Source organism: Sinobaca sp. H24 (genome assembly GCF_023845525.1).
This window is the reverse complement of the sequence record NZ_JALBWT010000027.1, coordinates 1-56,862: the sequence shown is the minus strand read 5'-3', so window position 1 is coordinate 56,862 and position 56,862 is coordinate 1. Positions and strand designations below refer to the sequence as shown.

The 56,862-nt window shown below is 43.1% G+C and carries 53 protein-coding genes, 4 tRNA genes, 20 pseudogenes and 1 riboswitch (1 of these 78 only partly in view); of the genes and pseudogenes, 16 read left to right on the top strand and 61 right to left on the bottom strand.

Annotated features, from left to right (window positions below; translation table 11 throughout):
- From panF to MMY81_RS24395, 4 genes are all read right to left on the bottom strand, one after another.
- A protein-coding gene (panF, locus tag MMY81_RS24410; RefSeq protein ID WP_252314864.1) for a sodium/pantothenate symporter crosses the window boundary here: on the bottom strand, positions 1 to 903 show its 5' portion. 534 nt of this gene lie to the left of the window's left edge; only the first 903 of its 1,437 coding nucleotides appear in the window; its start codon is at positions 901 to 903; the stop codon falls past the left edge of the window.
- Positions 900 to 1,178: a YhdT family protein gene (locus tag MMY81_RS24405; protein ID WP_252314863.1), complete on the bottom strand. Its 279-nt coding sequence runs from the start codon at positions 1,176 to 1,178 to the stop codon at positions 900 to 902. The genes panF and MMY81_RS24405 overlap by 4 nt, the downstream gene beginning before the upstream one ends.
- Before the next feature lie 103 nt (positions 1,179 to 1,281).
- Positions 1,282 to 1,839 (bottom strand): elongation factor P, encoded by a 558-nt coding sequence (gene efp, locus MMY81_RS24400; protein WP_252314862.1) that lies wholly within the window; start codon positions 1,837 to 1,839, stop codon positions 1,282 to 1,284.
- 49 nt (positions 1,840 to 1,888) lie between these two features.
- The gene (locus tag MMY81_RS24395) at positions 1,889 to 2,959 is read right to left on the bottom strand and encodes a M24 family metallopeptidase (protein ID WP_252314861.1); all 1,071 of its coding nucleotides are present in this window, start codon (positions 2,957 to 2,959) and stop codon (positions 1,889 to 1,891) included.
- 247 nt (positions 2,960 to 3,206) lie between these two features.
- Between MMY81_RS24395 and MMY81_RS24390 the strand changes: the two genes are divergently transcribed.
- From MMY81_RS24390 to MMY81_RS24380, 3 genes are all read left to right on the top strand, one after another.
- Positions 3,207 to 4,151, top strand: a complete 945-nt coding sequence (locus MMY81_RS24390; protein WP_252314860.1) for a DUF1385 domain-containing protein — start codon at positions 3,207 to 3,209, stop codon at positions 4,149 to 4,151.
- A gap of 67 nt (positions 4,152 to 4,218) precedes the next feature.
- Complete coding sequence (locus MMY81_RS24385; RefSeq protein WP_252314859.1) at positions 4,219 to 4,668, top strand: SA1362 family protein; 450 nt, start codon at positions 4,219 to 4,221, stop codon at positions 4,666 to 4,668.
- Positions 4,669 to 4,688: 20 nt separating this feature from the next.
- The gene (locus MMY81_RS24380; RefSeq protein WP_252314858.1) at positions 4,689 to 5,504 is read left to right on the top strand and encodes a hypothetical protein; all 816 of its coding nucleotides are present in this window, start codon (positions 4,689 to 4,691) and stop codon (positions 5,502 to 5,504) included.
- On the opposite strand, the gene mntR is transcribed toward MMY81_RS24380, so the two are convergent.
- Together mntR and MMY81_RS24370 are read right to left on the bottom strand one after the other, a co-directional pair.
- Entirely contained in the window at positions 5,501 to 5,935 is a 435-nt protein-coding gene (mntR, locus tag MMY81_RS24375) for a transcriptional regulator MntR (protein WP_252314857.1), read from the bottom strand. The two genes, MMY81_RS24380 and mntR, sit on opposite strands and share 4 nt — an antisense overlap.
- 180 nt (positions 5,936 to 6,115) lie before the next feature.
- A pseudogene (locus MMY81_RS24370) lies at positions 6,116 to 8,670 on the bottom strand (vitamin B12-dependent ribonucleotide reductase).
- A gap of 393 nt (positions 8,671 to 9,063) precedes the next feature.
- Here MMY81_RS24370 and dat point away from each other — a divergent pair.
- Positions 9,064 to 9,922: pseudogene (gene dat, locus MMY81_RS35795) on the top strand (D-amino-acid transaminase).
- 52 nt (positions 9,923 to 9,974) lie between these two features.
- Here dat and MMY81_RS24355 read toward each other — a convergent pair.
- Positions 9,975 to 10,753 (bottom strand): annotated as a pseudogene (locus MMY81_RS24355) (lipoate--protein ligase family protein).
- A 229-nt stretch (positions 10,754 to 10,982) separates the two neighbouring features.
- Between MMY81_RS24355 and MMY81_RS24350 the strand changes: the two are divergent.
- Complete coding sequence (locus MMY81_RS24350; RefSeq protein WP_374562724.1) at positions 10,983 to 11,303, top strand: hypothetical protein; 321 nt, start codon at positions 10,983 to 10,985, stop codon at positions 11,301 to 11,303.
- A gap of 106 nt (positions 11,304 to 11,409) precedes the next feature.
- On the opposite strand, the pseudogene gcvPB reads toward MMY81_RS24350, so the two are convergent.
- The 4 genes and pseudogenes from gcvPB to MMY81_RS24330 all read right to left on the bottom strand — a co-directional run.
- Positions 11,410 to 12,857 (bottom strand): annotated as a pseudogene (gcvPB, locus tag MMY81_RS24345) (aminomethyl-transferring glycine dehydrogenase subunit GcvPB); the annotation flags it as partial.
- Positions 12,854 to 14,206: an aminomethyl-transferring glycine dehydrogenase subunit GcvPA gene (gcvPA, locus tag MMY81_RS24340; protein WP_252314854.1), complete on the bottom strand. Its 1,353-nt coding sequence runs from the start codon at positions 14,204 to 14,206 to the stop codon at positions 12,854 to 12,856. The gene gcvPA and the pseudogene gcvPB, both read right to left, overlap by 4 nt.
- Before the next feature lie 18 nt (positions 14,207 to 14,224).
- A pseudogene (gene gcvT, locus MMY81_RS24335) lies at positions 14,225 to 15,320 on the bottom strand (glycine cleavage system aminomethyltransferase GcvT).
- 139 nt (positions 15,321 to 15,459) lie between these two features.
- A riboswitch (glycine riboswitch) is annotated at positions 15,460 to 15,557 on the bottom strand.
- Positions 15,558 to 15,573: 16 nt separating this feature from the next.
- Positions 15,574 to 15,741 (bottom strand): DUF2759 domain-containing protein, encoded by a 168-nt coding sequence (locus MMY81_RS24330; protein ID WP_252314853.1) that lies wholly within the window; start codon positions 15,739 to 15,741, stop codon positions 15,574 to 15,576.
- Positions 15,742 to 15,899: 158 nt separating this feature from the next.
- Here MMY81_RS24330 and MMY81_RS24325 point away from each other — a divergent pair.
- A pseudogene (locus tag MMY81_RS24325) lies at positions 15,900 to 16,537 on the top strand (MBL fold metallo-hydrolase).
- A gap of 69 nt (positions 16,538 to 16,606) precedes the next feature.
- Here the strand turns inward: MMY81_RS24325 and MMY81_RS24320 are convergent.
- The 31 genes and pseudogenes from MMY81_RS24320 to MMY81_RS24165 form a co-directional block, all read right to left on the bottom strand.
- A pseudogene (locus MMY81_RS24320) lies at positions 16,607 to 16,844 on the bottom strand (DUF2626 family protein).
- 116 nt (positions 16,845 to 16,960) lie between these two features.
- Complete coding sequence (locus MMY81_RS24315; RefSeq protein ID WP_252314852.1) at positions 16,961 to 17,272, bottom strand: hypothetical protein; 312 nt, start codon at positions 17,270 to 17,272, stop codon at positions 16,961 to 16,963.
- Entirely contained in the window at positions 17,269 to 17,715 is a 447-nt protein-coding gene (locus MMY81_RS24310; protein ID WP_252314851.1) for a competence type IV pilus minor pilin ComGF, read from the bottom strand. The genes MMY81_RS24315 and MMY81_RS24310 overlap by 4 nt, the downstream gene beginning before the upstream one ends.
- Complete coding sequence (locus tag MMY81_RS24305) at positions 17,708 to 18,040, bottom strand: hypothetical protein (protein ID WP_252314850.1); 333 nt, start codon at positions 18,038 to 18,040, stop codon at positions 17,708 to 17,710. The genes MMY81_RS24310 and MMY81_RS24305 overlap by 8 nt, the downstream gene beginning before the upstream one ends.
- On the bottom strand, positions 18,024 to 18,473 hold the full coding sequence (gene comGD, locus MMY81_RS24300) for a competence type IV pilus minor pilin ComGD (RefSeq protein ID WP_252314849.1): 450 nt from the start codon (positions 18,471 to 18,473) through the stop codon (positions 18,024 to 18,026). The genes MMY81_RS24305 and comGD overlap by 17 nt, the downstream gene beginning before the upstream one ends.
- Positions 18,473 to 18,781 (bottom strand): competence type IV pilus major pilin ComGC, encoded by a 309-nt coding sequence (comGC, locus tag MMY81_RS24295; RefSeq protein ID WP_252314848.1) that lies wholly within the window; start codon positions 18,779 to 18,781, stop codon positions 18,473 to 18,475. The genes comGD and comGC overlap by 1 nt, the downstream gene beginning before the upstream one ends.
- Complete coding sequence (locus tag MMY81_RS24290) at positions 18,778 to 18,921, bottom strand: hypothetical protein (RefSeq protein ID WP_252314847.1); 144 nt, start codon at positions 18,919 to 18,921, stop codon at positions 18,778 to 18,780. The genes comGC and MMY81_RS24290 overlap by 4 nt, the downstream gene beginning before the upstream one ends.
- A 17-nt stretch (positions 18,922 to 18,938) precedes the next feature.
- A complete protein-coding gene (comGB, locus tag MMY81_RS24285; RefSeq protein ID WP_252314846.1) occupies positions 18,939 to 19,967 on the bottom strand; it encodes a competence type IV pilus assembly protein ComGB in 1,029 nt (342 codons plus the stop codon).
- Positions 19,957 to 20,784: an ATPase, T2SS/T4P/T4SS family gene (locus MMY81_RS24280; RefSeq protein WP_308215466.1), complete on the bottom strand. Its 828-nt coding sequence runs from the start codon at positions 20,782 to 20,784 to the stop codon at positions 19,957 to 19,959. Before MMY81_RS24280 ends, comGB begins: the two co-directional genes overlap by 11 nt.
- Positions 20,785 to 20,848: 64 nt before the next feature.
- Complete coding sequence (locus MMY81_RS24275) at positions 20,849 to 21,016, bottom strand: hypothetical protein (protein WP_252314845.1); 168 nt, start codon at positions 21,014 to 21,016, stop codon at positions 20,849 to 20,851.
- 197 nt (positions 21,017 to 21,213) lie between these two features.
- Entirely contained in the window at positions 21,214 to 21,750 is a 537-nt protein-coding gene (locus tag MMY81_RS24270; protein ID WP_252314844.1) for an MTH1187 family thiamine-binding protein, read from the bottom strand.
- A gap of 416 nt (positions 21,751 to 22,166) precedes the next feature.
- Entirely contained in the window at positions 22,167 to 22,823 is a 657-nt protein-coding gene (locus tag MMY81_RS24265; protein ID WP_252314843.1) for a hypothetical protein, read from the bottom strand.
- 60 nt (positions 22,824 to 22,883) lie between these two features.
- Positions 22,884 to 24,257: pseudogene (gene aspA, locus MMY81_RS24260) on the bottom strand (aspartate ammonia-lyase).
- Between the two features lie 36 nt (positions 24,258 to 24,293).
- Positions 24,294 to 25,215 (bottom strand): annotated as a pseudogene (rocF, locus tag MMY81_RS24255) (arginase).
- Positions 25,216 to 25,257: 42 nt separating this feature from the next.
- Positions 25,258 to 26,222 (bottom strand): annotated as a pseudogene (locus tag MMY81_RS24250) (ROK family glucokinase).
- Entirely contained in the window at positions 26,219 to 26,446 is a 228-nt protein-coding gene (locus tag MMY81_RS24245; protein WP_252314842.1) for a YqgQ family protein, read from the bottom strand. Before MMY81_RS24245 ends, MMY81_RS24250 begins: the two are co-directional and overlap by 4 nt.
- 17 nt (positions 26,447 to 26,463) lie before the next feature.
- Positions 26,464 to 26,730 (bottom strand): annotated as a pseudogene (locus MMY81_RS35790) (tetratricopeptide repeat protein); the annotation flags it as partial.
- 26 nt (positions 26,731 to 26,756) lie between these two features.
- Entirely contained in the window at positions 26,757 to 27,698 is a 942-nt protein-coding gene (locus MMY81_RS24230) for a rhomboid family intramembrane serine protease (protein WP_252314841.1), read from the bottom strand.
- Entirely contained in the window at positions 27,685 to 28,047 is a 363-nt protein-coding gene (locus MMY81_RS24225) for a hypothetical protein (protein ID WP_252314840.1), read from the bottom strand. Before MMY81_RS24225 ends, MMY81_RS24230 begins: the two co-directional genes overlap by 14 nt.
- A gap of 5 nt (positions 28,048 to 28,052) precedes the next feature.
- On the bottom strand, positions 28,053 to 28,793 hold the full coding sequence (locus MMY81_RS24220) for an HAD family hydrolase (RefSeq protein ID WP_252314839.1): 741 nt from the start codon (positions 28,791 to 28,793) through the stop codon (positions 28,053 to 28,055).
- Positions 28,794 to 28,854: 61 nt separating this feature from the next.
- Positions 28,855 to 29,640, bottom strand: a complete 786-nt coding sequence (locus tag MMY81_RS24215; protein WP_252314838.1) for a DUF92 domain-containing protein — start codon at positions 29,638 to 29,640, stop codon at positions 28,855 to 28,857.
- A complete protein-coding gene (locus MMY81_RS24210) occupies positions 29,637 to 30,200 on the bottom strand; it encodes a 5-formyltetrahydrofolate cyclo-ligase (protein WP_252314837.1) in 564 nt (187 codons plus the stop codon). The genes MMY81_RS24215 and MMY81_RS24210 overlap by 4 nt, the downstream gene beginning before the upstream one ends.
- A gap of 110 nt (positions 30,201 to 30,310) precedes the next feature.
- Positions 30,311 to 30,460, bottom strand: coding sequence for a 50S ribosomal protein L33 (gene rpmG, locus MMY81_RS24205; protein WP_120193388.1), 150 nt, complete (start codon positions 30,458 to 30,460; stop codon positions 30,311 to 30,313).
- A gap of 126 nt (positions 30,461 to 30,586) precedes the next feature.
- Entirely contained in the window at positions 30,587 to 32,680 is a 2,094-nt protein-coding gene (locus MMY81_RS24200) for a peptidoglycan D,D-transpeptidase FtsI family protein (protein WP_252314836.1), read from the bottom strand.
- Positions 32,681 to 32,899: 219 nt separating this feature from the next.
- The gene (locus MMY81_RS24195) at positions 32,900 to 33,511 is read right to left on the bottom strand and encodes a superoxide dismutase (protein WP_252314835.1); all 612 of its coding nucleotides are present in this window, start codon (positions 33,509 to 33,511) and stop codon (positions 32,900 to 32,902) included.
- 225 nt (positions 33,512 to 33,736) lie between these two features.
- Positions 33,737 to 33,813: transfer RNA gene (locus MMY81_RS24190), tRNA-Ile, on the bottom strand.
- A gap of 6 nt (positions 33,814 to 33,819) precedes the next feature.
- Positions 33,820 to 33,895: transfer RNA gene (locus tag MMY81_RS24185), tRNA-His, on the bottom strand.
- Between the two features lie 23 nt (positions 33,896 to 33,918).
- Positions 33,919 to 33,995: transfer RNA gene (locus tag MMY81_RS24180), tRNA-Met, on the bottom strand.
- A 4-nt stretch (positions 33,996 to 33,999) separates the two neighbouring features.
- Positions 34,000 to 34,074, bottom strand: a tRNA-Asn gene (locus tag MMY81_RS24175).
- 96 nt (positions 34,075 to 34,170) lie between these two features.
- Positions 34,171 to 34,656, bottom strand: coding sequence for a DUF456 domain-containing protein (locus tag MMY81_RS24170; RefSeq protein ID WP_252314834.1), 486 nt, complete (start codon positions 34,654 to 34,656; stop codon positions 34,171 to 34,173).
- A 75-nt stretch (positions 34,657 to 34,731) separates the two neighbouring features.
- Positions 34,732 to 36,375 (bottom strand): annotated as a pseudogene (locus MMY81_RS24165) (Na/Pi cotransporter family protein).
- A gap of 209 nt (positions 36,376 to 36,584) precedes the next feature.
- Between MMY81_RS24165 and MMY81_RS24160 the strand changes: the two are divergent.
- Positions 36,585 to 37,345: pseudogene (locus MMY81_RS24160) on the top strand (DUF1189 domain-containing protein).
- A gap of 19 nt (positions 37,346 to 37,364) precedes the next feature.
- Here MMY81_RS24160 and MMY81_RS24150 read toward each other — a convergent pair.
- The 3 genes and pseudogenes from MMY81_RS24150 to MMY81_RS34490 form a co-directional block, all read right to left on the bottom strand.
- Entirely contained in the window at positions 37,365 to 38,015 is a 651-nt protein-coding gene (locus MMY81_RS24150) for an NfeD family protein (RefSeq protein WP_252314833.1), read from the bottom strand.
- 218 nt (positions 38,016 to 38,233) lie between these two features.
- Positions 38,234 to 38,970: pseudogene (locus MMY81_RS24145) on the bottom strand (DUF1002 domain-containing protein).
- 32 nt (positions 38,971 to 39,002) lie between these two features.
- Positions 39,003 to 39,128 (bottom strand): hypothetical protein, encoded by a 126-nt coding sequence (locus tag MMY81_RS34490; RefSeq protein ID WP_308215463.1) that lies wholly within the window; start codon positions 39,126 to 39,128, stop codon positions 39,003 to 39,005.
- A 307-nt stretch (positions 39,129 to 39,435) separates the two neighbouring features.
- On the opposite strand from MMY81_RS34490, the pseudogene ispG reads away from it, so the two are divergent.
- A pseudogene (gene ispG / locus MMY81_RS24140) lies at positions 39,436 to 40,535 on the top strand (flavodoxin-dependent (E)-4-hydroxy-3-methylbut-2-enyl-diphosphate synthase); the annotation flags it as partial.
- Positions 40,536 to 40,627: 92 nt separating this feature from the next.
- On the opposite strand, the gene MMY81_RS24135 reads toward ispG, so the two are convergent.
- From MMY81_RS24135 to MMY81_RS35785, 6 genes are read right to left on the bottom strand one after another with little or no spacing between them, the layout of a single operon-like run.
- A complete protein-coding gene (locus MMY81_RS24135) occupies positions 40,628 to 41,062 on the bottom strand; it encodes a Fur family transcriptional regulator (protein WP_252314832.1) in 435 nt (144 codons plus the stop codon).
- Complete coding sequence (locus MMY81_RS24130; RefSeq protein WP_252314831.1) at positions 41,059 to 41,739, bottom strand: metal ABC transporter permease; 681 nt, start codon at positions 41,737 to 41,739, stop codon at positions 41,059 to 41,061. The genes MMY81_RS24135 and MMY81_RS24130 overlap by 4 nt, the downstream gene beginning before the upstream one ends.
- Complete coding sequence (locus MMY81_RS24125; RefSeq protein ID WP_252314830.1) at positions 41,708 to 41,893, bottom strand: metal ABC transporter permease; 186 nt, start codon at positions 41,891 to 41,893, stop codon at positions 41,708 to 41,710. Before MMY81_RS24125 ends, MMY81_RS24130 begins: the two co-directional genes overlap by 32 nt.
- Positions 41,894 to 41,953: 60 nt before the next feature.
- On the bottom strand, positions 41,954 to 42,826 hold the full coding sequence (locus MMY81_RS24120) for a metal ABC transporter permease (RefSeq protein ID WP_374562736.1): 873 nt from the start codon (positions 42,824 to 42,826) through the stop codon (positions 41,954 to 41,956).
- A complete protein-coding gene (locus tag MMY81_RS24115) occupies positions 42,715 to 43,446 on the bottom strand; it encodes a metal ABC transporter ATP-binding protein (RefSeq protein WP_374562734.1) in 732 nt (243 codons plus the stop codon). The genes MMY81_RS24120 and MMY81_RS24115 overlap by 112 nt, the downstream gene beginning before the upstream one ends.
- Positions 43,447 to 43,484: 38 nt before the next feature.
- On the bottom strand, positions 43,485 to 43,613 hold the full coding sequence (locus MMY81_RS35785) for a hypothetical protein (protein ID WP_374562713.1): 129 nt from the start codon (positions 43,611 to 43,613) through the stop codon (positions 43,485 to 43,487).
- A 276-nt stretch (positions 43,614 to 43,889) separates the two neighbouring features.
- Here MMY81_RS35785 and MMY81_RS24110 point away from each other — a divergent pair, with 276 nt between their 5' ends.
- The 7 genes and pseudogenes from MMY81_RS24110 (at position 43,890) to MMY81_RS35780 (ending at position 47,503) form a co-directional block, all read left to right on the top strand.
- Positions 43,890 to 44,741, top strand: a complete 852-nt coding sequence (locus MMY81_RS24110; RefSeq protein ID WP_252314828.1) for a Ppx/GppA phosphatase family protein — start codon at positions 43,890 to 43,892, stop codon at positions 44,739 to 44,741.
- Positions 44,701 to 45,219, top strand: coding sequence for a hypothetical protein (locus MMY81_RS24105; protein ID WP_252314827.1), 519 nt, complete (start codon positions 44,701 to 44,703; stop codon positions 45,217 to 45,219). Before MMY81_RS24110 ends, MMY81_RS24105 begins: the two co-directional genes overlap by 41 nt.
- Positions 45,220 to 45,402: 183 nt before the next feature.
- On the top strand, positions 45,403 to 45,942 hold the full coding sequence (locus MMY81_RS24100) for a polyphosphate kinase (RefSeq protein ID WP_252314826.1): 540 nt from the start codon (positions 45,403 to 45,405) through the stop codon (positions 45,940 to 45,942).
- 22 nt (positions 45,943 to 45,964) lie between these two features.
- Complete coding sequence (locus MMY81_RS24095) at positions 45,965 to 46,246, top strand: hypothetical protein (protein WP_252314825.1); 282 nt, start codon at positions 45,965 to 45,967, stop codon at positions 46,244 to 46,246.
- Positions 46,185 to 46,499, top strand: coding sequence for a hypothetical protein (locus MMY81_RS24090; protein WP_252314824.1), 315 nt, complete (start codon positions 46,185 to 46,187; stop codon positions 46,497 to 46,499). Before MMY81_RS24095 ends, MMY81_RS24090 begins: the two co-directional genes overlap by 62 nt.
- A pseudogene (locus tag MMY81_RS24085) lies at positions 46,493 to 47,358 on the top strand (polyphosphate kinase). The gene MMY81_RS24090 and the pseudogene MMY81_RS24085 overlap by 7 nt, the downstream one beginning before the upstream one ends.
- Positions 47,297 to 47,503: a hypothetical protein gene (locus MMY81_RS35780; protein ID WP_374562709.1), complete on the top strand. Its 207-nt coding sequence runs from the start codon at positions 47,297 to 47,299 to the stop codon at positions 47,501 to 47,503. Before MMY81_RS24085 ends, MMY81_RS35780 begins: the two are co-directional and overlap by 62 nt.
- Before the next feature lie 47 nt (positions 47,504 to 47,550).
- Here the strand turns inward: MMY81_RS35780 and MMY81_RS24075 are convergent, their stop codons facing one another.
- The 4 genes and pseudogenes from MMY81_RS24075 to MMY81_RS24060 form a co-directional block, all read right to left on the bottom strand.
- Complete coding sequence (locus tag MMY81_RS24075; protein ID WP_252314823.1) at positions 47,551 to 48,246, bottom strand: lytic transglycosylase domain-containing protein; 696 nt, start codon at positions 48,244 to 48,246, stop codon at positions 47,551 to 47,553.
- Between the two features lie 144 nt (positions 48,247 to 48,390).
- Positions 48,391 to 49,281 carry a deoxyribonuclease IV gene (locus tag MMY81_RS24070; protein ID WP_252314822.1) on the bottom strand — a complete coding sequence of 297 codons (891 nt, stop codon included), beginning with the start codon at positions 49,279 to 49,281 and terminating at the stop codon, positions 48,391 to 48,393.
- Between the two features lie 18 nt (positions 49,282 to 49,299).
- Positions 49,300 to 50,007 (bottom strand): helicase-related protein, encoded by a 708-nt coding sequence (locus tag MMY81_RS24065; protein ID WP_252314873.1) that lies wholly within the window; start codon positions 50,005 to 50,007, stop codon positions 49,300 to 49,302.
- A 78-nt stretch (positions 50,008 to 50,085) separates the two neighbouring features.
- A pseudogene (locus tag MMY81_RS24060) lies at positions 50,086 to 50,603 on the bottom strand (DEAD/DEAH box helicase); the annotation flags it as partial.
- Positions 50,604 to 50,839: 236 nt separating this feature from the next.
- On the opposite strand from MMY81_RS24060, the pseudogene MMY81_RS24055 reads away from it, so the two are divergent.
- Positions 50,840 to 51,779 (top strand): annotated as a pseudogene (locus tag MMY81_RS24055) (4-hydroxy-3-methylbut-2-enyl diphosphate reductase).
- 22 nt (positions 51,780 to 51,801) lie between these two features.
- Here the strand turns inward: MMY81_RS24055 and MMY81_RS24050 are convergent.
- From MMY81_RS24050 to MMY81_RS24025, 6 genes and pseudogenes are all read right to left on the bottom strand, one after another.
- Positions 51,802 to 52,922 (bottom strand): annotated as a pseudogene (locus MMY81_RS24050) (Nif3-like dinuclear metal center hexameric protein).
- Complete coding sequence (locus tag MMY81_RS24045; RefSeq protein ID WP_252314821.1) at positions 52,919 to 53,641, bottom strand: tRNA (adenine(22)-N(1))-methyltransferase; 723 nt, start codon at positions 53,639 to 53,641, stop codon at positions 52,919 to 52,921. The pseudogene MMY81_RS24050 and the gene MMY81_RS24045 overlap by 4 nt, the downstream one beginning before the upstream one ends.
- Positions 53,642 to 53,741: 100 nt before the next feature.
- A complete protein-coding gene (locus MMY81_RS24040) occupies positions 53,742 to 54,113 on the bottom strand; it encodes a c-type cytochrome (protein ID WP_252314820.1) in 372 nt (123 codons plus the stop codon).
- A gap of 180 nt (positions 54,114 to 54,293) precedes the next feature.
- Positions 54,294 to 55,175: a glycine betaine ABC transporter substrate-binding protein gene (locus tag MMY81_RS24035; protein WP_252314819.1), complete on the bottom strand. Its 882-nt coding sequence runs from the start codon at positions 55,173 to 55,175 to the stop codon at positions 54,294 to 54,296.
- Between the two features lie 208 nt (positions 55,176 to 55,383).
- Positions 55,384 to 56,501, bottom strand: a pseudogene (rpoD, locus tag MMY81_RS24030) (RNA polymerase sigma factor RpoD).
- 181 nt (positions 56,502 to 56,682) lie between these two features.
- Positions 56,683 to 56,862: hypothetical protein (locus tag MMY81_RS24025; protein WP_252314818.1), on the bottom strand; the 180-nt coding region annotated here is incomplete at its 5' end.

The window sequence follows — 56,862 nt, the reverse complement described above, 5'->3', positions numbered from 1 at the left end:
TCCCGGTAAAATAGATCTGGCAAGCACCCCAGTAAGATGAATGCCAAACATCATAAACGCTACAACAAATGTTCCAATAATCAGCGCACGATGCATGGAGACAGAATTTTTGTAAGACATAGCCCGGACGGCCACCTGCGGCAGTCCAACTACACCGACACCTACAAGAATCCAGAATGAGGATACATAAAGCGGAGTCAGTTCTCCCTCCGCACCGAACGGAGAAACAAGGGCCGGGTTTTCTGCCGTTAAATCAGCCATAATAGCCGGCAGCCCTCCTCCAGCAATGATTGTTCCAATTAAAATAATCAAGGTTCCAAAAAACATTATAATGCCCTGAATGGTATCCGTTACTACAACGGCCCTAAAGCCGCCGATCGTTACATACACGAGGATAGTAACAGCAAAAATAAACAAAGCAGTGGTATAGGAAAGGCCGGTAATCGTTTCTACAAGCCTGGCCCCGCCTATCCACTGGGCTGCCATAGCAGAAAACAGGAAGAGCACAATGCTTGCTGCACTGAGTATAACGACAGCTTTGCTTTCATAACGGTTTTTCAAATAATCTACAAGCGTAATCGCTTTATACTGTCGTGATTTAATGGCAAATCGCTTTCCGAGAATCATGAGAGTGAAATAGCCGGTTACCACCTGTGCCATAGCGAGAAGCACCCAGCCAAGACCCTGGGTATAGGCGGCACCGGGCCCTCCAACGAAACTGCTCGCGCTGCCGTAAGTCGCAACCATCGTCATCGCGAGGATCAGGCCCCCCATTTCCCGGCTGCCTAAAAAATATTCCTGGAGGAAATCACTTTTTGTGGAAATACGCTTTGCTGATAAAAAACCAACTAGAAAAACGATACCTAAAAACAAAAGCAGAGGGACTATTACTGCTGTATTCATCTTTTTTCTTCCTCTTCTTCCAATGATATGTCAGTAAAAAAGAAACGAACGGCTAAAGAAACCAGAATAATAATGAAGATGGGGACAACGATACAGCTGAAAAAGAACCAGGCAGGCAGGCCTGCTATATATTGATACTCTGAAGGGGGTCCTGAACCCAGTCCATAAGCAAATCCAAACCATAAACAGAAGTGAATAACCACTATTCCCAAACCTATTAGTGCTTCTTTAGCCGTAATACTCCACCGTTTTTTTACAGGCTGTTTTGTCTTCATTTCTCCCTCTCTTCCCGGTCCTTACTATCCGATGATATACTGCGTTTCTCTTTCCAAAAGAAAAAAGGCCGTAAAGTGTCTTCCACTTTTAGGCCTTTTTCATCTACGCTCTTGAAACGTAGTTACCGCTTCTCGTATCAATAACTAAGCGGTCGCCCTGGTTTACAAAGAAAGGCACCTGAACAGTCAATCCTGTTTCAAGGGTGGCCGGTTTTGTTCCACCGGATGACGTATCCCCTTTTACGCCAGGTTCTGTAGCCGTAACTTCCAGCTCTACAGTGTTTGGCACTTCTACCCCAAGCGTTTCTGAACCATACGTGTTTACCTGTACTTCCATGTTGTCTTTTAGATAATTAAGTTCGTTTTTCAGCTGATCACTTGAAAGTTCAAGCTGTTCATACGATTCGTTGTCCATGAACGTATGCATATCTCCATTGGCATATAGATACTGCATACGACGGCGTTCAATGTGAGCGCGCCCTACTTTTTCACCAGCACGGAATGTTTTTTCCTGAATATTTCCTGAGCGCAGGCTTCTTAGCTTAGAACGTACGAATGCTGCACCTTTTCCAGGCTTAACATGCTGAAAATCTACTACCGTCCAAATATCATTTTCTACTTCAATGGTGAGTCCTGTTTTAAAATCGTTTACTGAAATCATTGCCGTTCCTCCATTTTTTATCAAGTCGGTACTTACTATATCATACTAATCATTCTCCTACTATCACTAATTCCTTCGGCGCGTAGGTAAGCACCTCATTACCATCCTCTGTAATTACGATATCGTCTTCTATTCTTGTGCCGCCTGCTTTTGGTACATATATTCCAGGCTCCACGGTAACTACCATGCCGGGCTCAAGTACCTGCCTGCCTTTAGGAGAAAGCCTTGGTCCTTCGTGCACTTCCATACCAAGTCCATGACCAAGACCATGTCCGAAATATTTCCCATATCCGGCCTGCTCTATATGGTTTCTTGCTATTTGGTCTGCTTCTATTCCAGTCATACCGGGTTTAATCTGCTCCACAGCCAGCAGCTGCGCTTCCAGAACAGTCTGGTAGATTTTCTTCAGTTCGCTTGTCGGCTCTCCTACTGCAATAGTACGGGTAATGTCTGAGCAGTAGCCTTTATAGTAGGCTCCATAGTCAAGCGTAACCAGCTCTCCGCTTTCAATTACTTTACTGCTGGCGACACCATGCGGCAGGGCACTTCTCCAGCCTGAAGCAACAATGATGTCAAAAGAAGAGGAAACCGCACCTTCTTTTCTCATAAAAAATTCCAGTTCGTTACTAACTTCTATTTCCTGCATACCCGGCTTAATAAACGTCGTGATATGGTCAAACGCTCTATCTGCAATTGCCGCCGCTTCTTTTAGAACTTCTATCTCTTCAGACGTTTTATACAGACGTACCTGCTCTACAATAGAAGATGTCGGGACAAGACCGGCAGTAATTTGTTTTTTCATCTGAGTGTACTGCTGATAAGTTACATACTCCTCTTCAAATCCAATGGTTTTAAGCGAATGATAGTCTGCAAGACGGGCCGTTTCAGCAATGACGCCTTTTTCATGCCTGATAATTTCAAATGCAGGACACTCTGCGGCCGCCTGCTCTATGTATCTGAAATCCGTTATTAAATATGCATGCTCTTTTGTAATGAATAAAGCTCCAGCCGTTCCTGTAAAACCGGATAAATACCTTCGATTCGTCTGGCTTTCTATAAAAATGGCTTCTATTTCTTTACTTTCCAACTTTTCTCTTACTTGTTGAAGCAGTATTTGCATAATTGCCCTCCTACGATCATCCATTATTTATCTCGGCTTTATTTTATCATATATTAGGAAGCTGCGGAGATTCAGGGACATCACCAATGTAAATAAGTTTCAGGTGTAAAATATGTAAAAAAGGGAAAACAACTATATGTCTTTTAAATAATAGATGTTGATATTGTTGTAGTGAACGCCTTAAAAATGGTGTAAAATTAGAAATAAGACACCAATGCCATCTCATTGGCATGGATGGGATGATACTATGACCGAACTTAAAAAAACAGCTTACGGAGGTCAGGCTATAGTTGAAGGTGTAATGTTCGCCGGAAAAACGACGACTGTAAGCGCAATACGCCGCAATAACGGAGAAATTGAATACTATGAGGTTAAGAAAAGAAGTATTCCTATCCTTCGATTTTTAAAGAAAATATTCATTATTCGGGGAATTGCTGGATTAATTGAAGCCAGTTCTGTAGGGATGAAACATTTGAATTACGCTTCGGATCGATATGATGTGAACCCCGAGGATGATGAAACACCAACCGTTGAAAAAACCTCTTCTAAATGGGGAATGGTGCTTGGTACTGCTGTAGTAGGTGTGAGTTCGTTTTTGTTTGGAAACTTTATTTTCACCGTCCTGCCGGCCATTGCAGCAGGAGGATTTACTCCTATATTTCCCGGTCACATAGCACAAAATCTTCTCGAAGGATTTTTCAAACTCATTCTGCTTTTCCTCTATATTTATCTTATCTCCCTGACTCCTATGGTTAAAAGACTGTTTCAGTATCACGGAGCTGAGCATAAAGTAATTAACACGTACGAAGCAGGAGTACCGCTTACCGTCCAGAATGTACAGCGTCACTCCAGACTTCATTATCGTTGTGGCAGCAGTTTTATTTTATTTACTGTTATTGTTGGAGTGCTTATTTATTTAATGGTGCCCTTTGATTCCCTTGCCGAGAGAATCGTACACCGGCTGGCTCTTATACCTGTTGTCCTTGGCGTGTCTTATGAAGTGCTTCAGGGCACAAATAAAGTTAGAAACATCCCTATCCTCAAATGGCTTGGTCTTCCTGGACTTGGTTTACAGCTTCTTACGACTAAACCGCCGAAAGACGATCAGGTGGAGGTAGCTGTACGATCTTTCGAAAAACTTCTTGAAGAAGAAAAGCACTCAGCCGAGCCAATCGATCATAATGCTGTATAATGAATAGTATCAAAAGTTGTGTTTTGCAAACCTGGCTCCCCAGGTTACTCTTAATGGAGGTGATCATATGTCGCGCATTCTTCGCCGGCCCTTCTTGCTGCTGTTGTTCGGACTCGCCGCCTTTGGTCTTGGTAACCAGCTTTTAACCAATCCTATATCCTTTCTCATTTCATTGGCAATCGGTCTTGCTATTGCAGTAGGCCTGTACTTTCTTTTTACGAAAGTTATTATGAAAAAAATGACGCAAAGACAGTACCAGTCCCATGCTCCTCCAAGATCAAAAGCAGCTAACGCACGCCGCGGCGGATCTGCTGCTCCGGCGAAAAGTCACTATAAATCTGCAGGCTCACAGCCAAAACCTGTTAAAAAGCGTTCTACAAAAGCAATTGCCCGTAAAAGAAGTGACACGCACCTGACTGTCATTGAAGGCAAAAAAACCGAAAAAAGAACCGGGCTCTTTTCTAAAGCCCGGCTCTTTTTATACATAATTGTTTACTATGATTCTCTTTTTGACTGACAGAAGGAGGAAATACTTCTATGATGCCGTTTTTAATGATCAGTGTTTTATCCGATCTGCCTTTATCTCTTTTGAACATTTTCTTTCATCCATATATTTACTTTATAATTATTCCTGTCATCTATTGGTGCTTTCATAAGCAGCTTGGTTTTAGACTTTTGTTTATTATGGCTTTCTCTTTTTATGTAAACATTCTTATTTCTTCTATCTATCCTTTTGATACATCGGTGCTGCTTGATCAGCAGTTTTCCGGTATGCCTATTGCTTTTCAAAGCGCCGTCGTATTCTGGGGCTTCCTAATACCGGAGATATCTGATCGACGTTACACTATAACAGCTTCCATTATTATAGCTTTCGCAGGGATACTCGCTTTTCTGGATCCAACCTATGCAACTGCTGACATTTTATATGCCGGCGTGATTGGTTTCTTTTTAATTTTTATTTTATACCGCTCGCTTGACTGGATAGGCGGTGCTCCTGACTTTCTTTTGCTGGGTGTTGCTGTTCTTTTAGGATTATGCCTCTTTCTTCTGGAACCGCAGGCAGCCTGGTTTGCCGGACTTCTTCTCGGTCTCAGCGCTGGATTCGACATTGAAACAATTAAGAATAGAATGAGGTATCCGCCGTCGTTTCTATCGAAATTAAAGGCCTGTGCAGCTGGACTGGCCGGTGCGGTCATCCTCCTGCTTTTGTTTGGATTTGCCACCTCACCGGCAGTAGTTTTTCTCTCCGGCATCATTCTTGGTTTCTGGATTACTTTGTTTGCACCGGTTCTTTTTATAAAAATGGCCTTCTCAAAAAGAGAAGGCGGCATTACTTCGAGCAGAAAAAGCTAATCTTTTGGCTTTTCCTGCTCGTTTCTATTTTGTACTTCACGAAGATCTCCTACTCTTTTAGGGTCTTCTTCAAAATACTGAACGATGTCTCCAATTCGGTCGATGGCGTCCCAGCTTAGATGGTGCTCAATACCCTCTACATCCGTGTAGATATGTCCATGCTCTACGCCAATAATCTGCATGAAATTCTCCAGCAGTTCATGGCGGTATACGAGACGCTTCCCTATCTTTTTCCCTTTTGCTGTTAAGATCAAGCCTCTGTACTTTTCATACACTAAGTATTCCTGTTTATCTAATTTCTGAACCATTTTCGTAACGGAGGAGGGATGTACTTCCAGCGTTTCAGCAATATCTGACACTCTGGCGTATCCCTTTGCTTCAATAAGCTGATAAATTCGTTCTAAATAATCTTCCATACTTGGAGTAGGCATACTAAGATCCTCCATAGACTTCATAGTTTACGACACATTGTTGCACACCTTTATTGTACATGAATAAAAGAGAGTTCACAATTTAATTTCCCATATTGCCCTGTAAGGGAATTTTTTTTCCTTAAAGCAAACTTTAACAAAAAAAGAAGCAGGCTTCTGCAGCCCGCTTCTTTTTATATTTTACAATCCGCACTTCAACTGGGCACTGCAGTTTGTGCACGTGTTGCAGCCTCCAATATCTTCAATGGATCCTTCTCTGCACACGGGACATGTGTCCCCAATTTCATTACCGAAATTAACAGTAGTGGAACGAACATCTTTAATCGTGTCTACGAGAACGACTTTCTTTTCAGGTGAAGCGGTTGATTCCTCTTTCGGTTCAAACGTATTATCTTCTGCTTTTAATGTTAATACTTGGGCGTCCCGGCTTCCATCTACATAAACCGTACCGCCTTTGGCACCGCCTTTATAGAGACGCTCATATACTCCCTGTACCTGTTCTACTGTATAGCCTTTAGGAGCATTGACCGTTTTAGAAAGCGAGCTGTCTACCCATTTTTGGATAACGCATTGGACATCTGCATGATTTTCCGGCAGCAGTTCCATTGCAGAGATAAAGAATTCCGGAAGATTATCTTATCAGCTTCTGGATTTCTATCCAGATATTCCTGCACAATCGCTGCATTCACTTCAATGAATTTTCCAAGCCGGCCGCTGCGATAATATTTAAAGGAGAAGTATGGTTCTAGTCCCGTACTCACTCCTACCATTGTTCCTGTACTGCCGGTTGGTGCTACGGTAAGAAGGTGTGAGTTGCGAATACCGTATTCTTTTACTCCATCCAAAATATCCTGAGGCATTTTCTTCATATAGCCGGTTTCCGTAAAGGCCTGGCGCAGACGATTTGTTTCCTCTGCTGACGATGCTTCCAAATAAGGGAAACTGCCTTTTTCTTTAGCAATTTCGATACTTGTACGATATGCAGTTGTTGCAATCGTTTCAAAGATTTGATCAATCAGTACATTTCCTTCTTCTGATCCATACGTAGTTTCTGTGTAAATTAACAGATCATGCATTCCCATTACGCCAAGCCCTACCCGGCGCTCGCCTTTTGCCTGTTTCGTATTATCTTCAAGGAAATACGGCGTGGCATCGATGACGTTATCCTGCATCCTTACACCGGTTGCTACTGTTTTCCGGAGTTTGTCGAAGTCTACTACCTTTTCGTCTTTATCAGCCATTTCAGCTAAGTTCACAGCGGCCAGGTTGCAGACGGAGTAAGGCGCAAGCGGCTGTTCTCCGCATGGGTTGGTTGCGACTACTTTTTGTCCATAGCTCTGCGCATTTGTCTGTTCATTTGCATTATCTATAAAGAAAATACCAGGCTCGGCTGAATAGGTTGCACACACGTTAATCAGCTTCCAGAGCTCACGTGCTTTAATCGTACGGTACGTACGGACTGCGTGTCCTTTCTGTTCCCATTCGCGGACATCGCCGCTTTCCTGCCAATCCTGATTATACTCTGCCATTTCTTCTTTGGAGTAGTTTTCAACATCTGGAAAGCGCAGCGAGTAGTCTGCATCATTTTCTACAGCCTTCATAAAATCATCGGTAATGCAGACAGAGATGTTGGCCCCGGTTAAAAACTCAGGGGAGTTTACGGTATAAGTGCCCCCCGCATTAAGCTTATCTTCTGCTTCCTGAAGAACTTTATTGTCGAATCCACCTTGTCCCGGGATAGACTGATAGTTAAGAATACCCTGATACATTGCTTCTTCTGTTGGAGATAACGGAGTAAATTTAAGTTTTTCCTGAATAAGCTTTTTAATCTGCTCATCCTCTGTATTTTCAAGCAGAAAGCGCAGAATACGCGGATTCTGCATTTTAGATACGATAAATTCAAGTATATCGGGATGCCAGTCTGCCAACATAATCATCTGTGCGCCTCTTCTTGAACCGCCCTGTTCTACTAAATGCGTAAGCTTTGCAATATCATCAAGCCAGGAAACCGAACCGGAAGATTTTCCGTTGACTCCTTTTGCAAGTGTATTTCTTGGTCTCAAGGTCGAACCATTCGTCCCAACACCGCCGCCCCGGCTCATAATTTCCATTACCTGCTTGCGGTGCTCGGAAATCCCTTCTCTCGAATCGGCAATATAAGGCATCACGTAGCAGTTGAAATAGGTTACATCTGTTTCTGCACCGGCTCCGTATAGTACCCGTCCTGCCGGGATAAAGTTCATATTAACCAGTTCTTCGTAGAATTCCTGGAAAGAATGGCGGCGTCTTTCTTCTGTTTTTTCTACACTTGCAAGTCCTGTAGCATTACGCTTGGCAATCTGCTCATAGTATATTTCCAAAGGTTTTTCGATAACATCTAGAGAACGGACTACCGTTCCTGTTTCAGACTCTTGTTCATTAAGAAGCGGGAGGAATTCATTATCTACTCTTACTTCAGCTGTATTGTTTTCCCGATCTATGACAGTAACAAATCCAAATCCTCTGGCAGGGAATTTGGGATCTTCCTTAACAGTTAAAATAACAAAATCATTTTCTTTGAGCGTTTTCTTTTCCGTGTCCTTAAATGTATAACGATCAAGCATGACTAAGCGGGAAACGCCTGATTTTGTCATCTGCATATCTTCTGTTACTGGATGCACCTGCGGGAATAAGGAAATATCTTCATTTAATTGGGCTGTGTTTACTTTTGGCATTTGTTTTACTGCTGTACTCATGTAAATTCCTCCTGTTTCACTTCTTGATTTTTTTCCGGCATCGAACCGAGGGATCGGGATATTTTTCTGTTTAATAAAAGAAAATAACCAGACTAATCAAGTGTACGACTGATTTAAAGCTCTTTCTGAATGATACCATATGGTCTTCTCCAAAATCAATATATAGTATTTATATTTTATATATTGACACTATATATAGTTTTTAAACCTCTTTTTATGAATTTGTCAATTCTAGAAAAAACAAAATAAGAAGCAATAGTGTCCTCCGCTGTCGTTTTTCGATAGTAACCTCGTTATTTGAGACATTTCATTTCTTGCGAACCAGGAGGATATTTGTATGTAGGTTTTTATCGTTTTTCGTGGTATCTTAGAAAAAAAGCTGGAGGTAATATAATGGACTATGTATGGAAAAAAGGCAATATAATAGAGCACAGAAATGCCGATGTTTCGTTTGAAGACCGCGGATATTATTTCGGCGACGGGGTATATGAAGTAGTCCGCCTTTATAATGGAGTCTGCTTTCAGCTCGAAGAACACTATACACGATTTGTACGAAGTACTGAGGAAATTGATATCCCTATTCCATTTACTCTTATTCAATTCAAAGAGATGATTGATTCACTGTCAAAGGAAAATAATATTTCCGAAGGATATGTTTATATTCAAATTACAAGGGGCGAGCAGGAACGTAATCATTTATATGAACGCGGACTCGAACCCGTGGTTACCGCTTTTGCAAAAGAAGCCCCAATTCCAGTTGAAAAACAGAAAAAACGGTATTTCCCTATACGCGTTGGAAGACATACGCTGGCTCCGCTGCGATATAAAGACTATTAACCTTCTCGGAAATGTGATGGCTAAACGAAAAGCAGAGGACAACGCATGTGATGAAGCTCTTCAGCACCGGGGGACGGTTGTTACAGAAGGGTCTTCGACCAATATTTTTATTGTTAAAGACGGAGCGGTTATTACGCATCCTGCCAATGAACTTATATTAAACGGCATTACCAGGCTTTTCATTCAACAGCTTGCCAAACAGCATAACATTTCTTTTCTCGAAAAAACGTTCTCTGTAGAAGAAGCTTCCCATGCTGATGAAATGTTTATTTCCAGTACTACGATGGAAATCACACCGGTTGTTCGGATTGAAGGCTCCTTTCAGGCAGACTATTCTATCGGACCGGTTACTAAACGACTTCAGGAAGCATTTTCCGCAGCTGTAAGGCCCGCCGAAGAATCTCCTTTGAAATAAACGAACAAAAAGACCCGCTCAAGGCGGGTCTTTTCATTTGATGCAGTCTTTTTTAACGAAGATAGTTCCAGTCGTCTGATTCGTAGCGCTCTTTCGCCAGGTTCTGCACTTCTTTTTCCTGCTCTTCTGTAAGCTTATAGTCCACCCAATTTACATTTAATCCATCAGCAAAGCCTTTGTGAAAAGCCTGGACCACATCTTCATGAGAAACCGGCACTGATTTTATTTCGTTGATCGCCACTGCTTTTTTTCGGAACGCGCGCTGCATTCTTTCCCGGACCCGATCATTGGAATACGTAAACACATCAAACAGCATATCCTCATCCAGGTCAATTATAATCGAGCCGTGCTGGAGAATAACGCCCTTTTGTCTCGTTTGTGCACTGCCTGCAATTTTGCGGCCCTCTACTACCAGTTCATACCAGCTCGGCGCGTCAAAGCATACAGCAGACTGTGGATTTTTAAGGCCCTGCTCTTCTTCTTTGCTCCTGGGCACAGAAAAATAAGCATCCAGTCCAAGGTTCAAAAACCCCTGCAGCAGCCCTTCGGAAATAACCCGGTATGCTTCTGTTACCGTAGCAGGCATCAACGGATGATCTTCTGAGACAATCACGCTGTACGTCAATTCCTTATCATGAAGTACTGCTCTTCCTCCTGTAGGCCTGCGGACGAAACCAAGTTTATGTTTATCTACTGCGTCTAAATCGATATCTTTATGTACCTTTTGAAAATAGCCGATTGAGAGAGTAGACGGATTCCATCCGTAAAAGCGGACAACCGGAGGTTTTTTCCTTCGCTGTGCCAGCGGAGGAGCATTTCATCCATTGCCATATTGTAAGCAGGAGATTGTTTCCCTGAGTCTATAAAGTACCATTTTCTTTTTCCATTTCAGCACACCTTTCTTTTCATCTTTCAGTGTACCAAAGCTTTTTCTATTTCTAAAGAAGTTAAGATTTTTCCTGGCATTTGCTTTGTATAATAGATTTGTTTTGCTTCTTGAAGCAAAAATTATTATAATATTCCTTGTGAGCTTTTTTTAAAGGAGAGGAACAAATATGGCTTGGATCCTATGGGGTATTATCATCGTTTTGTTGTCATTTCTGTATACAGAAGGCTTGTAAAGCCTAAGTTTCTAACAGAATTGACAGAAGAAGAATTCAAACAGGGGTACAGAAAAGCTCAGCTGATTGACGTAGAGAACCCCGTGAATATAATGGCGGCCATATACTCGGCGCCAGAAACATTCCGCTTCCCAGTTAAAACAGCGCATTACCGAAATACGGAAGGACAGGCGGTCTACTTGTACTGCAGTCCGGATCTCGAAGCAAGCAGTGCCCGGTTATTCAAAAGAAAACCGGCAATGAAAACATCTCCCAGTTAAAAACCGGTTTTAAAAAATGGACTGGCAAAATTAGAAAGTAAAAAGCTGTCTCCCCGCGGAGACAGCTTTTTTTCTTTATGATGATAGCTTCTTCTTTTTTAGAAAATTCATGTCGCAGAACCGGCTTTCTTGCTGCAAGCGTCTCATCCAGCCTTTTAATAACTGTCGTATGCGGCGCTTCCTGAACCGTTTCCGGACTTTCTTCTGCTTCTTTCGCGATCGTAATCATAGCGTCTGCAAATTCATCAAGCGTTTCTTTAGCCTCTGTCTCTGTTGGTTCAAACATCATACACTCTTCTACATTAGTAGGAAAATATATAGTAGGCGATGATACCCAAAATCCAGCAGACGTTTAGCGATATCAAGCGTTCTCACACCAAGCTGTTTCTGTCTTTTTCCAGAAAGAACAAATTCGTGCTTACAGTGTCTATTATATGGAAGATCATAATACGGTTCGAGAAGTCTCATCAGGTAGTTTGCATTCAGTACCGCGTATTCAGATACTTTGCGGAGCCCCTCAGCCCCCATCGTGCGGATATACGTATGGGCTCTTACATTGATTCCGAAATTTCCATAAAAAGGCTTTACTCGTCCAATAGATTCCGGACGATCATAGTCCCATTTGTAGGTTCCGTTTTCTTCTACAAGCAGCGGTTTCGGCAGGTAGGCAATTAAATCCTTTTTTACGCCTACAGGGCCGCTGCCCGGACCTCCTCCGCCATGAGGCCCGGTAAATGTTTTATGCAGGTTCAGGTGAACGACATCAAACCCCATATCGCCCGGACGTGCTATTCCTAAAATAGCGTTGGAATTGGCTCCATCGTAGTAAAGCTTGCCGCCGGCCTGATGAATAATAGCTGCCATTTCCTGAATATCTTCTTCGAACAGTCCGAGCGTATTAGGATTTGTCAGCATCAAAGCGGCCGTGTCTTCTCCTGTTACTTCTTTTAAATGTTCAAGGTCAACCAGACCGCGTTCATCGGTCTTTACCGTTACGGAATCAAATCCAGCTACCGTAGCTGACGCCGGATTGGTTCCATGTGCCGAATCAGGAACGATTACCTTGGTTCGTTTGTGGTCCCCATTTGCCTCATGGAACGCTCTAATCATCATCAGACCGGTCCATTCTCCCTGAGCTCCTGCAGCCGGCTGAAGGGTTACTTCGTCCATACCAGCTATCTCTTTTAACTCTTCCTGCAGTTCAAACATCAGCTGCATGGCACCCTGCACCTGATAGTCCGGCTGATAGGGATGAAGATGGGCAAACCCTTTTAATCTGGCGGAGTCTTCATTCATCTTTGGGTTATACTTCATCGTACATGAGCCGAGTGGATAAAAGCCGGAATCAACGCCGTGATTTCTAGTAGATAGAGCTGTATAGTGCCTCATAATCTGGAGCTCTGATACTTCCGGCAGTTCCGGGTTTTCCGTACGCTGCATCTCCTCAGGCAGAATCATATCCAGGTCCACGTCCGGCACTTCGAGCTCCGGAAGCGAATAGCCGGTACGTCCCGTTTTACTGTATTCAAATATCAGTTTCTGTTCTTTATTCATGCCAGCACCCCTTTCAATTCTTCCACAAAGTGATCCATCTCTGCTTTGCTGCGTTTATCTGTCACACAAAGGAGCATCTGCCCTTTTTTGCCTGCCTTCGTCTGTTCCAAATCATATCCGCCGATAATGCCGCGTTCAAATAAAGAACGATTTATGTTATCGACAGAGTCCGGGAGCTGGATAACAAATTCATTAAACACAGGCTGCTCTGCTGTTATTTCTATGCCCGCCTGCTGAAGCTGCTGCTTCAAATAGTGTGTTTTTTTCACATTCTGCACAGCCATTTCTTTTACGCCCTGTCTGCCGAGAGCAGTCATTGCTACAGATGCCGCCAGCGCATTAAGTGCCTGATTCGAGCAGATGTTGGATGTCGCTTTGTCTCTGCGGATGTGCTGCTCTCTTGTCTGGAGGGTCAGTACAAATCCACGGATTCCATCTTCATCTTCCGTTTGTCCGACAAGTCTGCCTGGTACTTTACGCATTAATTTTTTTGTTGTCGTAAAATATCCGCAGTGCGGACCGCCAAACTGGGTTGGGATACCAAAAGGCTGGGCGTCGCCGGTAACAATATCGGCACCAAATGAGCCGGGTGATTTCAGTACGCCAAGTGCCAGCGGATTACTTGATACGATGAATAAGGATTTATGCTGGTGGATTAGTTTTTCTGCAGACTGAAGATCTTCAATCGAGCCGTAAAAATTAGGATACTGAAGGATAACACCGGCTGTATGCTCGTCGATTTGTTTTTCCAGCTCGTCCATATCTGTTTTTCCATCTGTAAGAGGAATGGTCTCCACTATAATTCCCGGCCCGGAAGCATAGGTTTCGATTACGTGCAGCGATTCCGGATGAACACCTTCCGACACTAAAATTTTCCGCGAGGAACTTTTGTGCTGGCTTCCTGCAACCAGTGCCGCTTCGGCAAGGGCGGTATGGCCGTCATACATAGATGAATTGGCAATGTCCATGCCAGTTAGTTCACATATCATTGTCTGAAACTCAAAAATAGCCTGCAGCTCTCCCTGGGAAATTTCAGGCTGGTAAGGAGTGTAAGCTGTATAAAATTCTGAACGCCTGATAACATGATCAACAATCGAAGGAATATAATGATCATACACTCCTGCGCCTAAAAAAGAGGGGTACGACTGCAGATCAGCATTTTTATTACTCAACTGCTGCAGTTCTTTCATTAATGCTGTTTCATTCAATGGGGCACGCAGTTTCATTTCCCCTTTGTACCGTATCTTTTCCGGAATATCGGCAAAAAGTTCTTCTGTAGTGGAAACTCCTATAGTTTTTAGCATTTCCTGCTTATCGGTTTCTGTCATGGGCAAATATCGAAAATCCATTTTTATTCCTCCTCTTTCCTATCCTTTTTTATAAAATGGAACCGGTACGACTTTTGCTGTTTTATTCTTGCCTCTAACATCAACAATAACTTCACTGCCCAACTCTGCCGCTGCTGCTTCTATTAAAACGAGACCGACATTCTTTCCAAGAGTAGGAGACTGCGTTCCGGAAGTGACAAAGCCCACTTCTCTGGAGTCAGGAGAAAATACGGTGTAGCCAGTGCGGGGTATACCTTTATCGATCATTTCAATTCCAGCAAGTTTTCTCGGAACTCCGGCCTCTTTTTGCTTTTGCAGTGCTTTTTTTCCAATAAATTCTCTGGAATCCTTCAGCTTCACAGCGAAACCCATTCCTGCCTCCAGAGGAGAAATGGTATCAGAAAGTTCCTGTCCATACAGAGGAAGCTTCGCTTCAAAACGAAGCGTGTCCCTGGCTCCGAGTCCTGCCGGCAAAAGACCGTGCGGGCCCCCTGCCTCCATGATCGTCTCCCATATACCCGCAGCATCTTCTGCTTTGCAGTAAATTTCGAATCCATCTTCTCCCGTATAGCCGGTGCGGCTTGCAAGCACCCGGCACCCAGCAAGCTCTGTCTTTTCAGAAAATCGAAAAGGCTTGATTTCTTTTAAGTTAGTTTGTGTTAATGTCTGTAGAATTTTCTTCTGCTGCAGGTCCCTGCAGGGCAAGAAGAGCTGTTTCTTTTGATATATCTTTTATTTGAACGTCCGGCCCGGCATGCTCCGTAAGCCAGTCAACATCTTTCGACGTATTGGCTGCATTAAGTACGAGAAAATATTTTTCTTCATTCAGTTGATAAACAAGCAGGTCATCAATCGTCCCTCCCTGTTCATTGCACAAAAAAGTGTACATGGCCTTGCCATTTTCCAATGAAGCCGGGTTGTTGGTAAGCATTTTCTGCAGAAAAGCCTCTGCATCTTTCCCTTCTACAATGGCTTCTCCCATGTGAGAGACATCAAACAATCCAGCTTTTGTTCTTACCGCCTCATGTTCTTCTTTAATACTGCTAAAACGAACCGGCAGCTCCCAGCCTCCAAAATCCGTTGTTTTTGCCCCATACTTTTCATATAGCGTGTAGAGCGGTGTCTGCAATGGCATTGTATATCCTCCTTCATTTGTAAAAACAAAAAAGACAGAGAAACCCCTGATATGGGTTTCTCTGTCCTAAAACCAGAAAGTTTCATCTCTATGAGACTGTCTTCGTGGGTGGCCCGCTCACGGGCACTCTCCAGAGATTCGTCGGATAAAAGTCTGTTTGCCTGAGAGATTCACTGCTGCTGCAGTTTGCTCCTTCGGCGCCGCTCCTCTGTATGCGGGCTCTCCCTTTATCGTCATCCGTCGATATTCTTTTTTATATGCTTGGTGCCCCGCTGATTAACGTCATGACGGAAAACCATCCAAAGACTAAAAAAGCGACTCCTGCAAAACCAACAGCAAAAAAATTACGGCGTCTTAATTCTCTTACTACAGCGAGAGCACACAGGATTGCCACTATTAAAAGTGTTACACCTAAAGCCATGCGGTCTACCCCCTTTAATATGTACAGTATTCTATTTACATTTTTCAAACAATTATGATATTGATTTAATTATACCGTTTGTTTTCTTATTTTGCACCTATATTTTTTTTAACGTACAATAAATGATAGACCGGCAAACGAAAGGAGTCCTCTTGATTATGGATTGGAAGCAAATACCGTTAGGCCCCCTGCAGACAAATTGTTATGTGTTATTTAATAAAAATAAAGAAGCCGTTATTTTTGACCCAGGTGGACATGGAGATGTACTAAATGCCTGGCTATCCGATAATAACCTTCAACCTCTGGCTGTGCTGCTAACCCATGCTCATTTTGACCATATTGGCGCTGTAGAAGATGTGCGTCAAAAATGGAATATACCTGTTTATCTGCATGAATCGGAACAAGATTGGCTTACAGACCCTGAAAAAAATGGGTCATCCCGCTTTTTAGGAGATGCAGCCATTAAAGCAGAGCCTGCTGACGTATTTATCACGAAAGAATCCGAGCTCAACATAGGATCTTTTCATTTTACCCTCTTTCATACTCCCGGCCACTCACCGGGCAGCATTTCTTTTTACCATAAAGAAACAAAAACCGTTTTTCAGGAGACGTATTATTTGAAAGCGGCATTGGCCGGACGGACCTGCCGGGCGGAGACTACGAAACGCTTATTACCAGCATTAACGAAGCGCTTATGCCGCTTCCTGAAGAAACTTCTGTTGCCTGCGGCCATGGGAATGTTACTACGATTGGAAATGAGATGGCCTCTAACCCTTTTCTTCATGGGTTTTCTTAAAACAATACTAGAATACAAAACAAAAAGGCTCTCGATGGGAGCCTTTTTGTTTTGAAAAAAACGGCATTTCTAATGAAAACCTGTTTCCATCATAAATGTGGTGTAATAAGTAAATCCTACAAAAAAAACGGTTAAATAGATGCCAAAAATATAAACATACATTCGTTCAGATAAGTTCATGAAACCAAGTCCAGAAAAACAGCGGTCTGAGCAAAAAAGAAAACAGCCATTTGAAACATATCCCCAACAAGAAAAGCACTGCAAATACAGTCGTCCAAAATGAAATCACCCGAAACATGCGATCCATTCAACATACCCCCTTTTCTTATCATTAGCGCTATTATGTATGCCCTTTAAATAAGAGTAGTTGTATATAGTATATAGCAGAAAACTTCTATTTGTAAATGCTTTCAAAGCTTTAGTTCATCGATTCATAATAAAAGGAGTGGCTCCTTTCCTCTCCGCTCTCGAGCTGCGCTGTAATCTTGACACGGGCTTTTCGGATACAGGAGAGCTGGAATTAATTACAGCCTTTGCTTCAGGAAAAATATATTCCTGTTTCCCCGCCTGTTTTCCATCCTGATACCATTTCTTTTCTGCATTTTGAAGCGTCCATTCCAGCCTGATACTTTGTTCATGAAGCACTGCGTTTTGTTTATGAACCGCATAGCTTCCAACCATGAGCATTGCCAGTCCGGCGCATAGTGCGCATAGTGCTGCGGCTATAGGCATCATTCCTCCCTTTTGATCCAGCCTCCATCCCTCCCTATGACCGACAGGCGGAATCCTGCAGGCGTCTCCCATTTTCGTCCGTTTTTTTCTATCACTGTAATATAAGCACCATATTTTCTGGGCTCCACGTAAAACGTTTCCACATTCTGGAGAACAATTTCAAATCCTTCATTGTTTTTTCTACGCACAATCCGGTCTTCCCGCTGTTCATAAAGACGTTCATCCTCTGGTTCTTTTATTACTATCCGGTTTTCTTCTATTTCTAACTCATGGGCATAATCAAAATCCGTTTTAAGCTGCTGAAAAAATATCGGAATGTCCTGTCTTCCTTTTATCAAATCGCTGGAGAATACCCCTATAAAAGGGATAATCAGTACAACAACAATGAGCGTTATTGCTAAAGATAGTACTGTTTCAATGAGAGTAAATCCTGATTCTTCACCCATATACATGCAGGCATTTTTTCGAATTTCGTTTATTTTGTGCCTCCCATTCCACACAAACCGTGGTTCCGCCCTTTTCCCTATAGCTGTGTAAAGTATATATGTCCCTCGGGCTCTTAGACTGATAGGGCTGTTTCGTAACATCTGCTGTGTTTACAAGCCATGCCTCTTCTTCCAGAACAGCCAGAGCTCTCTGCTCTTCCTGAACCGAACGAATTTCTATAGAAGCTGTTGTATACAAAGGAAGCACGAACAGTCCGGCAAGCAGAATTAAAGCAAGAGCCCCTGTGGATTCAAGCAGCGTAAAACCCTTATCCCATTGGTTCAATATAAAACCTCCCGCTGCCAAGCAGAAAAACCAGTCTGTACCGCTTATTCGGTGTATCAATCGTCAATGTTCCCGGCCGGCGGATGTTGCCATTTGCCGTAAAAACAACATCTGACTCTTTTAAACTGGCGCTTTCTACATACACTCCTTCCGGCATTTTCTTTGATTTAACAGCTGATGAATGAAAAGGTTTTATGCTGTAAGATCCAGCGCTTGAATTAAATAAAAATTGAGTTACTTCTTCATGAGAATATGCGTATTGCTGGGCAAACAGCAAATCTTCTTCAAGCACATGCAGAAATCGTTCGATTTCTTTTACCTGATAAAATGTATAGAGACTGTGTATAGGCCAGGCAGTAAATATAATAAGTATTCCCAGCACAATCAGCATTTCTGTCATCGTATGCCCTTTTTCATTGAATACTGGTGTCATTAAGACCCTTTGCGCACTTTCCCATTTTCCAGTACGAGAGGCGATTCATCCGGGCAGGTTATTCTATCGACATATTCCGCTTCCTGAAGTTCACTGAGAGAAGACGGGGCTTTATTGTATTCTACTGCATATGCGGCTGCCTGTGATTCCAACAGTTTAATCGTAGCGTCACAGCCTTTATTCTGAGCCACTCCGTTATTGGTAACAACGTTTGGAATGGCAATCAATAAAAGAACGGTAATAATCAATAGAACAATAAGCATTTCCACCATCGTAAATCCCGATTCTTTCATATTTCTTTTTGTCATGCGCCGTTTCTCCTTTGAATAATAATTTTTAACAGAGCTTCAATATTTTCCTCCTGAATCTGTTCAAGCTTTGTTACTTTTTCCTGAAGCACCATAAATTCTTCTTCTGCAAATGGTGTCTTTTCTGATATAACCGGCATCTGTGTACCTCCTTTTTTTAAATAGCATTCATTAGTTCAAACATTGGTAAAAATACGGCAAGAAACAAGCTGAGAACAATAAAACCTACAGCCGAAAATAAAACAGGCTGAAAAATCATTACCGCTTTTTTGACTTTTTCTTCGAGAAGATGCAAAAGCCTCTCGCTGTAAAACGATAAATGATTTCCTAATTTACCCGAAGCCTGCCCGTGGGATATAACAAATTTCATTTCTTCCTGAAAAACATTAAGGGCTTCCAGCGCATCGGCTAAGGGCTGTCCTTCCCTGAGGCGATCCTTCAGCGCACACCCCTGTTCTTGAAAAAACAAAAAATGATCCTGTTTTTCAAACACAAGACAGGCATTATGAATGGACAGTCCTCCTTTCAACAGACTACTCATTTGGAATGAAAAATACTGGGTAAGAAATAATCTAATATAAGAAGATAACAGAGGAATACGCATGAGGTGTTCTACTTTTTTTGTCGGGGAAATACGTCTGAAGTAAACGGTCCACCAAAGAACAAGCACAATCCCTGCAAACATAGGTGGAATAAGCAGATAAGGTGCATAGCGGACTCCAATAAAGACCGCATTCGTAAATAAAGGCAGCTCCACGTGCAGAGAGGTAAACAGCTGTTCAAACTGCGGGAAAAGGTATTGAAGCATAACAAATCCAATCATAAAAAGGATCCAAATTAACAGCAGAGGATACATCGACATTTTTTTCAGCTCATGCAGGACCGCAAGTCTTCTCGCATAATGTCTTCCGGCATCTTCCAATCCCTGGTTAAGCGTGCCCGACTGCTCTGAGAAATAAACAAATGCAGTGACGTCTGCTGGAAAATGAAGCGGCGCCAGCAGATCGTGAAAAGAACTCCCTTTTTTTAATTCCTCTATCATCCATTCCACATTTTCTTTAATAAATTGAGGCTGTTCCCATGTAAGCAGATGAAGCGCCTGATCAAGAGTATATCCGTTTGTCAGCAGTTCCCCGCATTTTTCCAGGAAAGCTGCCTTGTCTTTCTTTTTCCATTTATCTTTCACTGGTTTCCTCCTTATCGAGGAAATAATAAGACGGCAGCAGTTGAAAAGCCGCTGCTTTCGCTAATTGACGCTCATAAATAGGGTTGGATTGATTGGAAGATTGGAGAGGGTTCTGCAGCGCTTTCTGGAGACTGGAACCAGTCAGCATATCATAAACAGGGAATCTGGAGGCGTGCTGATGGCGGGAGCATAAAGGAGAGCATGGGGAAGGATAACACCAGCTGCAGTGACGGAGTATGAGCTCCTGCGTGGATACGGCAAGCAGTGTTTCTTTTAGATCAAGTCTGGAGCAGCCAAAATCATAAAACCGCTGCAGTGCACTCACCGGTGATTTAGCATGCATCGTAGTCAGTACCAAATGTCCTGTTAATGCAGCTCGAATGGCGAGACGAGCCGTTTCCTCATCACGTATTTCTCCGACCATAATAACGTCCGGGTCCTGGCGCATCGAAGCTTTTAATAATTCTGAATAGGTCAGCCCGGCTTTCGTATTAACGCTCATTTGTATGTAAGCATCGTTTTTTATCTCTACCGGATCTTCTATACTAATAACTCTGACTCGTTTTTTTATTTCATTCATTAACGTATAAAGAGAGGTCGTCTTTCCTGAACCTGTGGCTCCTGTTAGTACAATCATACCGTTGGATTTGTTCATAAGAGAGGTGAATAGCTTTCTAATGCAGGAATCAAACGACAAATACTGCAGTGTCTGTCCGGCAGTTTGAGGTAAAATACGAATCGAGAGGCTTTCTTTAAACTGTGATGGAATCGTGGAAAATCGTAGATGAACGGCTGGAGAGGTATAGCGGATAAATATAGAGCCGTTTGGGGACGCCTCTGCTCACCTATATCCATGCCCGCTCTGAACTTAAAATGGGCCGTCAATCTGTCGGATTGACGTGATGAAATAGAGTGGCTGAAATGAAGCATGCCTTTAACCCGAAAAAAACAGCTGTTTCATTGTCTTTCGGATGAAAATGAATATCTGATGCGTGCAGCGCTAGTGCTTTGTCTATTAGCAGCCTGCTTTGTTTTTCAATATCCTGCAATCACTGATCCACCTGCTTTCCTTTAGAATATTATTATTGTACTCTATCATATAGAATTTGAAAAGCTTTCGAACTAAATAAATTCTATATTTTTACTTTTTATAAAGTCTTTATGCCTATAATTTATTTATTTAAAAAAAGTAAGGCATTCTTCGTTTGAACGAAGAATGCCTTACTGTAAAGAAAAGCAATGCTTTTTACATTTTATCTTGAACAGAATCCAGTTTCCTTTTCATCTGTTTTCCTTCTTTATCACGACGGTCATCAATTCGAATATTGGTGGACACCCGTTGAGCCCCTCTTTTAAAAGGAATTTCATGAATCTCTTCTATGACTGCCAAAAGATCTTTCATGTCTCCTTCGATTAATGTGCTCATTGGCGTCAGCTGAACGTCAATTTTATCCGTGTGCTGATCCAGCACTTTTTCAATCTCTGCTACATCTTCGCTCATTCCTGTATCTTTTCCAATTGGTACTACTGTAATATCAATAATTGCCATAATATCCCTCTCTTTTTTCAGTAATAATTGATAGGCCAGAACGGCTGCAGTGAGATGCTTATGCGACGGCTCTGCACAAGCTATATGCTTTTGCGTCCAGTAGGACATACGCAAAAGCCGCTTATGCCATCTATTTGTGCTGCTTTTATAAAGCCATTTATAGCCCGCAGCGGCAAAAGCTGCATTACCCCAGGCACTTCTGCGGCTGCTGTGGACAGGTCTAATAAACTCCATAAGAAACCGGTGCCTGTAATAAAACCTGCAAAGTAGAAAATCACTACATTTGTTGAACAATAGCGATTCGTTATAGCAGCCACTGTTATTCCATTAACGTTTTCGATGGTTTTTAAACCTTTATAAGAAAATACTTATGTTCCGCTCCGTGATATTGTCTCCATTCTTTTGGAAAAATAAAATGGGACCCGAAAAAAAGAAGCACTAAGGTATAAAAGGGAAGTCTTGTCATTTCCCACTCTGCTGTGCTTATACCGCCTGCCGCTCTTATTACGAGCAGGAGTCCCAGCAAAAATAAGCCTGCTTTGTATCCGGCAGGCAGGGACTGGAGCAGAAGCCAGCCTATTTTACACATGTTTGTTTTGTTTTATCCAAAGCATATACACACTGCTGTCCTTTGTGCTCGATACAGATGCTTATGTAATGCTTCCCAAAAACATCACGCCTTTTTGAAAGAGAGGCCTTTCATTACGGGGCTCCCCAGTCTGTACCAACTGTTCCGTTACCCAGTAATAATCGTCCATATGGTCGCTTTCTTCAAACCCAGGATCAAAAAAACGGAGATCCTCTGTATTGATTTCTTCATGCTCTTTCCATGTATGCAGATAGGTAATAACCGCTTCTTCGGCTTCACTGCTGTTCAAAACAACTTCCACCCTGCCGTCATTACCATACGTTTCGTGATCATCTGCCTGGTTGGGGAACACAAACAAAACCCCATCTTCTTTTTTTTCCCCTTCCCCTTCAAATATCGTTTCCTCACTGTGCCGAAGTGTTACCGCGGTTTCATTTATTTCGCTGCCGGCAAGTGCATCTCCATTCCCGTCAAGAAACGTTACGCCTATGTAATCTGTGCCTGTAATTCCATCGTCCGGGGAAGCCTCCCAGAGCCATTCGGCCTCTAATAAAGTTTGTTCCCCTTCTTTTGTAAGGTGTGGAAGCCAGCTGATGCTTTCGCTGAGTTCTTCGTTTGTTATCGATTCTGTCTGATTAAGATAATATATACCACTTGCAAACATAAATACCGTAAGAATAAGCGGAAGTATAACGACCAGTTTATTGCTTCTAAACATACTCGGCCCCTCTCTGCAGAAACAAAGAAAAAGGCTCCTCAGAAAACTGGAGCCCTTTACTTAGTCCTGATACATAAATTTAGCTCCTGCAATACCTGGATTGGTCATCTCTTTAGCATTCAGTATTTCATCAAGCTCTTCTGCAGAAAGAATGCCTCTCTCCAAGCAGATCTCCCGCACGCTTCGTCCGGTTTCAATAGCCTCTTTAGCAATTCTCGAAGCAGCTTCATAGCCGACATGCGGGTTAATAGCCGTAATAATCCCGACACTTCTTTCTACCAGATCCTTATTGTGCTCAACGTTTGCTGTGATTCCATCTACAGCAAATTCTTTAAATACTTCCAGACCATTCTGCAGGATTGATAAAGACTGCAGCAGATTAAATACGAGCACCGGTTCCATAACATTTAATTCCAGCTGACCGGCTTCTGAGGCGAGGCTGATCGTATGGTCATTTCCTATAACCTGAAAAGAAATTTGATTGATAACTTCACACATAACCGGATTTACTTTTCCAGGCATGATAGACGAGCCAGGCTGACGCGACGGCAGATTGATTTCATTGAATCCCGTCCGTGGACCAGAACTCATTAACCGAAGATCGTTGGCAATTTTAGATAGATTTATCGCATGCACTTTCAATGCACCCGAAAGCTCTGTGTAGGCATCTGTATTCTGCGTGGCATCGACAAGATTTTCCGCACTGACAAATGGCATGTCGGTAAGGTTTACAAGATGTTTGGCTGCCCGGACAATATATTCCGGTTTTGCATTCAAGCCGGTACCTACTGCCGTAGCCCCAGATTGATTTCATACAAATGTTCTACAGCGCGCTTAATACGTCTTAAATCTCGGCCCAGTACTCTTCTATAAGCACCAAACTCCTGGCCAAGTCTAATAGGAACAGCATCCTGCAGATGTGTTTCGTCCCATTTTTATAACATCATCGAATTCTTTTTCTTTTGTTTCCATAGCCGAAATTAATTCTGTCAGCGAATCCTCCAGCCCTTTTGACAAGTGCAGGGCGGCAATGTGGATCGCTGTAGGAAAAGCATCATTGGTAGACTGGGCCATGTTTACATGTGTATTAGGGCTTACCATCAAGTACTGCCCTTTCCCCCCCGCCATAATTTCGATCGCCCTGTTCGCAATTACTTCATTAGCATTCATATTAAATGACGTACCGGCCCCGCCTTGAATAGCGTCAACGATAAATTGATCATTAAATCTGCCTTCTATTACTTCATCTGCAGCCTGTATAATGGCCTCTGATATGTTTTTACGCAGGACACCGACTTCCGTGTTGGCAAGGGCGGCTGCCTTTTTTACATATCCAAATGCTTTAATTAATTCTGGATGCGGCGGATATCCCGTAATAGGAAAATTCTCTTTGGCACGGATCGTTTGAATACCGTAATATGCTTCAGCCGGCACCTGTTTTTCACCTAAAAAATCTCTTTCCGTCCTGAATCAGTCATTTTTTACTCCCTTTATTTTTAATTTTTCTCCAAATAATGATCCCATAAGTGCTACAGCGGCCTCAGCCGTCTTGTTTCTTTCGTCCAGGATCGGGTTCACCTCAACAAACTCTGCACTTGTAATGATATCAGCTTCTGCCAGAATTTCCATCGCTAAATGGCTTTTCCCTGTAGCTCATTCCACCAGGAACCGGCGTTCCGACTCCTGGAGCATCATGTGGATCAAGGCCATCCAGATCCAGGCTTAGATGCACCCCATCGCATTCAGCTACATGTCGAAGCGTTCTATCCATTACTTCTGCCAGTCCAAGCCGATCTACCTCATGCATCGTGAATACGAGCATCCCTGTTTCTGAAATATAGTCTTTTTCTCCTTCATCCAGGTCTCTTGCGCCGATAATCACAACGTGCTCCGGCTTTACTTTTGTCCCGTGCTGATGAATATTCACCAGGTTCTCATGTCCCCTGCCAAGAGATACCGCAAGCGGCATCCCGTGAATATTCCCCGAAGGTGAGGTTTCTGCTGTATTTAAATCTCCATGGGCATCATACCAAATAACCCCCATTTTCTCAAAATGAGCAGAAGCCCCCGCAATACTGCCAATTGCAATACTATGATCGCCTCCTAAAATTAAAGGAAAGCGGGAGCTCATTAAAATGCGGGAAACACGTTCGGCTAGTTTTTCACTCGTGTTTCGTACTTCAGCAAAATTTGTCAGGTTTTTTTCTTCTGATACCTGTGCTCCAGGTGCATTTGATACTTCTATATTACCAGCATCTTCGATGTCGCACCCGATTTTTCTAAGCCTTTCTACAATTCCTGCATATCGTATGGCGCTTGGGCCCATGTCGACGCCTCTTCGACTCTGTCCCAAATCCATGGGTACTCCAAGCATCGTAATCTGCTTTTTCATATGTATTCCCTCGTCTCTATTTGAAATGACGCTGTTATTATTTTAACTGAACGTTTTTTTTGCAAGCCAGGCAGCACCTATGACTCCTGCATCATTTCCAAGGGAAGCCGTTGAAAATTCCACGCTTTCTCTGACTCTTTCAAGTGCATACGTATTAAAATGTGAGCGCAGCGCCTGCAGCAGACTATCTCCTGCAGCGGATACACCGCCGCCGATTATGAATTTTTCCGGGTTGAGTACATTGCCTATATTCGCTGCTGCAAGACCAAGGTAGTGCAGTGATTCATGAATACAAGCCCGGGCCGCCTCATCACCGGATGCTGCAAATGCAAACAATTCTTTCGTCGTTAGTTCTTTCCCTTGCTCCACATGTACTGCGAGAGCAGAAGATGGATTTTCCGCTGCTGCTTCTTTCGCAAGCCTTACCATTCCCGTCGCGGAAGAAACCGTCTCAAGGCAGCCGGTTTTGCCGCAGTTGCACGGAGCTCCGCCTTCGGAAATAACGGTTACGTGTCCTATTTCTCCTGCCATACCCTTTGTGCCATGAATAATTTCTCCATTTATGATGATACCGCCGCCTACTCCGGTTCCAAGCGTTAAAAAAATAACATCGTTGGCACCGCTGCCGGCACCCTGCCAGTATTCTCCAGCTGCTGCCAGGTTAGCATCGTTATCTACTACAGCGGGGATCCCTAATACTTCTGAAAGTTTATCTGCTATAGGATACTTTTTCCATCCAACATTTACAGCCAGATCGATAATCCCGTGCTCCATGTCAATAAAGCCGGGTACTCCTATACCAGCTGCAATACAGTCTTTTTTATTGATGCCTGCTTTTTCCAGATGTTTTCTGCAGATGCGGCTATATCATGAACGATATGGCTCCCGGCATCTGCTTTGTTTGTTGGAATAGACCATTTATCTACCATTTCTCCCTCTTTGGAAAATACAGCCATTTTTACTGTTGTACCACCAACGTCAATCCCTATAAGGTACGTTTTATTCATTCCTGTCTGCCCCTTTTCTGCTGCTCTATTTGCTTTTCAGTTGAGATAATTCGCTTTGCCTGCAGGTAAGCTGTTTTGTCTGCCATACCCTGCTGATAAAATTCGGTAATTTCCTGGTCCATCATGTCAAGATCGGCCATTCGGTCTCTAGTATAGATGACCGTTCCTCTATTGACGAGCCACTTTCTCACATCTGCTATTGTTTTCATATTCTCGCTGAACAAGCCTAAACCCTTCTTTCTTAGGAAATCTCATCCAGTCTTTCTTCGACCAGATCAAAATCCAGTTCCTCCTCCGACTCCCGTTCCCCCTCGGTTCTTCTTGCTTCATTGAGGGCTTCTTCCGCTTCCTGCGGCCGGGAAAGCTCAATGTACGTTAAAGCTAGATTGTAGTGAGCTTCAGCAAATTCCGGTTCCAATTCAATCGTTTCTTCAAAATAATGGCTCGCCTCTTCATAATTTTCTAAATAAGATTCTGTATATCCTAGTAAAAATACGGTTTGTACGTCTTCTGTATCACTGTTCTCCCTTGTATTTAAAAGAAGGTCTCTCGCTTCTTCATATTCTCCTTTTCAGCAAGGTCTCTTGCTATCTGCTGATTCATCATAGCTGATCCGGCTTTATTTTCATTGGTCATTCCAAACCAATACAACCCTATAGTCAGGACTGCTGTTCCAACTAACAGGGGAATCTGCGTTTTTCTGCGGCCGCTGTTAGGAAGATGAACTGCCCCGGCTGCAAGAAAACCGCCGATCAATCCGCCAATATGGGCGCCATTATCTATTGCCGGTACCGCAAATCCAAAACCAAGGTTAATTACGAGAATAATCAGCACGTTAAATCCCATCGTTCGAAAAAACAATTTTTTATGCACCCAGCCAAAATAAAGCAAGGCTCCGAAACAACCGAAAATTGCGCCGGATGCGCCCGCTGACACTTGCTCATTAAAAGAAAAGCTGGCAAGTGAACCTACTGCAGCTGCTGCAGTATAGATAAAGAAAAATCGCCGTGTTCCAAAAATCCGCTCTACCGCCCCTCCAAGGTAAAACAAAGCAAGCGAGTTCATAAATAAATGGAGAAAACCAATATGAAGAAACGCAGCGGAAAAAAGTCTCCACCATTCTCCATCGATAATTCCCGGATTATATTTCGCTCCGAAGTCAATCAGCGTAGCCATATTCATACTGCCGCCGGCCTGTTCAAGCAGAAAGAACATAATAAAAATCGAAGCAAGCAGAGCATAAGTAAGAATCGGCTTACCATAAAAGAAAAGGCTGCGTTCTTTCGTTTCAATTTCTTCCTGCTGCTTTTCCACTTCTTCCCGATAACTGCGTGTCCGGGCTTTTAGTTCTTCTTCTGGTTCTTCTACATTCCAGATGGAATGTTCTTCTTCCCAGTCCGACTCTTTTTTTAGAATAATCGACAGGATACTCTGTGGAGAATCAGCTATGTTTCTTTCACCATCATTTGATAACAAAAAAAGACTGCTCGAATACTTTTGATTCCAGCATTGATTTAAACGATGAATCCATATCAACAGGCGGATAGGATGTAATGTAAACATTGTAAAAGATTATTTTTCTCGTTCCGAGAGCTTTTTTTATCGCCGGTGCTGCTTTTTCCGCCTCCTCCTGGTCTCTTTCCAGGCGGTTGAACCAATCGTACTCGACGCGTGCAACGCGGACAAGCACCGTTCCTTCTTCTGTTTCCTTCTCGAGCCATATCTGTTTTTTGTCTTTGCTTTTTTCAAAAACCCTGAAACGTTCATGAACGACTAATCGATGAATAAATTTCCAGTATAAGTGCGTTTGCAGGGCAATATTCATGGTAGTTATCCTCCTGGGTTTATCCGGCTGACTATCAAGCGGGCCGCTTCCTCGAAATTTTCGCATTCTGCAAACGGAGGCTGCCCATTCTGCCTGGGCTCTTCTCTTGTGTTTAAGAAAATACATTCCATGCCGGCCTCCATGGAAGCCTGAACATCAAGTGACCATGAGTCTCCCACATAGAGACTTTTAGAGGGCCGGCTGTTTATTTGTTTAAGTACCTGCGTGAATATTTTACTGTTTGGTTTTTTAATTCCTAATTCTTCTGAAATATATACTCTTTCTTTTGGTATATATTTTTCAACATGAAGCGCTTTCCATTTATCAAGCTGAGTCTCTTTTTTTCCATTTGTAATAATACCTATATAAATATTGGCTTTAGAAAGGTTCTCAAATAGTTCTTTCATACCCTTGTATGGTTCAACGAATTTGGCTACTTCTCTTTCATATTGATCATGAAAAAGCATTGCTTCCTTTTCATTCATTTCGATATCAAAATATTTCATTGTTTGGGCAAAGCGCTCTACCCTATACTCTTCATAGGTTAATATATCTTCTTCCATTTCTGTCCACAGCTTGTCGCAGTAATATTTAAATGTGGCAAACCATGTTTTTTCATCTATATGCTTCATCGTCTCATCAGGACGGTATCTTTTTTGAAATGTATGAATAATAGATTTCTCAAATGCCAGTTCATGACTATATAATGTGTTGTCCAGGTCAAAAAAAATACTTTCCCACCTCATAATTGCCCCCTCTTTGTTTCTCTATTATAGCAGGGGTTTCCGCTATTTTCGACTTTTGGCCTTACCTTATAAGCCAGAGCAGCAGCAGGCATAGCCCGCCGCCTGTTACTGTACAGATCGTATTGACCGCTTCATTATCTGCCCATTTCCATCCACTCGTTTTAAGAGTGTAGTTCCCGCAGTGCATTTGCTTTTCCGTTATCAGCCCGCATCGACGGCATCGATAGGTCACCTGAAAAAAAGCACCCGTGCCTGTATCCATCAGATTTCCCAAAAAGCCTGCCGCTGCAACAGCTGTAGCCATTATATAGATCGAAGAAAAGAAAGAAGAAAATAAAAAAGCAGCTGCTCCTCCAATAAAAACCGCTCCGAGAAGGGCAGCAGCTGTTCCCGGTACTGTTACGGCACCTGAAGTTCCAGCGGGCACCTTCTGTCCTCCTGGAAATAAATACGTGCGGCTGTTCGAACGGCTTCCCCACTCAGACGCCCATGTATCTGAAGCCGCGGCAGCAAGTGATCCCGCAAAAGCGGCAATCCACAGCTCGCTTCCGGTAATCCAGTAAAGTAGAGCACTGACAGCCGCAGCTCCGCCGTTGGCAAATACCTGTCCAGCCCGTCTTGCCCCATTTCCTGCATTGATCTCCTCCGCCTCTTTATTATCCGGAAGCAGGGAAAACAAAGAAGAAGTAATAAAAAAAAGCAGCAGCAGAGAAAAACCCTGCCAGCCTAAGCCAAACCATATTACACTGCCGATTACAGCCGCTGTAAGAGCTCCGCCTGCCGTTAATGCGGCTGCTTTATATGCAGCCGCGGCAGCACCAACTATGAAAAGGTATGCTGTGATCATCTGTAAATAACTCCCTTTTCCGTAATCACCGCCTGAACAGGTATATCATGCGCTTCTCTTGGCACATGCTCGATCAGCTGATAGTCAAAAGCAAGAGAGCACGTGCAAGCACGGCAGTCTTCTAAAAACCGGTCGTAGTAACCACCGCCGAATCCAATGCGGTAGCCTTCCCGGTCGAAAACCATTCCCGGCACGACAACAAGGTCAAAATCATTTTTGTCCCATTCCTGCTTTTCCTTCTGCGCTGGTTCCATAATACCCGCAAAGCCTTCCACTAAATCACGAAAGGAATCAATGCTGTAAAAGTGAAGGGATCGTTTCATCGGATCTACTTTAGGGACAGCTGTCTGTTTATGCTGGTCCCATGCTTTTTCAATAATAGGTTTTGTATCGATTTCTCTTCCTGTTGCTAAGGTCACCGCTATTTTATCTGATCTTTTCCAAATATCGGACGAAAATAAATGATCATATACCTTATCCTGCATCGTTTTATGTAAAGCCGGGGTCAGTGCTTTGGAATGCTGGTACGTTTGCTCTCTTAATTTCCTTTTATCGTTCATTGCTGCCTCCTTAATGTTTCAGGTTCAGGTTTCATTATATCGTGCATTCGTTAAAAATCTGATACCTTTTTTTACAAAAAAAATAAGCAGAGGAGATAATCTCCTTCTGCTTATTTTGTTTCGCGGTGGATCGTATGCTTTCTTAAACGCGGGCTGTATTTTTTCATTTCAATACGCTCTGGGTTTGTGCGCTTGTTTTTAGAAGTCATGTAATTACGATCTCCTGTTTCCGTGCAGGCCAGGGTAACTTGTACTCTCATAACAATATCCCTCCCCTTTCTTTATCTTCAATCATACTTAACTATGATAGCAAATACCATCTTGTCTATCAAGTGTTTTTTCTTTTCAGCGCGTCTGAGATTCATATTTAATCTCAGCAGAGGAGCTTATTGCTCTGTTTCAGCGTCCCCAGTGTCTTCCTCAGTTTCAGCTTCTGTGCCTTCTTCTGCTTCCTGTTGTTCAATCACGTCTTCATTCTCCGGATCTATTTCAGGCCGCTCTTCTTTCAGCTCAAAGTAAGCATCCATCGCTTCACGTGCTATAGTGTTTGCGACCCCGTTCCTGCCGCCGTTCTCTTCTAAATACGTGTAGGGAACGATAACGGCTATAGCGACTTCAGGATTATCATAAGGTGCATACCCAACAAAAGCCTGGTTAGCTGCATTGGAATCAAGCTCTCCTGTGCCTTCATTTCTCACGGTCACCTGAGCTGTTCCTGTCTTCCCGGCTATTTCATAGGGTGCATCGCTGAAGTAGCTTCGAGCCGTTCCGTTTGATCCCTCTACAACCTCCAGCATTCCCTCCTGAGCCATATCAATATACTCGTCATCAATGTCAATTTTGTTCATAATGCTTGGTTCAATCTGTTGAGAAATTGACCCCATATTGCTTTTATCAGGATTAGAATGGCGCACTTCCTTTACAAAGTGAGGCTCCACACGGTACCCATCGTTTGCAATAGTAGATACATACTGTGCAAGCTGCATAGGTGTATACGTATCAAACTGTCCAAAACTCAGGTAAAGTAGATTTCCCGGATCTCCATAACCACCGGAAATTCCGGAAGATTCGGAGGGAAGGTCTATACCTGTCTCTGTACCCAATCCAAATTGATTATAATAATAGCGCATTGTATCATATGCTTCCTGCACGTTAGCTGTATTAAATGTACTTCCACGCTCATAGTCTGCCAGTCTCATCGCAATTTCCGACATATAAATGTTGGAAGACCTTTCCAAAGCACCTAAATAATTGACACTGCCAATACTATTGGATGCTGAACTGATTGAAGGCGTTCCTGGCAGATCAATAGGTGTATCATTTATATACGTATCCGCTGTCACTACGCCCTCTTGGAGTCCGGCCAATACAGTTGCCATTTTGACTGTTGAACCCATCTCAAATGAACTGCTCACAGTTCCCACCTGATCCTGGTAGCCGGAGGCAGCAAGGACTTCGCCTGTACTTGGTTCAATCATCACCGCATAGGCATCTTCTTCGTTTACGAAGTTGCCGGACTGCCCGCCGACCTGTTCATCTACAATGGTTTCCAGGTCCTGCTGCAGCGCCATATCTACAGACAGCACCAGATCATTGCCCCGTCTCCCCGTCGTTTCAGCACCATTACCCAGAGCTTCCTCAGCGTCAAGCAGCTCTCCTTTTACGCCTCGAAGAGCACTTTCATATTCTTCTTCCAAAAAGCTTGTGCCGACCAGATCAGATCGGTCGTAGCCGAGAGCCAGGTATTCGTCAATTGTTTCACGCGGAATGGAACCTACAGAACCGAAAAAGCCCGGAAATGATTCATCAAACACATATTGTCTATTTGAATCTCTTAATAAATCCACCCCAGGTAATTCTTCCAGGCGCACACTTACTTCATGCGCTTCCTCCCTGGTCAAATTTTCTTTTACTCTTTGCGGTGAATCATTATATCCAGATATCATTTCGCGCCATACTGCTACCGTTTCAAGCTCCGTTCCCTGAATATCACTTAATTGCTCCTCTGTAATTTTTTCCAGCTGCAGGTCATATGGATCCTCTCCATTTTCTCCAGCCGCCGCCATTTCCTCTTCCGAGAGAAGAGCTTCCGCTTCCTCTTCCCGGGTGATCAGCCAGTAGTCCCGTAAATCTCTATCCGTAATACTATCTGTATCCATTTCCATGTATCCGCTCAGCCGTTCAGCGATATCCAGTCTTTCTTCATCCGATACGCTCGATGAGTTTGTGTATGTAAGAGAGAGGATTAATTGATTATCTACGGCAATTTCGCCATTTCTGTCATACATTACTCCACGAGGTGCATCAATTCTCGTTACGGGTTCGCTTGCTTCTTCCAAATCCTGTTCAAAACTGTCTCCCTGTACGATTTGTATAAATCCCAATCTTAAAATGAGTGCCGAGAAAAGTATAAATACTGCGAAAAAAAGCACATTTAATCTTTTAGGAAGATGACTTTTTCTGGTTTTTCTTGATGCCACTGCAATCCCTCTTTCTTTAATACGAGCTCGTGCGATTCAGATATTATATATCCACTCGCACACCCTGATTTTACCATACTCTATATACGATAAAAAGAAAGCAGGCGGTTCATCTTTTAAAAAAAGAGCAATAACAAAAGAAGCACCTATTATCATTTCAGATAATAGGTGCTTCTTTCTAGTTAAGGCTGATTTAATTCCGTCAATGGAATATATTAATTATTTTGCTTCTGAATAACGCTTTTCTACTTCGTTCCAGTTAATGATGTTCCAGAATGCATCGATATATTCAGGACGACGGTTCTGGTACTTAAGATAGTAAGCGTGCTCCCATACATCCAAACCTAAGATAGGCGTTTTGCCTTCCATGATTGGAGAATCCTGGTTAGCTGTGCTCATAATTTCAAGCTCACCGCCGGATAGTACAAGCCATGCCCATCCAGATCCGAATCTGCCGGTTGCTGATGCAGCAAATTCTTCCTGGAATTTTTCAAAGCTTCCGAACTTGCTTTCAATTGCACTTGCAAGATCTCCGCTTGGCTTGCCGCCGCCATCCGGGCTTAGAATCTGCCAGAAGAATGTGTGATTGGCGTGACCGCCGCCGTTGTTTCTAACAGCTGTACGGATATCTTCAGGAATAGAATTAAGGTCTCTAATAAGGTCTTCTACGTCTTTACTTGCAAGATCGTCATGACCTTCCAATGCTGCATTAAGTTTTGTAACGTAAGTGTTATGATGCTTATCGTGATGAATCTGCATCGTTGTTGCGTCTACATGAGGCTCTAGTGCGTTTTCTGCATAAGGTAGTTTAGGTAGTTCGTAATTTGACAATTAAATCTCCTCCTTGGAATGTAAACGTGTAATGAAAATTAAATGATATAGCCTCTCAGCTATACGACATAAATAAATGTAACAAAACGGTGACAGTTTTACAATCAATATGCTGTTACCGCCATTTATTTCTAACATGGACACTAATGTCTATACCCAGCTCTATAATTGTTTAAACTAAAAAAACACAAAAAAAGCACACAATGTGTGCTTGAGTATTTGTAATGGTGGACCCTGTAGGACTCGAACCTACGACCGGACGGTTATGAGCCGTCTGCTCTAACCAACTGAGCTAAGGGTCCTTCACATGGGGCGGCTGATGGGAATCGAACCCACGAATGCCGGAACCACAATCCGGTGCGTTAACCACTTCGCCACAACCGCCATGTAATTATTCTTTTTTTATATGGTAGCGGCGGAGGGAATCGAACCCCCGACCTCACGGGTATGAACCGTACGCTCTAGCCAGCTGAGCTACACCGCCATAATGGCTCCACAGGCAGGATTCGAACCTGCGACCGATCGGTTAACAGCCGATAGCTCTACCACTGAGCTACTGTGGAATATCCTATTATTATGTATAAACGTCTTCTAACAGCGACATTTATCATAATACCACGATAATATTAGAACGTCAACGCTTATTTTTCAATAATTGATCAGGTGAAAATAAGATACAAAAGATAGATACCGTTGCCGATAAGAAGCACTCCTTTTAAAACGACGGTCGCAAGAAAACCAGCAAGCGACCCTGCCCCAATGCGGCCGAGTTTCTGCCATGATTTTTCTCCAGAGATGATTTCACCAATGATTGCACCTGCCACTGCACCGATCAGCACACCAACAATAGGGATGATAAAGGGTCCTACTATTAAACCTATGATACTTCCCCAAGTCGCTGCTTTCGACCCTCCGGTTCGTTCTATTCCATAATACTGCACGGCATAGTCAATAATGAACAACAGCGCCGCAATAATAATCTGGCTTATCCAAAACCAGGCAGACAGCGTACTGAACCCCTCGGCTGCAGCAATCAAAACAACGGCAGCAATATAAAAGATCCCTCCGGGTACGATCGGATAAATTAATGCCGCCAAAGCAAGCGCATATGCAATAAAGGCTAGTGTATAAAAGATAAAGTCCATTTTTTCCTCCTTTTAAAAACGCCCGCTGCTTTTGAATGGGCAGCGGGCGCAGACATTTGTATATATCATACGATATTAATCACGTTCGTGTAAAACAGCTTCAGCTATATTCACGCTGTGATCGCCAATTCTTTCCAGGTTGCTGATAATATCTACAAATACAATACCAGCGGATCCGGAGCAGCGTCCTTCGTTCACACGTAAAATATGCTTTTTACGAAGCTTACGTTCCATTTTATCGATTTGTTCCTCCAGCTTGATGACCTCTCTGGCACCTTCATGTGCCTCTTCCATGTTGTCATTTTCTAACGACCTGATAGCTTCCTGCAAAGTTTTAATCGTTAAATCAAACATTTCTTCCATGTCCTGGTAGGCATCTTCAGACATTGTTACTTTGTTTGTCATCTGATAATCCACCAGTTCCATCACGTTTTCCATATGATCTCCTACACGTTCAATATCCCGTACTGTATCCATCAGCATCGAATGCAGCTTGGAATTTTCATCCGAGAGTGACCGCTGGGAAATCATAATCAAATAATCGGTTATTTTACGGTCCAGATTATTGATTGCTTCTTCAAACTGTACCGTAAGCTCTGCGTGACGTTTGTGATTTGTTTTGAAATTTTATGGGATTCTATCAATCCTTTTTCAGCAAATTCAGCCATCCGCATGGTCTCGGCTTTTGCCTGGCCGAGTGCAAGCCCCGGTGAGCGCTGGATAAAGGAAGGATCCAGATGCTGTGCTTTGTATTCAATCTCTGTATCTTTTCCTGGAATCAGCTTTGTCACAATAATTGCCAGTACTGCTACAAAAGGAAGCTGAATAAGTGTATTCGACACGTTAAAGATACCGTGGGCGAATGCAATGGTCATAGGAGCATTTAAGTTAAGAGCATTCTGAATGCCCCCTATCATTGCCGTATACGGCACAATTAAAATAATAACGATTGTTGCTCCGATCACATTAAAGATAACGTGCGTCAGCGCTGCACGCTTCGCCGCAAGAGAAGCACCTAGCGAGGCGAGAACCGCAGTAATCGTCGTTCCAATGTTATCACCGAACAGCACAGGCATAGCAGCGGCAAGTTCTATAGCACCCTGGTCATAAAGCTCCTGAAGCAGTCCGATAGAAGCGGAGGAGCTCTGCACGGCCACGGTAAACACGGTACCGATTAGTACACCGAGCAGCGGGTTTTCACTTACGCTTATTGTAAGCTCACGGAAAGCCGGAAGCCCTTCAAGCGGCTCTACCCCATCTCCCATTAGAGAAAGACGAAGAAAAGCGCTCCAAATCCAAAAACAGCCTGTCCAATATTGTTCATTTTTTTATTTTTAAAGAAGAAAATCAACACGGTTCCTATGAAAATAATAGGCAGTGCATAGTCTTCAATTTTGATACCAATAATAAAGGCTGTAACCGTTGTACCAATGTTAGCACCCATAATTACACCAATTGCCTGGGAAAGCGTCATAAACCCAGCGTTCACCAGTCCAATCGTAAGCACCGTTGTTCCTGTGCTCGTTTGAATAAGTATTGTTACTACAATTCCGGCCAGCACACCCATAACCGGGTTGCTTGTGAATTTGTCGAGAATATCCCTTAATTTATCCCGGCAATTTTCTGCAGGCCGTCCCCTAAGTATTTAATACCAAATAGGAAAATACCTAATCCCCCAAAAAAAGTAAATAGTATCGTTTGAAGATCCAACACCCTCATCCCTTCGTTTTAAAAATTCCCCTTAGGCAAACCTTCATTAGCGTACTTGTTTAATATTGAGTAAAGATTGAGTTTTTGTAAAGATTATATTACATTTTATTTTATTTTTCTTTTTATGTTTATCTGCCCGATATTGTGGCTTGTTTCTATTTGCGTTAGAATAAGTCTCGCAGGATACAGAGGAGGCAGTATATGTCTATTATTCATCTATTTATAAAAAGCTTGTATTCCCCCTTCACATTGCAAGATTCCGTTTCCAAAAAATAGGAAAAACGATTCTTTACATATTTTTTCTCATGCTGCTGGCAAGTATTCCGGCAAGTATTGCCCTGTCCCAGTCGCTTTCCCAGGTTTCGGATGAACTCGACACCCTTCTGCAGGAGGACGTGCCTGAATTCAGCATCGAAAACGGCCAGCTTATCAGCGAAGCGGAAGGTCCCCAATACATTGGAGAGGGTGAGAATGAATTAGTATTCGACCCAAGCGGCGAGATAACGGCAGCAGAAATGGCTGAAACCAATCAGTCGGCGCTGCTCCAGGAAGAAGTAGTCATAGGAAGCGGAGCCGAGAGCCAGGTTTATTCTTACAGCCAGGCGGGCAATATTTCTTTTACAAAACAAGAGCTTTCCAACCTGGCTTCATCATTGCAGGATGTACTCTATATTTTAATTCCTGTTGCGGTTATCGGCTTGTACTTACTCAATACCACGCTGAAATTTGTGGCATCTTTGCCTTGTCCGTGTTCGGTTTGATGATCCGAAAGGCCTCGCCTATTCCTTTGCCTTACCGATTTATCTGGACTATGAGTGCTTTTGCTGTCACGCTTCCAACGATAGCCACTGCTTTTTTGGATCTGCTTCCTTTTCAAATCCCGGTCGGCTTCACGATTTACTGGCTGCTGGCATTCTTTATGCTCTATAAAGCCTATCGTTCCCTTCCGGTACCAAAGAAAAGCAGCAGTTCGGCTTAACGCCGTTCTGCTGCTTTTTTTATGAAGATGTCTGGGAAGCTTCTTCTGTTGTTCTTACCAAAATTCTTGTGCCGTCAGCAGATACCACTTCAATTTCAACTCCGGTTTTTATCCACTGGCCGCCGCTTGTGGCGCTGTACCGCTCTCCCTCTACTTCGATCGTCCCTGATGGCCGGAAATCAGTAAGGGCCTTTCCTTTTTTCCCAATCAGCTCTTTGTAGGATTCATTCATGGAATTATAGCCGGATTCGCTGCTGAGTTTATCTTTAAGCGTAAGCTTGTCCCAAAGGCCTCTTCTTGGGAACACTTTCAAAAATACAAGTGCTCCGATAATACCTAACAGAAAGCCGAATACTGCCAGCACTCCGTATAAAATGCCCGGAGTAGGCACAGCCACACTTAAACTCATCAAAATGATACCGATAACTCCAAACGTTCCGTCCCCTGTTACTTTGCCATCAAAAATAATGAGCATTAATCCGCCGGCATATAGAGCTAAGATCCAAATGCTGGCTGCCCCTTCAATATGATGGGCAAAATATAAAGTAATAAAGGCAAGCCCCAAGATAGCGAATAAACCCTTTGTTTTCACCAGCAGTTCACCTATAAGAAACAATGTCGCGAGAAAGACGACGATAAAACCGACGCTTGCTTGATCGAGCCATTCCATTCCTTTCAGCTCCTTCGTTTTCATCTGGTTGTCTATATAATACGATTTTACCGTTGTTAGGTTTCAGATTCAATTTATCTCTTCTTTATCTTGGAAATATTTTTAAAATAAGAGGCATTATTTGTCCATTTAACGAATAGCTTTTTCTTTCATACAAAAAAGAGAGTCTTTTTAAAGACTCTCCTATTGCTTTTCAATATTGTTTATTTCTATTTTGTTCAGCTGTTGGATTCTGATTCAGAAGATCCTCCGAAAATCGAATCAATAATACCATTGATAAAATCAAGGAAGCTTGCAAAGAAAGACTGGGTTTCATCGCTGTTTACAAAACTGCCGATATTATCCTGAACCTTGCTGATTTGATCCTGAACCTGTCCCCAGTCGACGTTTAAGTCTTTCATGCGGTCAAACAAGGATACGAGACCGTCCGTCTGCTCTTGAGTCAGCTCAATGTTCATATCCACCGCAATATTTTGGATCAGTACGCGGATATCTTCGGAGCTTTCAATATTCTGTTCACTAATTTCCTGCTTTACTCTAGTGATCAATTCGGTTGCTTCTTCGGTGCCGATGCTCTCACCAAGCTCAGCCGTTTTAACTACTTCCTCGTTGGCTACCTGCTTCTGCTCCTCCGGAATCGATACATCGTTCTGGACTTCATATGCTTTTAAAATACCGGTAAGCGCTCCTGTACCTGACACTTCCATAGGAGCTGTTACATACACTTCAGCATCTTCCACGCCCGCGGTAATCATTGCGTTGGCGTACATTTCTTCAGATATTTTTGTTATGTTGTTTGTTTCTACATCAATCCCGTCCCCGGAACCGGCCGTTGTAATCTTAGCTGAAGAAGAGCTCTCGTTCCAATATCGCGTGCACTCATATAGTCACCGAGATATTCATGTTCCTCTTCATTTGATACCGTAATCGTTTCTACCTGAGCATCGGCATCCATTTCATTTAGCAGCTGATCCCGCTGTTCTGCAGTTAAGTCTCACCAAGTGTAACAATTTCGTCTCCTTCGGCTGAATCAGCGAACGCTCCGGCTGTTGGAAACGTCAGCATAATAGCTGCTGCCATTCCTGCTGCTGTAAATGTTTTTTTCTTGTTCATGGTTTCTCTCCTTTATGATGAAACTTGTTTTTAAGATTCTTTAGTACAGGCAGTTCCACCCTGCCTTTTATATGCTGCAGGAATATTTATATTCCCACCTCATTAGTCGACGCTTTTCATAATTGGTTACACTTCTTCTTTTAAAAAAGATACCAAAACAGCACTTTAAACGGATATGCTTGCCAAACAGATTCAAACGCTGATACAATAACAATGCATAAGATTTGGTTACGATTGGTATGTATTGCAATATACATGCTTCATACTGAACCGAAAAATTTATTAATCTGAAGGGGCGAATGGATACATGAGCCAAATAACGCATCGTTCCAAAACAAGACCAGTAAATGTAGGAAATCTGGTTATTGGCGGAAATGATGAGATCATCATTCAAAGCATGACCACGACGAAAAACACATGACGTAGAAGCAACCGTGAGTGAAATTGACCGATTAGTAGAAGCAGGATGCCAAATCGTCCGCGTAGCATGTCCCGACATGCGTGCGCTGAGGCAATCCCTGAAATAAAGAAACGTATTACTATACGCTGGTAGTAGATATTCATTTCGACTACCGTCTTGCTCTTAAAGCTATTGAAGGCGGTGCAGATAAAATCCGTATCAACCCCGGCAATATTGGAAAACGCGAAAAGGTAGAAGCTGTCGTAAAAGCAGCTAAAGCAAAAGGCATTCCAATTCGTATCGGTGTAAACGCCGGCTCACTTGAAAAGAAAATTCTTGATAAATACGGTTACCCTACCGCAGACGGCATGGTAGAAAGCGCCCTTTATCATATCAGCATTCTCGAAGAACTCGACTTTCATGATATTATCGTATCGATGAAGGCATCGGATGTTCATCTGGCTATTGAAGCCTATGAGAAAGCATCCAAAGCTTTTGATTATCCGCTTCACCTTGGTATTACAGAGTCGGGTACACTCTTTGCCGGAACGGTAAAAAGTGCAGCCGGTCTCGGTGCTATTGTGAATATGGGCATTGGAAACACAATGCGTATCTCTTTAAGCGCAGACCCTGTAGAAGAAATCAAAGTAGGACGTGAACTGCTGAAAACCTACGGTCTGGCAGCAAACGCAGCAACCCTTATCTCCTGCCCTACCTGTGGACGTATTGAAATTGACTTAATCAGCATTGCCAATGATATTGAAGAATATATTTCCACGATTAAAGCACCGATTAAAGTAGCTGTGCTTGGCTGCGCAGTAAACGGTCCTGGTGAAGCTCGTGAAGCCGATATCGGCATTGCCGGTGCACGCGGAGAAGGCCTTCTTTTCCGCCACGGAGAAATCATCCGTAAAGTGCCGGAAGAAACAATGGTAGATGAGTTGAAAAAAGAAGTCGACAAAATTGCAGAAGAGCATTACAAAAAAGAAGCAGAAAAGCAGCTTCTCTTACTAATTAATATTTGGCCCGGCCGGTTTCAGACCGCCCGGGCTTTTTATATGCAAAAACCGCGCATCCATTCACCGGATGCGCGGTTTATTTATGCTGTGACTTTGGACTTAGCCTGACACTCTTCACAATATCCGTAAATCTCGAACTTATGGGAAGTCACGGCAAAATCAGATTCCACGTTCTCTTCCAGCCAGTCCATCGGGCAGGAGTGAATGTGCTTTGTTTTACCGCAGTCAAGGCAGATTAGATGATGATGATGCTGTGAAGTCGCACAGCTGAAACGAAATTTTTTCTCCCCATCCAGCTCTGTCATTTCCAGAATTTCCTTTTCAGCAAACAACGACAAATTCCGGTAGACGGTGTCAAAGCTTACTCCCGGGTAATCTTTCTGAAGCTCTACGAGTACATCCTTTGCGGACAAATACCGCTTTTCTTTCGAAAACAGTTCGAGCATCTGCTCCCGTTTGCCTGTATATTTAAATCCATCGTTTTTTAATTGTTCCAACGCCTGTTCAACGTTCATGCAAATCTCTCCCTTTTTCTCATAGACTTCAGCCGTTTTCCTGCTAATACCGCCAGCAGAAGAAAAGCGGAAAGAACAACAATCATGCCTCCGGTGGCAATATTAAACTGATATGAAAAATAAACACCGGCCAGAACGGCTGCTTCTCCGAACAATACACTGAACAAAAGCAGCTTTTTAAAACTTTTAGCTACGTGCAGTGAAGCTGCGACCGGTAGTGCAATTAATGCCCCTACTAATAATATACCTACTACCTTCATAGACATAGAGATGACAAGCGCAATTAATAAAGAAAATAAAAAGTTAATTCTTTTTAACGGGATACCCGACACTTTGGCAAACTCCTGATCAAAAGAGACAGAAACGAACTCTTTAAAGAAAACAGCGAGCAGAATAATGACTAGACCCGCGGTCGCAATAATAAACCAGAGGTCTTCCATCCGCACAGAAACAATACTTCCGAAAAGATATTCGTACCATTCTGTATAGCCGCTTCCTGAAGCGCTCATAATAACTGCGCTCAGCCCGACTCCGGCTGATAAAATAATAGGGGCCGCAAGCTCTTGAAAACGATCATATATCTGGCGGAGCTTTTCAATTAACAGGGAACCGATCAGCGCAAACAAGAACCCGGTGTATAATGGATTAATATCCGTGACTGTCCAAAGCTGTCCCATCGCCTGCGGAGATACCAGTCAGGGTAACGTGGGAAAGCGACTCTGATATAATAGTTGACCGCCTTACAGCAAGAAAAGCCCCAACCATAGGAGCAATAGCCCCTACCAGCAAAGCGGCTATGATTCCACGTTCTATAAATGACAACTCTAACATGACATCAACTCTTCTATACGTATATTTTACAAGAAATAAACCAATGCGACAATTGATATGCTAGGCTTTTTTCCATTCCAGTGCTTTTCGTCCGCGTAATTTTCGAATGCCCATGCCTGCTGCTTTCCTGCTTGCTATAACAAGCAGTAAAATGCTGAGGGCAATAAGCACAATCATTCCTCCCGGTGCCACGTTCAAATAAAAGGCAGAAACCAATCCGCTTATAACAGATATCTCCCCAATAATAATAGAGTATATAAACATCTGCTTAAAGCTTTTGGATAACTGAATGGCGGCTGCGACCGGCAGTGTAACCAAGGCAGATACAAGTAAAATACCGACAATTCTCATAGAGGATGCAATGACAAGCGCCGTCATAATAATAAATAAGAAGTTCAGCCATTTATATGGTATTCCACTCACCCGTGCCTGCTCTTCATCAAAAGCCAAAAACAACAATTCTTTATAAAATAAAAGCAGCAGCACGGTTACTGCCACGAGTACCGCAGTAATAGCCGTTAAATCAGCGCTGGTCACAGCAAGTACGCTTCCAAATAAATAGTTGAATAAATCATTGTTAAATCCATCGGCAAGAGAAATAAACACGACTCCGAGCCCTATACCGGAAGACAAAATAATGGGCACCGCAATTTCCTGGTAATGCTTGTATACGTGACGCAGCTTTTCCATTAAAATTGAGCCGCCTACAGAAAATGCCATTCCCATATATAATGGATTGAGTGCCTGCAGAAATACCACACTCTGACTGAGCAGCAGATGAAATGCAATACCTGTCAGTGTAATATGAGATAACGCATCTGTCACGAGCGCCATACGGCGGACCACAATAAATACGCCCAGTACAGGAGCCAGAAATCCAATAATAATGCCTGCGAAAAATGCATTACGCAAAAATTCATAGTGAAAAAACAGATCAAACATTTAGTGGCTGCCTCCTCCATGTTCGTGGTTAGGAGATGCACGTCATGACCATATAAAGAAGACATGTCACTTTCTTCAAAATCTTTTGTGCTGCCGTGAAAATGCAGGCTTTTGTTTAGGCAGGCTACTTTTGTTACATAGCTCGTCATTGCTCCGACATCGTGTGTTATGAGCAGAAGCGTTATGCCCCTTTCTTTGTTCAAATGGCTGAGCAGCTCATAAAATGCCTGTACAGAAGCTGCATCTACACCGACAGTAGGTTCATCTAAAATGAGTATCTCCGGATCACTGACAAGGGCTCTCGCTATGAAAACCCGCTGCTGCTGGCCACCGGAAAGCTCGCCTATATTCCTATCTTTAAATTCCAGCATGCCGACACTGGAAAGTGTTTGTTTGATTTTTTCTTTATCCGACTTTTTCAGGAAACGAAATAAACCAATCTTTCCGTATAGTCCCATAGACACAACCTCAAATACAGTAGCCGGAAAGCCACTGTTAAAGCTGTTTGCTTTTTGGGATACATAACCTATTTGATCCCAGGCTTTAAATTTTCTTAAAGGAACGCCAAACAGATTTACCGTTCCCTCTGCCGGCGGCAGCAGTCCCAGCAGGATTTTGACAAGTGTGGACTTTCCGGATCCATTCGGACCTACCAGGCCGAGAAAATCCCCTTTTTAATTTGCAGCGTAACATGTTCAAGAACAGGCTGGCTTGCATAATGAAAAGATACTTGATTAACAGAAAGAATAGTAGATAGTGGTGAAACTGTTTTATTCATCTGGAGGCTCCTCCCCCTTTTAGTTCATAATCGTCTGTTAAGAATCATTACGATTTGACTAATCAAGTATACAGGAGGAAATGAGAGATGTAAATATTCGCTGCTTCCTGTCATACTATACCTATATGAAGAAAAAGGAGACAATATAATGCTGAAAAAAATAGCTGTAATTGATATAGGGTCCAACTCCATTCGAATGGTTATCCACGGAATGAACGGAAAACGAGGCCTGCGGAATTACATAATGTCAAAGAAGTGGCCCGGCTGAGCTCCCACATGGACCAGAAAAATAATTTAACGGATGAAGGCTTCAGCATTCTTCGTTCTGTCCTTCTCCGTTTTCAGGAAGTGATTGATTTTCACAAAGTTGAAACCGTCCAGGCGGCTGCCACTGCAGCTATTCGAAATGCGTCCAACTGCAAGGAAATCATTCAGTTTATAACAGATGAAACGAACATGCCGGTCCGGGTTCTCAGCGGAGAGGAGGAAGCCTACTACGGTTTCCTTGCAGTACAGCAGTCTACTTTCTTAAATGACGGCATCACTGTTGATATCGGCGGCGGCAGTACAGAAATCACATTGTTTCAAAACAAGAAGATTATTCACTCCCACAGCTTTCCGTTTGGTGCTTTAACCTTGAAAAAAGAGTTTGTAGACTCTTATAAAAAAGAACATAAAGCATTAGACGCCATTAAGGAAAAAGCGAAAAGTGAGTTTAAAACTCTCCCCTGGCTTCTTTCTACTAAGGACCTTCCCATCGTTGGAATAGGCGGAAGTGCCCGTAACCTGTCCTTAATTCATCAGGCATCTATCGATTATCCGCTCTCCGGTCTGCATCAATACACCATGAATCCGGACGATATGGAGTCAGTCATTTCACTTCTATCCGATACGCCGGAAGAAAAACGCGACTCTATCGAGGGGTTATCAAAAGACCGGTCTGATACTATTCTGCCTGCAGCTGTAATTATACAATCGCTTATCGAGTACACCAGCTCTCCTTATTTTTTAATGAGTAATAAAGGGCTTCGTGACGGCTTATTAATGGAAGAAATGCAGAAAGAGCATCCAGAAATGAAAAATAGAAGTGGAAGAGGAAAGCTTTTATCAGCTGAAAGAAGAATTTGAAGTTAATAACGTCAACGTAGAGCAGGTTGGTTTTATTGCTGACAGCTTATATACACAGCTGCTGCCGCATCTTCCTGAAGAGCTCATTGCCAACGATCAGCAGGAATTACTCCGGAAAAGTGTAAATGTTCTCTATATTGGGGAATATATAAGCTACGAAGCCAGCAGCCAGCATACCTTTTATTTATTAACAAACCGATCCATTGACGGCATTTCCCACCAGGATAGAATGGCTATGGCGTTTATCGCTTCTTTTAAATCTAAATCGTGGCTGCAGTCTTTTTCAAAGCCATTCAAACAGCAGATAGACGATAAATTGCTTACACAGTATGAACTGCTGGGCAGTATATTAAAGCTTGGATATGCTTTGAATCGTACGAATCGAACGTTATTGACCGGCTTGAGGTACAAAACGAGCGCAAAGAACTACACTTCACTTTTTACAGTTCTAAAGACATCTCCCCTGTATTTGAAATGATGAAAAGCGAAAAGCATAAAAAGCATTTAGAAAAAGTACTTGATCGTTCGATCACTCTTCACTTTTTGTAATAAAACATTCATACGGGATTTACATTGCTGTGCTAATGTTTGGTCTGGAGCCTTCTTTACACTTATTGGATAAATAATAAAGAAGAGCCGTCGCAGAAAGGAAGATCAGCCTATGACACCCCCTAAAAAGCAATCTATTGACTTCAGCTCTCCCGCTTACTACAACAACAGGGAATTGAGCTGGCTCTCTTTTAATGAAAGAGTCCTCCAGGAAGCGATTGACAACAGAACTCCTCTTCTGGAGCGACTCAAGTTTCTTGCTATATTCAGCTCCAATTTAGATGAATTCTTCTCTGTTCGGGTAGCCGGATTGAAAGATCAGGTAAAAGCCGGCTACAATCGTCCTGAAAATAAAGCCGGGCTTACGCCAAAGCAGCAGCTCGCAGCGATTACAAAACGAACGGGCGCACTCGTTCAGAAACAAGATAGCTTCTTTACAGAGAAAATTCTTCCGCTTCTCGACAAGGAAGGTATTCAAATACTGAGCGTTCAAGAGCTGAACAACCGCCAGCAGACCTATGTGGAAAATTACTTCCGCAGCTACGTCTTTCCCGTTTTAACCCCTATGGCGGTTGACAGCTCCAGACCATTTCCTATGCTTTTAAACAAATCGCTTCATTTAGCCGTGAGGCTTCAGCATAAACGACGATGAACAGGCGGAAAGTTTTGCTATCGTGCAAATACCTGCAGTCCTTTCAAGATTTATTGAACTTCCGGCCGCTTCCGGAGAAAGCCGTTTTATGCTGCTGGAGCATTTATTAATGGAGTACATGCCTGAATTATTCAAAGGCTATAATATTATCAGCGTTTCCCCTTTTCGCATTACAAGAAATGCTGATTTAACTATTCACGGAAGAAGGTGCCCGCGATCTCCTTCAGGAAATAGAAAAAGAATTGAAGAAAAGACGCTGGGGGGCTGTCATTCGCCTGGAATACCAAAAAGGGCTGATGGATGAGAAAACCCTTCGTTACCTTATACAGACTCTTCACGTACATGAGGACGATGTGTACAGAACCACCGGTCCGCTGGATCTATCCTTTCTTTTTGCATTGTATTCAAATTTATCCGAGGAACGAGAACACCTTGTCGATGAAACACTCATTCCTCAAACACCGGAAGATCTTATCGATGAACCGGATATTTTTGAAGCTATCGAAAAGAAGGATATCTTTTTCATCACCCTTATGAATCATTCCAGCCGATTGTAGATTTCATTACGGCCGCTGCCCATCATCCTGAAGTTCTTGCTATTAAACAGACGCTTTACAGAGTCAGTGGGGACTCTCCAATCATTAAAGCCCTGCTCGAAGCAGCTGACAATGGGAAACAGGTTACGGTACTAGTGGAACTTAAAGCGCTTTGATGAAGAAAACAATATTATTTGGGCCAAGAAACTGGAAAAAGCCGGCGCCCATGTTATTTTCGGCGTCAGCGGCTTAAAACGCACAGCAAAATTACGCTCGTCGTTAAAGAGCACAAAGGTAAAATCAAGCGTTACGTTCATTTAGGTACGGGAAATTATAACGACTCGACCGCTAAACTATATACCGATATGGGCATTCTTACGATGAATACAGCCTTTGGAGAGGATGCCACAAACTTTTTCAACCATATCAGCGGGTTCACCAAAAAACCTAAATGGAATCAATTATCTACAGCGCCGACAGACCTGCGTGATGATCTTCTCTCTTTAATCGATGAGGAAATCAACTACCAGAAAAAGCATGGAGACGGTCGGATTATTGCGAAAATGAATTCGCTGACGGATAAGCCGCTTATCCTAAAACTTTATGAAGCCTCAGCAGCGGGAGTTAAAATTGATCTGATTATTCGTGGTATCTGCTGCTTAAAGCCAGGCATAAAAGAGGTCAGTGAAAATATTCATGTGATCAGCATCATTGGAAGGTTTCTGGAGCATTCCCGTATATTCTATTTCCATTCCATAAAGAAGAAAAGGTTTACTTATCTTCAGCTGACTGGATGACAAGAAATATGGATAAACGCATTGAAATTATGTTTCCTGTTTTTTCATTACCTATTAAAAAAACGCTTAAAAAAAATACTTGAAACGTATTTAAAAGACAATGTAAAAGCAAGATATCAAGATAATACAGGCGCATATCACTATGTCAAATCGGATCACAAACCCGTAAACAGCCAGCTGATATTCCATGACTGGGCATCGCGTTTTGTTGATTCGGACGGAGAATAACTATGTACAACAAAAGCGCACCGGCTTTTTATGCGGCGCGCTTTTTTTTATTCCGTGGCAACCAGTTCCATGTCTTTTGCTTTTTCCTGTATTTCCACTGCGTACCAGCTCTTGGCATCACCGTTTTCTTTCATATAGGTATTCATTCCTGCGATACCCCGGTGATAAGCTGTTAACGCTTTATTCCAGTCTCCATCATATTTATTATGCAGATGATCGAGATATTCTACGGATAATCGCATAGAATAATAAGGATTATAGAGAAATTCCTTCTCATAATCAATGTCTGCCATATCTGCAATCCACGGTCCGGTATTGGTCATAAATTGTGCCATACCGTAAGCCCGGCCGTATCTTGTTTCTGGACCTACCAGATCAGGATCAAATGTTTCGCCTGTCTCGACGCTGAGCAGCTCGTATACGATGGCCGGGTCAATGTCTTTATCATTTGCATGATAGGACATAAACACTCCCCATTCTTTATTAAAAAGACCATCGCTTTTTTCATAAAAGTTTTCCGCTTCGTCCTCCGCCGCCTTCCACTCTTGATAAGTTATCTCGCTGCTGATTGGACGGAGTACCTCTGGAAATACTTCTTCTGCTTCTATTTTTTCTGTACGTTCCAGGCTTTCCTGCTTTTCATCCAACATGTCTAAATGCTGATGCACCTGCTCTTTTTCTATTCCACTGAGCATGAACAAAAATGGGATCGTTAGTATCGAAAGTTCACTCGTTACGTTCACGGTAAAGCCCCCTATTTTTCGCCTTGCTGCTTTTGGCTTCGGTTTCTTTCTCACGCTATAAGGTTTTACCGGATATCATAAGAAAAGTCAAGGGTGCCGCTGGAGCCCCTTGACTTTATTTTCCCTTTTATACCCCCGTCACGTTTACTGCCTCATGACTTCGACTTTTAAATTTTCATTAAAGCTCTGTTTGGATAACATCTGAATTTCATGGTAGTACGGCGGTTTTTTATCTTTTTTCTCTTCACCAACATACGGCGTTTCCAAAATCTTTGGAATATCTTTAAATCTCTCGTGGTGAACAATTCGGTTCAAAGCTTCAAAGCCAATATAGCCAAAACCGATATTTTCATGGCGATCCTTGTGGGCGCCAATATCGTTTTTGCTGTCATTAATATGGAGCACTTTCAAACGATCCAGACCAATCAGACGGTCAAATGATTCCAATACACCATCAAGATCATTAATAATATCATAGCCCGCATCATGAACGTGGCACGTATCAAAGCAGACCGACAATTTATCATTATGATGCACCCCATCAAAAATTGCCGCCAGTTCTTCAAATGTTCTTCCACATTCCGAGCCTTTACCGGCCATTGTTTCAAGCGCAATCTGCACGTTCTGATCCGGAACAATAACTTCGTTAAGTCCTTCAATAATTTTCTTAATGCCTTCGTCCGGACCTGCTCCGACGTGGGCGCCCGGATGCAGAACAATCTGTTTTGCGCCTAGTGCTTCGGTCCGCTGTATTTCAGAGGTGAGAAAATCAACGCCGAGCTGGAACGTTTCCGGCTTGGTCGTGTTGCCAATGTTAATAATATAAGGCGCATGGACGACTACTTCTTTAATACCGTTTTCCTGCATATGCTTTGCGCCTTCTTCAATCTGCAGATCTTCAATTGCTTTGCGGCGGGTATTCTGCGGAGCTCCTGTGTATATCATCATCGCCGTAGCATTGTAAGATGCGGCTTCTTCACTCGAACCTAGCAGCATTTTCTTACCGCTCATCGAAACGTGGGATCCTAGTAGCATGTAGGGTCTTCTCCTTTATCAGCGCTTATCTTTGCGTTTATTTAATCTTTTCTCCCGTGTCTGCTGGTGGCTTAGCTCCTGTTGAGCTTTTTTCTTGTAGCCAGGCTTCACATTTTTTGGTTTTGGTTTTTTGGGAAGGGACTGCTGGTCCGGCTTTTTAGAAGCCGCACGGAAGCTTTTCCGATCCACCGTTTTTACGAATTCTCCCTTGCGAAGCTCAACTAATTCGCATTTTATTCCTTTTTTCTCAAGCTTTTGAAGAGAGGCCAGCTCATCTTTTTCAATGAGAGTATAGGCTTCTCCACTCAGACCGGCACGGCCTGAACGGCCGATACGATGGACATAATATTCCAGGTCAGTAGGCAGGGTATGGTTAATAATATGCGTAATGCCTGGAATATCAACACCGCGTGCAGCCAAATCAGTGGCTACCAGATACTGCACTTCAAGACTGTGCACACGACGCATGACCTGCTTTCTTTCTCTCGGTGACAAGCCTCCGTGAAGAACGTCCGCATTCAATCCTTTTTCAAGGAAAGCCGCATGCACCTCATCCGCTTCTTCTTTCTTGTTAGCAAATACAATCGCTAGATACGGCTGAATGGAGGAGGCAATACGTACCGTCTCTTGCGTGCGGTCTTTATGCTTAAGAGGCAGAAAGTAATGATTGATCTCTCTTGGTGCCGCTGATTTAGGATCAATATGCACATGTTTTGGATTGGTCATATATTTTTTCAAAAAGGGCTGCAGTGATTCTGGAATCGTTGCAGAAAAAACCATCATCTGCAGAGTGTCCGGCATTAACGCAGCGACCGGATCGATGTCTTCAATAAATCCCATATCAAGCATTTGGTCCGCTTCATCAATAACAAGCATTTTCACGCGTGAATATCGATGGACTGGGTCTTCACCATGTCACGCAAACGTCCCGGAGAGGCAACGATAATGTGAGGCGTGTTCTGAAGTTTCTATATCGCGTTTACGATCAGATCCTCCAACAACACGCTGCGAGGTGATAACCTGACCTTCCGGCTGTTCGGCAAGCAGTCCCTTCAGCACTTTATTAATTTGTTCCACTAATTCTCTTGTCGGCGCAGTGATAACGGCCTGGACTTCTTTTACGTCAGGCTCTATTCTTGCTATGATGGGCAGAAGAAATGCCAGGTTTTCCCGGATCCTGTCTGGGACTGCCCAATGACATCCTTGCCATTTATAACAGCTGGAATCAGCCTTTCCTGAATGTCTGTAGGAGAATTTAATTTCTGTTTCTCCAGTGCCTCTATTAAAAAAGCAGGCAGTTTGTATTGCTCAAAAGCTTTCATATTCATGTTTGTTCCTCCGTCTTTGATTACCCTGAGGGTATCCTATTGAACCGACCCCTATTTTATCACAAACTGCGCTTCTTCACAGGGTTCCTGTCCATATTCTCTACTTCGTCCTGCTTTTCATTTTATGAGGAAGCTAGTATACTGTAAGTGACATGCTAAATGCATGCAGCACACTGTCCCAAGATAACAGCCGGATAGAGTAACGGAAGTATGTTTCAGAGGAGGCAGTTATGGAAGTATTAAAAATTTCACCCCGCGGTTATTGCTACGGAGTGGTTGACGCGATGGTGATGGCACGACAGGCTGCAAGCAACCTGGACCTGCCGCGCCCCATCTATATCCTGGGAATGATCGTTCACAACAAGCATGTTACAGATGCATTTGAAGAAGATGGCATCATTTCACTCGACGGAGAAAACGTGTAGAAATCTTAAAACAGGTAGATCATGGTACCGTTATTTTCACGGCACACGGCGTATCACCTGAAGTACGCCAGATTGCTCAGGAAAGAGGGCTCACAACTGTCGATGCCACCTGCCCTGATGTTACAAGAACGCATGACTTGATCCGCGCTAAGCGTGATGAAGGCTACGATATTATTTATGTAGGCAAAAAAGGACACCCGAGCCTGAAGGCGCTATTGGCGTTGCTCCTGACGTAGTCACCTGGTGGAAACGCTGGATGACGTAGAGAATCTCAATATTCAATCTGAAAAAATTATTATTACCAATCAGACGACCATGAGTCAGTGGGATGTTTCCGATATTATGAATCGTGCGATGGAAAAATATCCTAAAGCTTCGATTCATAACGAAATCTGCATGGCCACACAGGTCCGGCAGGAAGCCGTAGCTGAGCAGGCAAGCCAAACAGAACTTGTGCTTGTCGTTGGAGATCCGAAAAGTAACAACTCCAACCGCCTTGCCCAGGTTTCCGAACAAATTGCCAACACCCCGGCTTATCGTATCTCTGATATCAGCGAGCTGCAGCTGAGCTGGCTTCACGGCATTAAAAAAATAGGTGTTACATCCGGTGCCTCTACCCCTACCCCTATTACGAAAGAGGTCATTACCTTTTTACAGCAGTACGACGAAAACGATCCAACCATGGAAAACAGAGAAAAAAGTAGAAGGATCAAAAATTCTTCCTAAAGTAAAAGCGAAAAAATAAAGAGGCCATTTGGCCTCTTTTTTTATATGAATGAAAACGGCTCTGTGGATACTTCGGAAGCCACCCATTCAACGTCCTCTATTCGTTTATCATTTAACTCATCCATATAACGCTTCGTCCCGGCTTTCATAATTTTTTCTACATTATGTCCCGGATCTATCATATTGAGGCCGTCCAGCATTGCATCATGTGCAGTATGATAATAAATATCTCCTGTTAAATAAATATCTGCCTTTTTGAGAAGCGCCTGTTTCCAGTACTTATTCCCGTCCCCGCCCAGAAGGGCCACTTTCCGGACTTTTTTATTACGGTCTCCTGCTATACGAACTGCCGGAACATCAAATCGTTCCTTCACATAGTCTGCAAAAGCCTCTATCGTCATCTCATCCTGCAAAAATCCTATTCTTCCCAGCCCCAGTTCTCTGCCTTTTACATCTAATGAATAAACATCATAGGCCGGTTCCTCGTAAGGATGAGCATCAAGCATTGCTCGTTTTGCGCGATTTAGATTAGATTCAGATACGATCGTTTCGATCCGCATTTCCTTCACGTATTCCTGACGCCCGGATTCTCCAATATATGGGTCTGCATCAGTTTCCGGCATGAACGTACCTGTCCCTTCTACAAAAAAGCTGCAGTGGCTGTAGTCTCCTAAACTTCCGGCTCCGGCATCTCCGATGGCTTTACGGATAGCGGAAGCGTGGGAATCTGGAGCAAAGACGACAATCTTTTTCATTTTCTCTGTCTGGGTTGGGGCCAGTACTTCCACATCTTTAAGTCCCAGAGCGTCTGCCATCATGTCGTTTACTCCTCCAGGCGCGATATCCAGGTTTTGTGAGCTGCGTATACAGCAATATCATTTTTAATACATTTTTCAATCAGCGGCCCCTGGCCATGATCTGTATTAATCTCCGTCAGGGGACGGAAAATGAGGGGATGATGCGCAATAATCAGCTCGGCTCCGGCAGATATAGCTTCCTCGATCACCTTGTCCGTGACATCCAATGCGACCAGCACCCTGCTTACCGGTTTATGGAGCGTACCTACCATCAGCCCGACTCGGTCTCCATCGACAGCGTAAGCACGTGGAGACCATTCTTCAAATACATCAATAATCGTTTGGCCGTTTACTTCTTTTTTCATGAGAATACCTCCTTATACCAGTTCTGCTTTTGCTGCAGGAGTTGTTTTTTACTCTGAACGTGTTCCTTGTTTTCAGCCTTGTCTACCTGCATGCTGATCGATTCCCAGTTTTCTTTTTCCCTTTTCCACTGGTTTATAAAAGCTGTTCCTTTTTTTTCAGCAAGAAACGGACCAAATAACAATGCCGCTCCTCTGCTTATACCTATCTGCCGGTATGGCTTTTCAGGGTCTCCTTTTTTAGCAGAAAGAATTTCATAATAATGGTTTTCTTCTTCTATCATACATTCATCCGTAAGCTCCCATCCGTTATTCAAAAGCCATTGCCGGACTTCCACAGCAGCTACATTCGGTTGAAGAATGAGCTGGGACGGCAGCTCATTTATCAGCTCTTTTCCCTCTTCCAAAATGGAAGCAATTAAAGGACCTCCCATTCCGGCTATCATGATAGTATCGATGGGATCCTCTTTTTTCAGTACAGACACACCGCTTCCCATACGAAGTTCAATTTGATCCTCCATTCCGTATTTTTCAATGTTTGTTCTGGCGGCCGCGAGCGGCCCCTCCCGCAGGTCAGCAGCCACAGCTTTTCTGGACGTATTCTGTCCGCATAAATAAATAGGCAGAATGCCGTGATCGGTTCCGATATCAGCTACGTTAGCTTTCTGTTCTACAAATGCTGCAATCGCAGCAAGCCTTTTAGATATTGTTATATTAGGCATATTGGCTTTCCTTTCTATGTATAAGTCCTTCGTTATCGTACCATATTCACCACTTTTCCCGGCACAAAAAAACAAAAAGAAGGCTTCCCCTCTTTTTGTTTTATTCTTCGAGCGACATTAAGTACTCTGCTATTGCATCGCCCTCTTCAGCATTGGCTGCAATGCCGCCTGGCATATCTCCTATACCTTCCTGGGCAATAGTAGAAATTTCTTCAGCCGAAAAATTAGACCCTGCATCATTTATTGCCGGGTACTCTCCCTGTCCCTCCAGATTCTCGCCGTGGCAGGAAATACAGTTTTCAGCAACCAGCTCTTCGCCATAAGCTACTGGATCTTCATCAATGGAAGCTTCTCCCGTTTCTTCTGCTTCTCTTTCTGCCTGCTGGTTCAATCCAATAAAGGATAGTCCCAGTGTTAAAAGGAGACCAACTACAGCGATTAATAAAAATGGAATAAGCGGTTTTCTTTTCACACACTCTCCCCCTCTTCACTATGTATCAAATCATGTATACGTATTCTTTTATATTTTACTTTATATTGAACAATTAAAAAAGGCTAAAACCAATATTTATGATAGCGAATACATAAAGAAGAGGGAGGCTGCCGAAAACGCAGCCTCCCGGCCTTAAAAATAGTCGTCTGGCTATCTGAATTATTCTTCCGTTTCCAGCCATTCATCGACGGTATCACGATTTTCATCAATCCATTTTTGGGAAGCTTCTTCAGGTTCCATATCATTTTGTGCCACATCAAGCATCACTTGATTCATATCTTCCGGTGTCCAATAGAAGTTATCAAGAATTTGATAGGCTTCCGGGTTGTCTTCTGCAAGTCCTTCTCTTACCATCGTACGTATTTCACCGTCTGCTTCAAATACGCCTTCCGGATCTTCAAGGAATTTCAAATCATACGTATTGAATTTCCAGTGCGGCTGCCAGGCTGTTACGATTACCGGCTCTTCGTTATTAATCTTGCCGCCTAGTTCAGAAGTCATTGCTGCATCCGTACTTGCTAACAGTTCTATGTCGAGGTCGTAAACGTCCAGCGCCTCTTCTGTTGCAAGCATTATTCCCGCCCCAGCATCAATTCCGGTAATATGTTCTGCTGTATCCGTTGTTATGTCTTCAATACTATCAATATCCATATACTCAGGTACGGCAAGCCCTGTTTTGTTTCCTTCCAGATTTGGCCCAAGATCTACCATTTCATCACCATAGCGCTCGTACTCCGCATCCATGTCTGTTGGAAGCCATGCAGCTACAAAACCATCTGCATCTCCATTCGCTACACTGCTCCACATCGGCGACTGATCTACCTGCGTCAACGTTACGTCCTGACCGGCCTCTTCCAGCATAAGTTTAATCACATTGGATGAAGCAATTTCTGATTCCCACGCTACGTAGGTTAAATTGACTTCACCGCCTTCTTCTTCTGCACCCTCTGACTCTTCACTACCTCCGCCGCAGGCAGCCAGTCCTATTGTTAATCCGCCTGCTATTGATAATCCGGCTGTTTTTTTCCAAATGCTGTTCATGTAAATCCCCCTTCGATAAATTCAATTAATTAAAAATAAATTTAATTTTTGATGCAAAAATAAAAGCAAGAACCGTTTTGCTTTCCCCCTTTTTTTCCTGCAGTAAAATATTAGTCTCTTTAATCATACGGTATTTAGTCGAAAAGTCAAAAAAATATAGAATTCCTCATAAAAAAGCCGCCAATTTGGCGGCTTTTCAGCTGTTTATTTAATCAAGAAAATCTTTCAAACGCTTACTCCGGCTTGGATGACGGAGCTTACGAAGGGCTTTGGCTTCAATTTGGCGGATTCTTTCTCTTGTTACACCAAATACTTTACCTACTTCTTCGAGCGTTCTTGTACGTCCATCATCAAGTCCAAAACGCAGCCGAAGAACATTTTCTTCACGGTCTGTGAGCGTATCAAGCACGTCTTCAAGCTGTTCTTTCAAAAGCTCATATGCTGCTGCATCAGACGGCGCCAAGGCCTCCTGGTCTTCAATGAAGTCACCAAGATGAGAATCGTCTTCTTCACCAATTGGCGTTTCAAGAGAAACAGGTTCCTGGGCGATTTTTAAAATTTCTCTTACCTTGTCCGGTGTTAGATCCATTTCTTTGGATACTTCTTCCGGAGAAGGCTCACGTCCAAGGTCCTGAAGCAGCTGACGCTGCACACGGATTAATTTATTGATTGTTTCCACCATGTGCACTGGAATCCGGATGGTTCTGGCCTGGTCGGCAATCGCACGTGTAATGGCTTGTCTGATCCACCATGTCGCATAGGTACTGAATTTATAACCTTTGTTGTAGTCAAACTTCTCTACTGCTTTAATCAGTCCCATATTACCTTCCTGAATCAAATCTAGAAAGAGCATACCGCGGCCGACATAACGCTTGGCAATCGAAACAACAAGACGAAGGTTTGCTTCTGCCAGCCTGCGCTTGGCCTCCTCGTCTCCTTCTTCAATAAGCTTAGCGAGCGACACTTCTTCTTTCGCCGAAAGCAGGTGAACGCGCCCTATTTCTTTTAAATACATACGAACGGGGTCGTTGATCTTAATACCGGGAGGAACGCTTAGGTCATTAAGGTCAAGCTCTTCCTCTTTAGCCACACGATCCATACTCGGAACAACTTCTTCGCCCTCGTTGAGGATATCTACTCCCTGCTCGCCGAGGTATTCAAAAATTCATCCATCTGTTCTGAATCCTGCTCATAAGGGGCAAGCTTCTCAGAAATTTCCGCATAGGATAAATTTCCACGTTTTTTACCTGCTTCTAGTAATTGTTCTTTTACTTGATCGATGGACATATCGCCTTCCGCCAATGGGCGTGTCGGTTTCTCAGCCATTCGATCCCCTCCTTCCGTTCATCTCATTAATACCATTATTTATCTCTATTGTTCATTATTCTAGTGCAGTTGGAATTCGATTCTAGCATATCTCTGCCAGTGGATTCCAATAAACTGCCTGCAAAAAAATAGGGCTATTTTCCTTTATAGTGAGAGAGGAATAGCCTGAAAGAACCGCTGTTTATAATCCTGATGATTTGCGAAGCTCCAACAGCTCCATAGCAAGCCTTAGGGCTGTTTCATAATCTTTTCTTTGTTCTGCTTCTTTGATTTTACGTTCTTTCTCTTTAACTAATACCCTTTCCGGATATCTTTTAATCTGATAGACATAGTCAGACATTTCATTTTCCGATAAATCAGA

What these genes read in the sequence shown, in the direction of transcription:
- MMY81_RS24265 (WP_252314843.1), bottom strand. Translation starts at nt 22,823, where the DNA reads ATGTTTAGAAGCAATAAACTGGTCGTTATACTTCCGCTTATTCTTACG.
- MMY81_RS24405 (WP_252314863.1), bottom strand. Translation starts at nt 1,178, where the DNA reads ATGAAGACAAAACAGCCTGTAAAAAAACGGTGGAGTATTACGGCTAAA.
- MMY81_RS24135 (WP_252314832.1), bottom strand. Translation starts at nt 41,062, where the DNA reads ATGAACGTTGAACAGGCGTTGGAACAATTAAAAAACGATGGATTTAAA.
- MMY81_RS24220 (WP_252314839.1), bottom strand. Translation starts at nt 28,793, where the DNA reads ATGAGGTGGGAAAGTATTTTTTTTGACCTGGACAACACATTATATAGT.
- MMY81_RS24290 (WP_252314847.1), bottom strand. Translation starts at nt 18,921, where the DNA reads ATGCCGGTTATATCAGAAAAGACACCATTTGCAGAAGAAGAATTTATG.
- efp (WP_252314862.1), bottom strand. Translation starts at nt 1,839, where the DNA reads ATGATTTCAGTAAACGATTTTAAAACAGGACTCACCATTGAAGTAGAA.
- MMY81_RS24310 (WP_252314851.1), bottom strand. Translation starts at nt 17,715, where the DNA reads ATGGGTGAAGAATCAGGATTTACTCTCATTGAAACAGTACTATCTTTA.
- MMY81_RS34490 (WP_308215463.1), bottom strand. Translation starts at nt 39,128, where the DNA reads ATGAACAAGAAAAAAACATTTACAGCAGCAGGAATGGCAGCAGCTATT.
- MMY81_RS24170 (WP_252314834.1), bottom strand. Translation starts at nt 34,656, where the DNA reads ATGGACTTTATCTTTTATACACTAGCCTTTATTGCATATGCGCTTGCT.
- MMY81_RS35785 (WP_374562713.1), bottom strand. Translation starts at nt 43,613, where the DNA reads ATGAATAAAACAGTTTCACCACTATCTACTATTCTTTCTGTTAATCAA.
- MMY81_RS24065 (WP_252314873.1), bottom strand. Translation starts at nt 50,007, where the DNA reads ATGACCAATCCAAAACATGTGCATATTGATCCTAAATCAGCGGCACCA.
- MMY81_RS24035 (WP_252314819.1), bottom strand. Translation starts at nt 55,175, where the DNA reads ATGAACAGCATTTGGAAAAAAACAGCCGGATTATCAATAGCAGGCGGA.
- MMY81_RS24390 (WP_252314860.1), top strand. Translation starts at nt 3,207, where the DNA reads ATGACCGAACTTAAAAAAACAGCTTACGGAGGTCAGGCTATAGTTGAA.
- rpmG (WP_120193388.1), bottom strand. Translation starts at nt 30,460, where the DNA reads ATGAGAGTACAAGTTACCCTGGCCTGCACGGAAACAGGAGATCGTAAT.
- MMY81_RS24110 (WP_252314828.1), top strand. Translation starts at nt 43,890, where the DNA reads ATGGACCAGAAAAATAATTTAACGGATGAAGGCTTCAGCATTCTTCGT.
- mntR (WP_252314857.1), bottom strand. Translation starts at nt 5,935, where the DNA reads ATGCCTACTCCAAGTATGGAAGATTATTTAGAACGAATTTATCAGCTT.
- MMY81_RS24315 (WP_252314852.1), bottom strand. Translation starts at nt 17,272, where the DNA reads ATGATGCCTATAGCCGCAGCACTATGCGCACTATGCGCCGGACTGGCA.
- gcvPA (WP_252314854.1), bottom strand. Translation starts at nt 14,206, where the DNA reads ATGGATTTTCGATATTTGCCCATGACAGAAACCGATAAGCAGGAAATG.
- MMY81_RS24210 (WP_252314837.1), bottom strand. Translation starts at nt 30,200, where the DNA reads ATGAACGATAAAAGGAAATTAAGAGAGCAAACGTACCAGCATTCCAAA.
- MMY81_RS24380 (WP_252314858.1), top strand. Translation starts at nt 4,689, where the DNA reads ATGATGCCGTTTTTAATGATCAGTGTTTTATCCGATCTGCCTTTATCT.
- MMY81_RS24395 (WP_252314861.1), bottom strand. Translation starts at nt 2,959, where the DNA reads ATGCAAATACTGCTTCAACAAGTAAGAGAAAAGTTGGAAAGTAAAGAA.
- MMY81_RS24130 (WP_252314831.1), bottom strand. Translation starts at nt 41,739, where the DNA reads ATGGGACAGCTTTGGACAGTCACGGATATTAATCCATTATACACCGGG.
- MMY81_RS24150 (WP_252314833.1), bottom strand. Translation starts at nt 38,015, where the DNA reads ATGGAATGGCTCGATCAAGCAAGCGTCGGTTTTATCGTCGTCTTTCTC.
- MMY81_RS24330 (WP_252314853.1), bottom strand. Translation starts at nt 15,741, where the DNA reads ATGGCTTTAGGTGTAACACTTTTAATAGTGGCAATCCTGTGTGCTCTC.
- MMY81_RS24100 (WP_252314826.1), top strand. Translation starts at nt 45,403, where the DNA reads ATGACACCCCCTAAAAAGCAATCTATTGACTTCAGCTCTCCCGCTTAC.
- MMY81_RS24070 (WP_252314822.1), bottom strand. Translation starts at nt 49,281, where the DNA reads ATGCTACTAGGATCCCACGTTTCGATGAGCGGTAAGAAAATGCTGCTA.
- MMY81_RS24215 (WP_252314838.1), bottom strand. Translation starts at nt 29,640, where the DNA reads ATGATCACAGCATACCTTTTCATAGTTGGTGCTGCCGCGGCTGCATAT.
- MMY81_RS24385 (WP_252314859.1), top strand. Translation starts at nt 4,219, where the DNA reads ATGTCGCGCATTCTTCGCCGGCCCTTCTTGCTGCTGTTGTTCGGACTC.
- MMY81_RS24225 (WP_252314840.1), bottom strand. Translation starts at nt 28,047, where the DNA reads ATGAATATTGCCCTGCAAACGCACTTATACTGGAAATTTATTCATCGA.
- comGD (WP_252314849.1), bottom strand. Translation starts at nt 18,473, where the DNA reads ATGACACCAGTATTCAATGAAAAAGGGCATACGATGACAGAAATGCTG.
- MMY81_RS24045 (WP_252314821.1), bottom strand. Translation starts at nt 53,641, where the DNA reads ATGCCTAATATAACAATATCTAAAAGGCTTGCTGCGATTGCAGCATTT.
- MMY81_RS24125 (WP_252314830.1), bottom strand. Translation starts at nt 41,893, where the DNA reads ATGTTAGAGTTGTCATTTATAGAACGTGGAATCATAGCCGCTTTGCTG.
- comGC (WP_252314848.1), bottom strand. Translation starts at nt 18,781, where the DNA reads ATGACAAAAAGAAATATGAAAGAATCGGGATTTACGATGGTGGAAATG.
- MMY81_RS24270 (WP_252314844.1), bottom strand. Translation starts at nt 21,750, where the DNA reads ATGGAGTTTATTAGACCTGTCCACAGCAGCCGCAGAAGTGCCTGGGGT.